Source organism: Faecalicoccus pleomorphus DSM 20574, from assembly GCF_000420345.1.
Taxonomy (GTDB): Bacteria; Bacillota_I; Bacilli_A; order Erysipelotrichales; family Erysipelotrichaceae; genus Faecalicoccus; species Faecalicoccus pleomorphus.
The window spans coordinates 1-52,793 of sequence record NZ_ATUT01000015.1 but is presented as its reverse complement, the minus strand read 5'-3'; the positions used below and the strand labels follow the sequence as shown (position 1 = coordinate 52,793).

The 52,793-nt window shown below is 37.8% G+C and carries 57 protein-coding genes and 2 tRNA genes; 45 read left to right on the top strand and 14 right to left on the bottom strand.

Going from position 1 to position 52,793, the window contains the following annotated elements; genetic code table 11:
- Positions 1 to 303 (top strand): transposase (locus G413_RS0107505; protein WP_022790297.1); only part of this gene is annotated, 303 nt, incomplete at its 5' end.
- Between the two features lie 42 nt (positions 304 to 345).
- Here the strand turns inward: G413_RS0107505 and G413_RS0107500 are convergent.
- Positions 346 to 672: a LytR/AlgR family response regulator transcription factor gene (locus G413_RS0107500; RefSeq protein WP_081637647.1), complete on the bottom strand. Its 327-nt coding sequence runs from the start codon at positions 670 to 672 to the stop codon at positions 346 to 348.
- Between the two features lie 153 nt (positions 673 to 825).
- Positions 826 to 901 (bottom strand) — tRNA-Gln (locus G413_RS0107495).
- A gap of 98 nt (positions 902 to 999) precedes the next feature.
- Here G413_RS0107495 and gltX point away from each other — a divergent pair.
- Both gltX and G413_RS0107485 read left to right on the top strand, forming a co-directional pair.
- Positions 1,000 to 2,457, top strand: coding sequence for a glutamate--tRNA ligase (gltX, locus tag G413_RS0107490; protein ID WP_022790295.1), 1,458 nt, complete (start codon positions 1,000 to 1,002; stop codon positions 2,455 to 2,457).
- A gap of 28 nt (positions 2,458 to 2,485) precedes the next feature.
- Complete coding sequence (locus G413_RS0107485) at positions 2,486 to 3,274, top strand: mechanosensitive ion channel family protein (protein ID WP_022790294.1); 789 nt, start codon at positions 2,486 to 2,488, stop codon at positions 3,272 to 3,274.
- On the opposite strand, the gene G413_RS0107480 is transcribed toward G413_RS0107485, so the two are convergent.
- On the bottom strand, positions 3,249 to 4,082 hold the full coding sequence (locus tag G413_RS0107480; protein WP_022790293.1) for a Cof-type HAD-IIB family hydrolase: 834 nt from the start codon (positions 4,080 to 4,082) through the stop codon (positions 3,249 to 3,251). The genes G413_RS0107485 and G413_RS0107480 overlap by 26 nt on opposite strands.
- Before the next feature lie 50 nt (positions 4,083 to 4,132).
- On the opposite strand from G413_RS0107480, the gene G413_RS0107475 reads away from it, so the two are divergent.
- From G413_RS0107475 to proC, 6 genes are read left to right on the top strand one after another with little or no spacing between them, the layout of a single operon-like run.
- Entirely contained in the window at positions 4,133 to 4,768 is a 636-nt protein-coding gene (locus tag G413_RS0107475) for a hypothetical protein (protein ID WP_022790292.1), read from the top strand.
- On the top strand, positions 4,765 to 5,460 hold the full coding sequence (locus tag G413_RS0107470) for a hypothetical protein (protein WP_022790291.1): 696 nt from the start codon (positions 4,765 to 4,767) through the stop codon (positions 5,458 to 5,460). Before G413_RS0107475 ends, G413_RS0107470 begins: the two co-directional genes overlap by 4 nt.
- A 2-nt stretch (positions 5,461 to 5,462) precedes the next feature.
- Positions 5,463 to 7,241, top strand: a complete 1,779-nt coding sequence (locus G413_RS0107465; RefSeq protein WP_022790290.1) for an aminopeptidase P family protein — start codon at positions 5,463 to 5,465, stop codon at positions 7,239 to 7,241.
- Positions 7,238 to 7,729 (top strand): CpXC domain-containing protein, encoded by a 492-nt coding sequence (locus G413_RS0107460; RefSeq protein ID WP_022790289.1) that lies wholly within the window; start codon positions 7,238 to 7,240, stop codon positions 7,727 to 7,729. Before G413_RS0107465 ends, G413_RS0107460 begins: the two co-directional genes overlap by 4 nt.
- 29 nt (positions 7,730 to 7,758) lie before the next feature.
- The gene (galE, locus tag G413_RS0107455) at positions 7,759 to 8,778 is read left to right on the top strand and encodes a UDP-glucose 4-epimerase GalE (protein WP_022790288.1); all 1,020 of its coding nucleotides are present in this window, start codon (positions 7,759 to 7,761) and stop codon (positions 8,776 to 8,778) included.
- A gap of 2 nt (positions 8,779 to 8,780) precedes the next feature.
- The gene (gene proC, locus G413_RS0107450) at positions 8,781 to 9,557 is read left to right on the top strand and encodes a pyrroline-5-carboxylate reductase (RefSeq protein ID WP_022790287.1); all 777 of its coding nucleotides are present in this window, start codon (positions 8,781 to 8,783) and stop codon (positions 9,555 to 9,557) included.
- A gap of 36 nt (positions 9,558 to 9,593) precedes the next feature.
- Here the strand turns inward: proC and G413_RS0107445 are convergent, their stop codons facing one another.
- The 3 genes from G413_RS0107445 to G413_RS0107435 are packed head-to-tail and all read right to left on the bottom strand — an operon-like array spanning position 9,594 to position 13,038.
- Positions 9,594 to 10,586, bottom strand: coding sequence for an aspartate-semialdehyde dehydrogenase (locus G413_RS0107445; RefSeq protein WP_022790286.1), 993 nt, complete (start codon positions 10,584 to 10,586; stop codon positions 9,594 to 9,596).
- Positions 10,579 to 11,904, bottom strand: a complete 1,326-nt coding sequence (locus G413_RS0107440; RefSeq protein ID WP_022790285.1) for an aspartate kinase — start codon at positions 11,902 to 11,904, stop codon at positions 10,579 to 10,581. Before G413_RS0107440 ends, G413_RS0107445 begins: the two co-directional genes overlap by 8 nt.
- Before the next feature lie 15 nt (positions 11,905 to 11,919).
- Positions 11,920 to 13,038 (bottom strand): homoserine dehydrogenase, encoded by a 1,119-nt coding sequence (locus G413_RS0107435; RefSeq protein ID WP_022790284.1) that lies wholly within the window; start codon positions 13,036 to 13,038, stop codon positions 11,920 to 11,922.
- Positions 13,039 to 13,127: 89 nt separating this feature from the next.
- On the opposite strand from G413_RS0107435, the gene thrC reads away from it, so the two are divergent.
- The 5 genes from thrC to G413_RS0107410 are packed head-to-tail and all read left to right on the top strand — an operon-like array spanning position 13,128 to position 17,122.
- Positions 13,128 to 14,597, top strand: coding sequence for a threonine synthase (gene thrC / locus G413_RS0107430; protein ID WP_022790283.1), 1,470 nt, complete (start codon positions 13,128 to 13,130; stop codon positions 14,595 to 14,597).
- Positions 14,594 to 15,463: a homoserine kinase gene (thrB, locus tag G413_RS0107425; RefSeq protein WP_022790282.1), complete on the top strand. Its 870-nt coding sequence runs from the start codon at positions 14,594 to 14,596 to the stop codon at positions 15,461 to 15,463. The genes thrC and thrB overlap by 4 nt, the downstream gene beginning before the upstream one ends.
- Entirely contained in the window at positions 15,456 to 15,890 is a 435-nt protein-coding gene (locus G413_RS0107420) for an ACT domain-containing protein (RefSeq protein ID WP_022790281.1), read from the top strand. Before thrB ends, G413_RS0107420 begins: the two co-directional genes overlap by 8 nt.
- Complete coding sequence (locus G413_RS0107415) at positions 15,877 to 16,587, top strand: TIGR01906 family membrane protein (protein WP_022790280.1); 711 nt, start codon at positions 15,877 to 15,879, stop codon at positions 16,585 to 16,587. The genes G413_RS0107420 and G413_RS0107415 overlap by 14 nt, the downstream gene beginning before the upstream one ends.
- Positions 16,568 to 17,122 (top strand): Maf family protein, encoded by a 555-nt coding sequence (locus tag G413_RS0107410; protein WP_022790279.1) that lies wholly within the window; start codon positions 16,568 to 16,570, stop codon positions 17,120 to 17,122. The genes G413_RS0107415 and G413_RS0107410 overlap by 20 nt, the downstream gene beginning before the upstream one ends.
- A gap of 5 nt (positions 17,123 to 17,127) precedes the next feature.
- Here G413_RS0107410 and G413_RS0107405 read toward each other — a convergent pair whose 3' ends face one another.
- Positions 17,128 to 17,910 (bottom strand): Cof-type HAD-IIB family hydrolase, encoded by a 783-nt coding sequence (locus G413_RS0107405; RefSeq protein WP_022790278.1) that lies wholly within the window; start codon positions 17,908 to 17,910, stop codon positions 17,128 to 17,130.
- Between the two features lie 617 nt (positions 17,911 to 18,527).
- Positions 18,528 to 18,601: transfer RNA gene (locus tag G413_RS0107400), tRNA-Thr, on the bottom strand.
- A gap of 371 nt (positions 18,602 to 18,972) precedes the next feature.
- Here G413_RS0107400 and G413_RS0107395 point away from each other — a divergent pair.
- The 8 genes from G413_RS0107395 to G413_RS0107360 all read left to right on the top strand — a co-directional run bounded on the left by G413_RS0107395 (position 18,973) and on the right by G413_RS0107360 (position 26,701).
- Positions 18,973 to 19,257, top strand: a complete 285-nt coding sequence (locus G413_RS0107395) for an HU family DNA-binding protein (protein ID WP_022790277.1) — start codon at positions 18,973 to 18,975, stop codon at positions 19,255 to 19,257.
- Between the two features lie 124 nt (positions 19,258 to 19,381).
- Positions 19,382 to 20,977, top strand: a complete 1,596-nt coding sequence (locus G413_RS0107390; RefSeq protein ID WP_022790276.1) for a putative manganese-dependent inorganic diphosphatase — start codon at positions 19,382 to 19,384, stop codon at positions 20,975 to 20,977.
- Between the two features lie 2 nt (positions 20,978 to 20,979).
- Complete coding sequence (gene pepT, locus G413_RS0107385; protein ID WP_022790275.1) at positions 20,980 to 22,185, top strand: peptidase T; 1,206 nt, start codon at positions 20,980 to 20,982, stop codon at positions 22,183 to 22,185.
- 117 nt (positions 22,186 to 22,302) lie between these two features.
- The gene (locus G413_RS0107380; protein ID WP_022790274.1) at positions 22,303 to 22,962 is read left to right on the top strand and encodes a hypothetical protein; all 660 of its coding nucleotides are present in this window, start codon (positions 22,303 to 22,305) and stop codon (positions 22,960 to 22,962) included.
- 38 nt (positions 22,963 to 23,000) lie between these two features.
- Complete coding sequence (locus G413_RS0107375) at positions 23,001 to 24,176, top strand: NAD(P)-dependent malic enzyme (RefSeq protein ID WP_022790273.1); 1,176 nt, start codon at positions 23,001 to 23,003, stop codon at positions 24,174 to 24,176.
- Positions 24,173 to 25,024, top strand: coding sequence for a patatin-like phospholipase family protein (locus G413_RS0107370; protein WP_022790272.1), 852 nt, complete (start codon positions 24,173 to 24,175; stop codon positions 25,022 to 25,024). Before G413_RS0107375 ends, G413_RS0107370 begins: the two co-directional genes overlap by 4 nt.
- Positions 25,025 to 25,054: 30 nt before the next feature.
- Complete coding sequence (locus G413_RS0107365; RefSeq protein WP_022790271.1) at positions 25,055 to 25,825, top strand: HAD-IIB family hydrolase; 771 nt, start codon at positions 25,055 to 25,057, stop codon at positions 25,823 to 25,825.
- A 12-nt stretch (positions 25,826 to 25,837) separates the two neighbouring features.
- Positions 25,838 to 26,701, top strand: coding sequence for an aldose epimerase family protein (locus tag G413_RS0107360; RefSeq protein ID WP_022790270.1), 864 nt, complete (start codon positions 25,838 to 25,840; stop codon positions 26,699 to 26,701).
- Between the two features lie 18 nt (positions 26,702 to 26,719).
- On the opposite strand, the gene G413_RS0107355 is transcribed toward G413_RS0107360, so the two are convergent.
- Both G413_RS0107355 and G413_RS0107350 read right to left on the bottom strand, forming a co-directional pair.
- Positions 26,720 to 27,286 (bottom strand): hypothetical protein, encoded by a 567-nt coding sequence (locus G413_RS0107355; RefSeq protein WP_022790269.1) that lies wholly within the window; start codon positions 27,284 to 27,286, stop codon positions 26,720 to 26,722.
- Positions 27,287 to 27,507: 221 nt separating this feature from the next.
- Positions 27,508 to 27,930 (bottom strand): DUF3788 domain-containing protein, encoded by a 423-nt coding sequence (locus G413_RS0107350; RefSeq protein ID WP_022790268.1) that lies wholly within the window; start codon positions 27,928 to 27,930, stop codon positions 27,508 to 27,510.
- A gap of 225 nt (positions 27,931 to 28,155) precedes the next feature.
- Here G413_RS0107350 and G413_RS0107345 point away from each other — a divergent pair, with 225 nt between their 5' ends.
- Together G413_RS0107345 and agaF are read left to right on the top strand one after the other, a co-directional pair.
- Positions 28,156 to 29,331, top strand: a complete 1,176-nt coding sequence (locus G413_RS0107345) for an SIS domain-containing protein (RefSeq protein ID WP_022790267.1) — start codon at positions 28,156 to 28,158, stop codon at positions 29,329 to 29,331.
- A 12-nt stretch (positions 29,332 to 29,343) separates the two neighbouring features.
- A complete protein-coding gene (agaF, locus tag G413_RS0107340; protein WP_022790266.1) occupies positions 29,344 to 29,772 on the top strand; it encodes a PTS galactosamine/N-acetylgalactosamine transporter subunit IIA in 429 nt (142 codons plus the stop codon).
- Between the two features lie 41 nt (positions 29,773 to 29,813).
- On the opposite strand, the gene G413_RS0107335 is transcribed toward agaF, so the two are convergent.
- The gene (locus G413_RS0107335; RefSeq protein WP_022790265.1) at positions 29,814 to 30,974 is read right to left on the bottom strand and encodes an AraC family transcriptional regulator; all 1,161 of its coding nucleotides are present in this window, start codon (positions 30,972 to 30,974) and stop codon (positions 29,814 to 29,816) included.
- 215 nt (positions 30,975 to 31,189) lie between these two features.
- Here G413_RS0107335 and agaB point away from each other — a divergent pair, with 215 nt between their 5' ends.
- The 5 genes from agaB to G413_RS0107310 all read left to right on the top strand — a co-directional run bounded on the left by agaB (position 31,190) and on the right by G413_RS0107310 (position 34,765).
- Entirely contained in the window at positions 31,190 to 31,666 is a 477-nt protein-coding gene (gene agaB / locus G413_RS0107330) for a PTS galactosamine transporter subunit IIB (RefSeq protein ID WP_022790264.1), read from the top strand.
- Between the two features lie 24 nt (positions 31,667 to 31,690).
- Entirely contained in the window at positions 31,691 to 32,512 is an 822-nt protein-coding gene (locus G413_RS0107325; RefSeq protein ID WP_022790263.1) for a PTS mannose/fructose/sorbose/N-acetylgalactosamine transporter subunit IIC, read from the top strand.
- Positions 32,502 to 33,506, top strand: a complete 1,005-nt coding sequence (locus G413_RS0107320; protein ID WP_022790262.1) for a PTS system mannose/fructose/sorbose family transporter subunit IID — start codon at positions 32,502 to 32,504, stop codon at positions 33,504 to 33,506. The genes G413_RS0107325 and G413_RS0107320 overlap by 11 nt, the downstream gene beginning before the upstream one ends.
- Before the next feature lie 136 nt (positions 33,507 to 33,642).
- The gene (locus G413_RS0107315) at positions 33,643 to 34,200 is read left to right on the top strand and encodes a hypothetical protein (protein ID WP_022790261.1); all 558 of its coding nucleotides are present in this window, start codon (positions 33,643 to 33,645) and stop codon (positions 34,198 to 34,200) included.
- Positions 34,201 to 34,207: 7 nt separating this feature from the next.
- On the top strand, positions 34,208 to 34,765 hold the full coding sequence (locus G413_RS0107310) for a hypothetical protein (RefSeq protein WP_022790260.1): 558 nt from the start codon (positions 34,208 to 34,210) through the stop codon (positions 34,763 to 34,765).
- A 656-nt stretch (positions 34,766 to 35,421) separates the two neighbouring features.
- Here G413_RS0107310 and G413_RS11215 read toward each other — a convergent pair.
- Both G413_RS11215 and G413_RS0107295 read right to left on the bottom strand, forming a co-directional pair.
- The gene (locus G413_RS11215; protein WP_022790258.1) at positions 35,422 to 36,303 is read right to left on the bottom strand and encodes an HNH endonuclease; all 882 of its coding nucleotides are present in this window, start codon (positions 36,301 to 36,303) and stop codon (positions 35,422 to 35,424) included.
- A gap of 41 nt (positions 36,304 to 36,344) precedes the next feature.
- A complete protein-coding gene (locus G413_RS0107295) occupies positions 36,345 to 37,673 on the bottom strand; it encodes a class II D-tagatose-bisphosphate aldolase, non-catalytic subunit (RefSeq protein WP_022790257.1) in 1,329 nt (442 codons plus the stop codon).
- Between the two features lie 184 nt (positions 37,674 to 37,857).
- Here G413_RS0107295 and nagB point away from each other — a divergent pair, with 184 nt between their 5' ends.
- The 9 genes from nagB (at position 37,858) to G413_RS11940 (ending at position 45,599) form a co-directional block, all read left to right on the top strand.
- Positions 37,858 to 38,580: a glucosamine-6-phosphate deaminase gene (gene nagB / locus G413_RS0107290; RefSeq protein WP_022790256.1), complete on the top strand. Its 723-nt coding sequence runs from the start codon at positions 37,858 to 37,860 to the stop codon at positions 38,578 to 38,580.
- Positions 38,581 to 38,672: 92 nt separating this feature from the next.
- Positions 38,673 to 39,413 carry a class B sortase gene (gene srtB, locus G413_RS0107285; protein WP_022790255.1) on the top strand — a complete coding sequence of 247 codons (741 nt, stop codon included), beginning with the start codon at positions 38,673 to 38,675 and terminating at the stop codon, positions 39,411 to 39,413.
- A 42-nt stretch (positions 39,414 to 39,455) separates the two neighbouring features.
- A complete protein-coding gene (murG, locus tag G413_RS0107280) occupies positions 39,456 to 40,544 on the top strand; it encodes an undecaprenyldiphospho-muramoylpentapeptide beta-N-acetylglucosaminyltransferase (protein WP_022790254.1) in 1,089 nt (362 codons plus the stop codon).
- Positions 40,541 to 41,440 (top strand): UDP-N-acetylmuramate dehydrogenase, encoded by a 900-nt coding sequence (gene murB, locus G413_RS0107275; protein WP_022790253.1) that lies wholly within the window; start codon positions 40,541 to 40,543, stop codon positions 41,438 to 41,440. Before murG ends, murB begins: the two co-directional genes overlap by 4 nt.
- The gene (locus G413_RS0107270; protein WP_022790252.1) at positions 41,434 to 42,441 is read left to right on the top strand and encodes an FtsQ-type POTRA domain-containing protein; all 1,008 of its coding nucleotides are present in this window, start codon (positions 41,434 to 41,436) and stop codon (positions 42,439 to 42,441) included. The genes murB and G413_RS0107270 overlap by 7 nt, the downstream gene beginning before the upstream one ends.
- 44 nt (positions 42,442 to 42,485) lie before the next feature.
- Positions 42,486 to 42,845, top strand: a complete 360-nt coding sequence (locus tag G413_RS0107265; protein ID WP_022790251.1) for an Asp23/Gls24 family envelope stress response protein — start codon at positions 42,486 to 42,488, stop codon at positions 42,843 to 42,845.
- Between the two features lie 8 nt (positions 42,846 to 42,853).
- A complete protein-coding gene (locus G413_RS0107260) occupies positions 42,854 to 44,488 on the top strand; it encodes a DAK2 domain-containing protein (RefSeq protein WP_027969116.1) in 1,635 nt (544 codons plus the stop codon).
- Positions 44,489 to 44,540: 52 nt separating this feature from the next.
- Positions 44,541 to 45,278 (top strand): metallophosphoesterase family protein, encoded by a 738-nt coding sequence (locus G413_RS0107255; protein ID WP_022790249.1) that lies wholly within the window; start codon positions 44,541 to 44,543, stop codon positions 45,276 to 45,278.
- A gap of 18 nt (positions 45,279 to 45,296) precedes the next feature.
- The gene (locus G413_RS11940; RefSeq protein ID WP_022790248.1) at positions 45,297 to 45,599 is read left to right on the top strand and encodes a DUF3784 domain-containing protein; all 303 of its coding nucleotides are present in this window, start codon (positions 45,297 to 45,299) and stop codon (positions 45,597 to 45,599) included.
- 34 nt (positions 45,600 to 45,633) lie between these two features.
- Here G413_RS11940 and G413_RS0107245 read toward each other — a convergent pair whose 3' ends face one another.
- A complete protein-coding gene (locus tag G413_RS0107245) occupies positions 45,634 to 48,099 on the bottom strand; it encodes a sigma 54-interacting transcriptional regulator (RefSeq protein ID WP_022790247.1) in 2,466 nt (821 codons plus the stop codon).
- Positions 48,100 to 48,385: 286 nt separating this feature from the next.
- Here G413_RS0107245 and G413_RS0107240 point away from each other — a divergent pair, with 286 nt between their 5' ends.
- The 7 genes from G413_RS0107240 to G413_RS0107210 form a co-directional block, all read left to right on the top strand.
- Positions 48,386 to 48,829, top strand: coding sequence for a PTS sugar transporter subunit IIA (locus G413_RS0107240; RefSeq protein ID WP_081637645.1), 444 nt, complete (start codon positions 48,386 to 48,388; stop codon positions 48,827 to 48,829).
- Positions 48,826 to 49,293, top strand: a complete 468-nt coding sequence (locus tag G413_RS0107235; RefSeq protein WP_022790245.1) for a PTS sugar transporter subunit IIB — start codon at positions 48,826 to 48,828, stop codon at positions 49,291 to 49,293. The genes G413_RS0107240 and G413_RS0107235 overlap by 4 nt, the downstream gene beginning before the upstream one ends.
- Before the next feature lie 23 nt (positions 49,294 to 49,316).
- On the top strand, positions 49,317 to 50,075 hold the full coding sequence (locus G413_RS0107230) for a PTS mannose/fructose/sorbose/N-acetylgalactosamine transporter subunit IIC (protein WP_027969115.1): 759 nt from the start codon (positions 49,317 to 49,319) through the stop codon (positions 50,073 to 50,075).
- The gene (locus tag G413_RS0107225) at positions 50,068 to 50,904 is read left to right on the top strand and encodes a PTS system mannose/fructose/sorbose family transporter subunit IID (RefSeq protein WP_027969114.1); all 837 of its coding nucleotides are present in this window, start codon (positions 50,068 to 50,070) and stop codon (positions 50,902 to 50,904) included. Before G413_RS0107230 ends, G413_RS0107225 begins: the two co-directional genes overlap by 8 nt.
- 15 nt (positions 50,905 to 50,919) lie before the next feature.
- Positions 50,920 to 51,744 carry a BtpA/SgcQ family protein gene (locus G413_RS0107220; RefSeq protein ID WP_022790244.1) on the top strand — a complete coding sequence of 275 codons (825 nt, stop codon included), beginning with the start codon at positions 50,920 to 50,922 and terminating at the stop codon, positions 51,742 to 51,744.
- Positions 51,744 to 52,400 carry an HAD family hydrolase gene (locus G413_RS0107215; RefSeq protein ID WP_022790243.1) on the top strand — a complete coding sequence of 219 codons (657 nt, stop codon included), beginning with the start codon at positions 51,744 to 51,746 and terminating at the stop codon, positions 52,398 to 52,400. Before G413_RS0107220 ends, G413_RS0107215 begins: the two co-directional genes overlap by 1 nt.
- Positions 52,401 to 52,567: 167 nt before the next feature.
- Positions 52,568 to 52,793, top strand: a 226-nt coding sequence (locus G413_RS0107210; RefSeq protein ID WP_022790242.1) for a transposase, incomplete at its 3' end; no start/stop codon positions are given.

Sequence of the window (52,793 nt, the reverse complement as noted above, 5' to 3'; positions counted from 1 at the left end):
AAATTCATCGATAAGTGGAAACACAAATATCCATCAATGGTGAAAAGTCTCAGCAACAATGACTATCTGTTTACATTCTATGATTACCCAGAAAGTGTTAGGCATACGATTTATTCAACAAATCTGATTGAAGGAAACAATAAACAATTAAAACGAAGTTTCAAAAAGAAAGAACAATTTCCAACGGAAAAATCTGAAGAGAAATACCTTGTGATTCAATTCAATCGTTACAACGAGAAAAACATGAATCACGTACATAGAGGTTTTGGACAAACAACTAGAGAAGATTGGTTCAAGAGCTAATCTGCTTTACCAAGGATATACTTTTACACATAATTCTTGACGCTACCCTTGTGATAAGGGCTTAAGCAGGTAACAGTCTGCTTTTACGCTGTAACCATCAATTAAGTATTTTTTATATTTCGATGTCAGTATGATATGACAAGATTTATGTTTTCTCTTTGCGATTCTGCCCATATGAATACCATTTTCGTTTCCTAATTCAATATCTAAGAATAAGATGTCATAATTATAAATGGTTTCTAGTAGCTTTTCAGAAGCATGACAAACATCAACTTGATAGGGAATAGAATATTTTGAGAAAAACGTGTCGATGCAGTTTTTTAAAGATTGGATATCTAGTTCATTATCTTCATAAATCATTATTTTCATATTGGATCACTATAAAAATTCTACAGTCTGAGAGATAAAAAGTAAATAACAGGATTCTTATAAATATGCTATAGTGAATATTTTTTGTAATGATAAACTATAGATTGGATTAAATAAAAAAACGCCACCTTTTCAAGTGACGTTTGCTTTCTATGGCTGGGGTACATGGATTCGAACCATGGAAATGCCAGATTCAGAGTCTGGTGCCTTACCGCTTGGCTATACCCCAATGCGCCTTTATATCTTATAATTTTTTTCTAGATTTGGCAACTGTTTATTGAAGAAATTTTTAAAGTGGTTTAAGATTATCGGGAGAGGACGGTATTTATGGCTAAAATTAGAACACGATTTGCACCCAGTCCAACGGGTTATATGCATATAGGAAATTTACGTACAGCACTGTTTGAGTATTTGATCGCAAAACATGAAGATGGAGATTTCATTTTGCGTATTGAAGATACCGATCAAAATCGTCAGGTAGAAGGTGCGGTTGATATCGTTTATAAGACAATGAAAGACTGCGGATTAAACTGGGATGAAGGACCGGATATCGGTGGAGAACATGGGCCTTATGTTCAAAGTGAGCGTTTAGGCATGTATAAAGGATATGCCGAGGAATTGATTCGTTTAGGAGGAGCCCATTATTGCTTCTGCTCGGAAGAAGAGCTGCAAAGACAAAGAGAAGAGCAGGGAGATTCCTTTAAATTTGATGATCCTTGTAAACATTTGACTCCGGAAGAGGTACAGGCTAAACTCGATGCTGGTGTTCCTTATGTCATTCGCCAGACAATTGGAGAGATCAAAGAAACGACTTTTGATGATGAAGTCTATGGACATATTGAAGTGGATGTGGATACATTAGATGAGCAGGTCTTGATCAAATCGGATGGATTCCCTACCTACAATTTCGCCAACATCATCGATGATCATCAAATGGAAATCACACATGTGGTTCGCGGAAACGAGTATTTATCCAGTACACCAAAATATAATTTGATCTATGATGCGTATGGATGGAAACGTCCGATCTATGTGCATGTTCCACCGGTTATGAAAGATGAACATCATAAGTTATCAAAACGAAACGGGGATGCTTCTTTCCAGGATTTAGTCGCAAAAGGTTACTTGCCGGAAGCCATCATTAACTATATTGCTCTATTAGGATGGTCACCGCAGACCGAGCAGGAAATCTATACCATGGACGAATTGATTCAAGTCTTTGATATTCACCGTATTTCGAAACGTCCGGCTATTTTTGACATTGATAAGCTGACATGGATGAATGGCGAATATTTGAAACACATGGATTTTGATCGTTATTATGAACTGGTATTACCTTATTTAAAGAATGCCATTCATTCGGATATCGATTTAAAAGAGATCGCAAAATTAGTACAATCTCGTGCCAATACGTTAAATGAAATTGAAGAAATGATCGATTTCTTTGATGCACTGCCGGATTATGATGTGGAGATGTTCAAGCATAAGCGTCAGAAATCAAAGAAAGAAACTGCAGTGATTGCCTTAAAGGAAGCGTACGAATCTTTATCTTCCTGTGACTGGTCCAGTGAAGAGAAAATCCATGATCTACTAATGGCCTTGCCGGAAAAACTGGAGATGAAAAACGGACAGGTACTTTGGCCGGTACGTACAGCTTTGACCGGAAAACAATCGACACCGGGTGGTGCTATTGAAGTGGCGTATATTTTAGGTAAGGATGAAAGTCTTCGTCGTATTCAAACAGGTATCGAAAAATTAGAAAAGGATTTAGAATCGGCCGCATAGACCGGTTCTTTTTCAAAGGAGAACATGTATGTTTGAAAAGCTGGATGATTTTTTAATTCGGGTTGCCATTGCCGCTTTGATCATTTTATTGGGAATGGTCATTGCCAAGCTGATCAAAAAATTTATTATTAAGCTATCCAAGAATGTGACAGATCATGGCTCTTTAACATTTATTGGATCGTGTGCTTCGATTTCTATTAAGATCATTTTTATTGCGATTGCCCTGGCGGTCTTAGGCTTGGATATGTCCGTGATCGTCGGTTCTTTAAGTGCCGTTTCCCTAGGCATTTCTTTAGCGTTGCGAGATACCATGAATGATGTTGCCGGGGGCATACAGATTCTTTTCACAAAGCCCTTTGTGATTGGTGATTATGTACAGATCGAATCACAGGAAGGTGTTGTCAGTCGTATCGAAATCTTGTTTACGGTCTTACAGACCTTCGATCATCAGGAGATCATCGTTCCTAATTCTACGGCTGTCAGTGAAATTTTGATCAACTATTCGAAAGAAAAATATCGACGAATTCATATCTCGTTTCCGGTTGCTTTGGAAACGGATGTCGATGCCTGTATCCAACTGGGAGATCAGGTATTGGAAAGTGAAGCAGAATGGGTACAAAACGATATGCAGAAGGAAGTGGTGATTGATAAAATCGGTGATCATTCCATGACGATTGGCATTTATGCGTTTGTGCCTTTTGAAAAATATTGGGAATGCTTATGTCGTATGAATACGGTCTTGCAGAAAAAAAGAAAAGAAGCAGGGATCTTGCCTGCTTCCACATCAATCGTTATTCAATCAAGCCCAGAACAATAAAAGCGTTATAAATGCCGTTATTATCCAGGGAGGTCGTTACACGATCTGCCTTTTTTTGTACTTCTATAGGGGCATTGCCCATGGCTACACTAATTTTGGCGACTTCAAACATACATAGATCATTAAAACCATCTCCAATGGCAATCGCATCCTCAGCGCTTCTATCAAAATAGTTGAGGATACTTTGCATACCGGTTGCTTTGGTAATGGTCTTTTCGGAGATTTCACCGCTTTCTTTGCCAAATGGGGCAAAGGTAGCAGGTACTAAATCAAATTGTCTGTGCAGTGCATCATAGATTTCCTGATAGGAAATGTCCGATTCTAAAAAAGAAATCTTATTTACAGGATACTCTAAGATCGCATCGGTTACTTTCAGATTGTGCTGGACCTGTACTAAACCATGTTTGGCAAAGAGTTCCGGACTTAAATGTTTACATTGTTTTTGGATCATTTGATCTAAATGATCGTATGTTTTTTGATTACCAACCAGACCTTCTGTGGTTTCAAAGATCGCATCGATATCGTTTTTACACATATACTCTAAAAGTATCTGCAACTGTTCTTTGGAAAAGGTTCGTTCTTCTAAAAGCTGATGGTTGACTTCGACATGGGCCCCACTTCCGGTGATCATACCGTCATAGTCCAGCTTTAACATATCGCCATAGACCTCTACTTTTTGTCTTCCCGTACAAAGGACGATCTTGTGTCCGTTCTTCTGAGCAAGCTGACAAGCCTGTAAAGCGCTTTGGGGAATAAAACCTTCATGATGCAGTAAAGTGCCATCGGCATCCAAAAAGATAATCTTCATAGAACTCTCCTTTTATAGACTTCTTAACGGATTTATTCTACAATATCTGCATGAACAGTTTCAATTATTTTCGACCTCTGTTATCAAAAGTACAGGGTGTCCCATCTAAGAATCAACGATTATTGATCTGGGCCGGCTTTCAGGTTCGACAGGCCGGACTTACCTATAAACAACAGATAGAATGTATGGAAAAGGCAAGTCATCAGCTTCAGGATGACCAACAGGCACAAGATGGATTTAAAAGCGATTTTAAAGCGTATTTAAATTCGATCAAGCCTGATAAAATCACTTGTTTTCTAAGAGAGGTTTCTGACTTTCCCTTGTTTTTGTTTATATATACAACGTTGATCAATGTTGTGTATAATCAAGTTCTCATTCCTGTTTCACAACAGGAGCCTATTATGCAAACGGTTTTGATCGGATGGTCTCTATGCCTGCAGACCATAGTTGTTTATTTGATCTATAAAGGACTTCTGACGTATATGGCTACCGATCCCAAACGTTCAACACTGGGTTTTTGGCTTATTTTGATGGTTTGTTTTGGGTTGTATTTAGGATCAATTTATATTTCGAATCACGTAGAAGGAACATGGTTTTCCTGCCCATTGTGGCTTTGGGTATTGTTGACGATGGCATGGGCTGTTTTTTCAGTCATTTGGATGCGTAAGAAAGAGGAATCAATATGATGGATGTTGCACTATATAGTTTTTTAGCGATTTTATTATCGATCTGTATCAGCTTTTTACCTAAAAAAGCACTCAAGCCGATCACTTCTGTTTTTTCATTTGGTAAAAATGGATTACGCAAGATGCGTCGTCGCCGTGATACGACCGATACCATTGCCAACGTATGCTTAGGAATCGCTCTGCTTTTTTCTTTGTTTCACTGGCTGATTCCGGCAAGTTTTATCATCTATGGCATTTTATTATTGGTATCGTTTTTGTGTGTTCTGGCATGGACAAACAAGATTTCGGCCAAAATGGACAGAGTGCATCGCATGCTGGTGTTATTTGATGTGTCCATGATGTTTTTCTTTGGTTTGTTTAGTGCTTTAGGCTGTTTTAATGGTTTTGTGACTTTTGACAGTGCGTCTGTCTTGCGGCAGGATATCGCCGGTGGTAAGGTGTTTGAAGTGTTGTACTTTTTACACAGTTTTGCCCCTATGATGGTTTTGTTGCAGGGGATATTATATATGCTGCCGATGTATTGTATGTGGGCGCAGTTTAAATACATGCGACTGGAAAACACATACAAATCCAGAAATATCGGCTTGTTTACGATAAAGATCTTGTTTATCTGCCTGGTGATGGTCGCCTTAAGCTATGGCGGCATCGAAGTATTGAACTGGGCTTATTATATTGATCATGTGGAGGTATAAAAATGATTCAAGAACGTTTACAGAATTTGCGTGCGAAGATGCAGGAAAACGGAGTGCAGGCTTATATCATTCCAACCAGTGATTTTCATGAAACAGAATATGTCAGTGACTATTTTGCCTGTCGTAAGTACATGTCCGGTTTTACCGGCAGTGCCGGTACATTGGTGGTTTTAGCCGATCAAGCTGGTTTGTGGACGGATGGCCGTTATTTTATTCAGGCCCAGGCCCAGCTGCGGGATACAGGCATTACCTTGATGAAGATGGGACAACCGGAAACACCAAGCATCGAAGATTATATTTGTCAAAATCTTTCAAAAGGCTCTAAAGTGGGCTTTGATGGTCGTGTTATCAATTATATGGATTATAAACGATATCATGCGATCTTTAACAGCCATCAGATTGATATTGTCGCCAATTTGGATCTGGTCAATGAAATCTGGCAGGATCGCCCGGCTTTACCGGCGACAAAAACCTTCCATTATGCCTTACGCTATGCCGGTGTCTCGATGGAAGATAAACTTGCCCAGGTTCGTCAGGCCATGACCAGAGAAGGGTGTGCTTCCTTTATTATCACAAAAATTGATGAGATCGCCTGGCTCTTTAATATTCGAGCTCATGACATTCCGCATTTTCCGGTAGCCTTAGCTTATGCCACCATTGAAAAAGATAAGGCAACATTATATATTGACGCTTCTCGCTTAGATGATGAAAGTAAAGCTTTGTTTGAACAAAATCAAATCAGCGTAAAACCGTATGATTCGATTTATGAGGATGTTTGTTCTCTCCAAGGGCCGGTTTTAGTCGATCCACATTTTGTCAACAGTCGTTTGGCCTTGTCGGTACAAGAAAAGCTGGTTGAGGCGGTCGATCCGATCGTATTGATGAAGGCGCAAAAAAATGCCACAGAGATCGAAAATACAAAATGGGCGCATATCAAAGATGGCGTAGCCTGTACAAAATTTATGTACTGGTTAAAAAAGAACGTGAAATCACAGGAAATCACGGAATGCAGTGCACAGGATCAGCTGCAGCAGTATCGCAAAGAACAGGAAAATTATCTGGAAGACAGCTTCAATACCATTTGTGCCTATAAAGAACATGCGGCTATGATGCATTACAGTTCCACACCGGAAACGGATGTCACCTTAAAACCGGAAGGTATGCTTTTGGTTGACAGCGGCGGTCAATACCTGGAAGGAACAACCGATATTACGCGTACTTTTGTCTTGGGAGAGATCAGTGAGGAAGAAAAACACTGGTTTACGCTGGCCATGCGTTCCCATATTCGTCTGGCCAAAGCGCATTTCTTATATGGATGCCGTGGTTTAAATTTAGATATTTTAGCGCGTGGACCTCTATGGGATGAAGATATGGACTACCAATGTGGAACCGGTCATGGTGTGGGGCATCTTTCTAACGTACATGAAGCGCCGAATGGCTTTCGCTGGCGAATCGTACCGGAAAGAAATGATTCCTGTGTGTTAGAAGAAGGCATGATACAAAGCGATGAACCGGGTGTTTATAAAGAAGGAGAATTTGGTATCCGTCATGAAAACGAGCTTCTTGTCGTGAAGGGAACTAAGAATTTCTATGGACAGTTCATGCATTTTGAACCATTGACGTTTGTTCCGTTTGATTTAGATGGCATCGATCGATCCAAGATGACACAAGATGAGATCGAATGGTTAAATGCCTATCATGCACAAGTGTATGACACGCTGTATCCTTATTTAAACGATGAAGAAAAAGACTGGCTCAAAAATGCCACTCGTGCTCTATGAAGGAAAGAATGATTGAAATGACATGTCCGCATTGTGGGCATGTTTTTCACATCAAGCGAGATACGCTGGGCATTGCCAAAATAAGTGAGAACATCGAAAAAAGACTGCAGGATGGAACGTATTTCTATCATCAGTGTAATCATTGTCACCACTTGTTTTATATGATCTATCCTTTTTTATTTCGCGATCCGCAAAGAAAATTTATCTTGATCTTAAGTGATAAAAAAGAAATCGACAATCTTCCTGACGATGAACTGGTTGTGCGCTGTAAATATCCAGAGCAGCTTGTGTTTTGTTACAGAGTGCTGCATCAGCAGTTAAATTTAAAGAAAATGGTGCATTTCAAACGTCAGTGGGAAAAGAAGTGGACAAACAAAGCGCAGTTTGATCGCTATGATCCTCTTCATCATTGTCTTTGGATCAAGGTAAAAGAGGAATATAAAGCGATGATCCTTACAAAAGAGGAAGAAAAAGAATTGCGTTCATAGTATAATAAAGCAAAAAGGAGAGTAAAAATATGCAGATACTTGTTACCGGGGGAGCCGGCTATATTGGAAGTCATACGTGCGTAGAGTTGTTAAATGCCGGGTATGATGTCATCGTAGTGGATAATCTATATAATTCGAATCAGAAAGCCATTGATCGAATTGAACAGATTACACAAAAGAAAGTGAAATTTTATAAGGAAGATATTTTATCCAAAGAAGCGCTCAAGAAGATTTTTTCCGAGAATCAAATTGATGCGGTCATTCATTTTGCCGGTTTGAAAGCGGTGGGTGAATCCGTACAAAAACCGGTCGAATATTATACCGTAAATATCGCAGGAACTTTGAATTTGATTGATGTGATGCGTACTTATGGATGTAAGAATATCATCTTTTCATCGAGTGCGACCGTATATGGAGAACCGGCACAGATTCCGATTACCGAAGCATGTCCAAAGGGAACTTGTACCAATCCATACGGATGGACAAAATGGATGTTGGAGCAGATTTTGACCGATGTGCATACTTCCGATCCGGAGTGGAATGTGATCTTATTGCGTTATTTCAATCCAATCGGTGCCCATGAAAGTGGATTGATCGGAGAAGATCCAAAAGGCATTCCAAATAACCTTTTACCGTATGTTGCCCAGGTAGCTATCGGAAAATTGAAATGTGTCGGTGTGTTTGGAAACGACTATGATACACCGGATGGCACGGGAGTACGTGACTATATTCACGTTGTCGATTTAGCCAAAGGGCATGTCAAGGCGTTGGATAAGATTAAAGAAAAAGCCGGATGTAAGGTCTATAATCTGGGGACCGGAAAAGGGTACAGCGTATTGGATGTGATCCATGCGTTCTCTAAAGCCTGTGGGCATGATATCCCTTATGAAATCAAACCGCGCCGTGCTGGTGATATCGCCACTTGTTATTCTAAATGTGACCTGGCCAGAGAAGAACTGGGTTGGCAGGCTGAATATGATCTGGATGCGATGTGTGCTTCCAGCTGGAAATGGCAAACGATGAATCCAAACGGATATAACGAGGAATAGGTATGAATATCGGATTTATCGGGTTTGGAAATATGGCACAGGCCATTGTCAATGGAATGGTCAACAAGGCAAACATCGATCCATCTTTAATTCATGTTTGCTCCGCTCATTTTGATTCCTGCCAAAAGAATGCCGAAAAATATGGGGTTTGTGCCCATGCTTCAAGTTTGGAAGTTGTTGAAAATGCTGAATTGATCGTACTGGCCGTTAAGCCGTATCAGATCGAAGAAGTCGTTGAACCGATTCGTAAGGCATTGGTTTCTAAAATTGTTGTATCGATCGCAGCCGGTTGCTTTTATGATTTTTATGAAGAAATCTTAGAGCCACAGACACAACACATCTCGGCCATTCCCAATACACCTATTGCGGTTGGAAAAGGAATTCTTGTCACAGAACAAAAACATTCTTTACAGCCGAAATCCCTGGAAAGCTTTGTTCAGCTTTTTTCAACAATTGCGCAGATTGAATGGGTGGAAGCTAAGCAGTTATCCATTGCGACCACGATTGCCGGTTGTGCGCCGGCTTATACAGCCATGTATTTGGAGGCTTTGGCCGATGCCGGAGTCAAACATGGTTTAAAGCGTCAACAGGCCTATGATTTAGCTGCTTTGATGATGGCCGGTACCAGTTTATTGTATCTGGAAAAGAAACAGCATCCGGGTATCATGAAGGATGCGGTTTGTTCACCATCGGGAACGACCATCAAAGGTGTTGCCAGTCTGGAAAAAAATGCGTTTCGAGGTATTATCATCGAAGCTATTGATGAAGTGGAAAAGTAAACGAAAACACACGCCATAATCGACGTGTGTTTCTTTTTATTTCAAGAGTTCTTCAAGAATCTGTACGGCATTGGTGGCGGCCCCTTTACGAATCTGGTCACCACAACAGAATAGAATCATCGAATGTTTGGAAGGATCGGATAGATCTTCACGGATTCGCCCAACATAGACTAAATCTTGATCGGATGTATCTAATGGCATCGGATAGATCTTGTTTTGTGGATCATCGACAAGCTTAACGCCTGGTGCATGGGCAAGCAGCTCACGCGCTTTTTGTACATCGACTTCTTTTTCACATTCAATCGTGATACTTTCAGAATGAGAACGCATGATAGGAACACGAACACAAGTACAGTTTACAAGAATATCCGGGTCATGAAGAATTTTGCAGCTCTCATTTTGAAGCTTCCACTCTTCCTTGGAAATACCATTTTCATCAAAATCACCAATCTGAGGAATCAAATTGTAGGCAATCGGATACGGGAATGCCTGAGAAGGAATACTTGGATCTTTGACCTGATTTTCTAAATCCTGAATTCCTTTGACACCGGCACCGGACACTGCCTGATAGGTAGATACGATCATACGTTTGATCTTAAACTCCTGATGCAGCACATGGAGGGCCACTAAGGCAATGATCGTAGCACAGTTTGGATTGGCGATAATGCCCTGATTCTTTTGAATATCCTCCGGGTTGATTTCCGGGATGACCAATGGCACATTAGGATCCAAACGATAGGCGCTGGAGTTATCGACAACGATCGTACCGGCCTTTTGTGCCCATGGCATCCAAGTCTTAGTGATGTCATTTTCTGTAGCCCCTAATGCATAATCTACATTTTCAAAGCTATTTTCTGTTAACTCTTCAACAGTAATATCCTGATCCATGAAGGTAAAAACTTTACCTTTGGATCTAGCCGATGCCAACAGCTTTAGATTACAGTCAATTTTTCTTTCTTCCAGACATTGTAACATCTGCTGGCCAACAGCGCCGGTAGCCCCTACAATGGCAATGGTTTCCTTAGACATTTTGATCCTCCTTTGTGACAAACGCGTCATAGATCGATCGAATGGTTGCCTTAAAGTCTTTGCACAATACAGCAACCGTAATATTGATTTCATCACTACTTTGCGCAATCATCCGAATATTGATTTTCTGATCTCCGAGCGATTTAAATAATTTACCGGCAACACCCGGTGAATCGGACATACTCTTACCAACGGTGGAGATCAAAGCCAGATTTTCTTCGGTATGAATTTCATCAGGCTTCAGTTCCGTTTTGATTCGTGCCAGGATTTCATATAAACTATCCTGTACATCGCTTTTATTCACGACAACGCTAAACGAATCGATACCACTTGGAATATGTTCCACGCTGACATTGTACATCTCCAAAATGCTGAGGACTTTACGAATATAACCGACTTCACTGGACATGTGTTTCTTATAAATATAGATAGAGACAAAGCCCTCTTTTCCGGCAATTCCGGTAATCGCATATGGATTTTTGATGTTGGTTCTTTCCTGAATGATCGTTCCCGGATCTTCCGGATGGTTGGTATTTAAAATATGAATCGGAATGTTCGCTTCCTTGACAGGGAAAATGGCTTCTTCGTGTAAGACACTGGCTCCCATATAAGAAAGTTCACGCAATTCCGAATACGTAATATGTGTGATTTGTTTTGGATGATCGACAATTTTTGGATCAGCCATCAAAAATCCACTGACATCGGTCCAGTTTTCATACATATCCGCATTCAGACACTTTGCCAAGATCGATCCGGTGATATCGCCACCACCTCGTGAAAAGACTTGAATCTGGTTGTTGGCGCTGGAGCCATAGAAACCAGGGAAAACAAAATGCTCATATTGCGCACATTTTGCCTGCAGCTTGGCCGCTGTTGCCTGCATATCGATCGTCTTATCCAGATTAAAGCGGATGATATCTTTGGCATCGACAAAATCATATCCCAGATATTCCGCCATTAGCTTGGCACAAAAATACTCACCACGAGATACGATCTGTGCTTGTGTATAAGTATTTAGATTGGTATAAAATGTATCCAATTCTTTTTCAATCGGTTGTTTTAATCCCAGTTCCGTCTTGATATCGACAAAACGCTGACGAATCAAACGATAGACATTGCTGGCATCGACATGATATTGCCGGTGCGCATCTAAAAGATACAATAAATCTGTAATTTTATTGTCAGAAGAGTTTCTTTTACCCGGTGCACTGACAACGACATATTTTCGGGACGGGTCTGCCTGTACGATGGCTTTGACCTTTTTAAACTGTGTCGCATTGGCCACACTGCTTCCACCAAATTTTGTGATTTTTAACATGTTCCTCTATCCTCTTTACACCCATAAGGCAATCATAGCATCCGCATCAAATGCCTGAATGGTATCGATGATCGTTGCATCTTTTTGTTCAAACCAGTAATACGATTCATTTTCACTGATACTTTGTTCTTTATCGGCCTTCAAGCCTTTTTTAGCACGTACGATCCAGTCGGCCTTCAAGATCGATTCATTGACTTTCTTTTCATGATTTAGACAAATCTTACGTTCTCTGTTTTCCAATGTATCGATGGCATTAGCCAACATAGCCTGTGCGGTGGCAAGCTGTCCGGCGCCCTGACCAAAATAGCCTAAGTAATCAAAGCTGTCCGCATAGATCAATTGGGCATTATAGTTATCTGGTACATTGGCCAGATAATGTCCTTTATCCAAAAAGGCCGGGGCAATGATACTGGCAAATTCACCATCTTTTTGTTTAGATAACGAAATATGACGAATGACTTTGTCATTTGCTTTAGCCATTTTGATATCTTCGGTATTCAGTTTCGTGATGCCAATTGGTTTACGAATCGCATCGTTTTTTGTGTTATACGCCAACATATTGGTGATGTTTGTCTTATAGAAGACATCAATACCTTCAATGTCGTTGGTTGGATCGGCTTCGGCATACCCCATGGATTGTGCCTGCTTTAAGGCCACGCTTAGCTCCATGCCATTTTTTTGCATCTGATCTAATATATAATTGGAAGTACCGTTAAAGATTCCCTGATAACCGCGAATCTCTTCTAACTTCTGCAGCTTTAAAATCGCATCTAAAAAAGGAATACCGCCGGCAACACTGGCTTCGATTTGAATAGAACCACCGGTTCTCTCGGCAATTTCCACATAACGCTCCAAATTTGGAGAGACGGTTGCCTTGTTGGAGGTGATGACATGTTTACCATGTTCCAAAGCTAATGTGATCAACGTGTTTGCGGGTTCTGTACCACTCAAGCACTCAAAAACGATATCGACATCATCGGCTGTAACCATACCTTTTCCATCATTGGAGAAATAAGGAAGGTTTTCAAATTCCGGTAAAACAAAGACTTGTTTTAAATGGATGCCTTCTACGTTCTTACAAAGTATTTCCACACCTTTTCCTACGGTGCCATATCCTAATAAAACTGCGTTCATGACTTCCTCCTTGTTTAATTAAAGAAAACACTTGTTTTTAGAATGTGAACATTGTATCATATGGTATATGGTTTTTCAAGGAGGAATCTATGGAAAAAATTTATGTGTCAACCCGTGATCAAAACAGAAAAATGACCTCTAAACAAGCCATTTTGGAAGGAATTTCCAAAGATGGCGGTTTATATGTATGGCCGGACATTGATTCGGTACAGATAGACTTGCATACGATTTGTGAACAATCTTATAAGGAAAATACATATACGATTCTGCAGCCTTTACTGCCGGATTTTAGTGAAGAGGAATTGAAAACATGCATTGAAAATGCATATGGACATTCTTTTTCTTCGCCGGATATTACACCTGTTAAAAAAGTCGATGATGTATATGTATTAGAACTTTTTCATGGTCCGACCAGTGCTTTTAAAGATGTGGCCTTAACACTTTTACCACAATTGATGTCGGCGTCTTTAAAAGCCGGTGATCAAAAGGCAATGATCTTGACGGCCACCAGTGGAGATACTGGAAAGGCAGCTTTGGAAGGTTTTAAGGATGTGGATCGCATCGGTATTTGCGTGTTCTATCCGCATCAAAAAGTCAGCCAGATTCAATATCGCCAGATGGCGACCCAACAAGGAAAGAATGTGAAAGTCTATGCGATCGAAGGAAATTTTGATGATGCCCAAAGCAAGGTAAAATCCTTGTTCCTGGATGAAGACTTGCGAAAGAAGGCCGAAGCCCAAAACGTGATTTTAACCAGTGCCAACTCTATTAATATAGGAAGACTGGTACCACAGATCGTTTATTATTTTGAAAGCTATAAGTATTTGGTCAACCATGGTGCGATACAGCTGGGGGATCCTGTATCCTTTAGTGTACCGACAGGAAACTTTGGGGATGTCTTAGCCGGCTATTATGCCTATATGATGGGATTACCGGTCAAGAAATTCTATGTCGCCAGCAATGCTAATCATGTGTTAACGGACTTTTTGACAACCGGTGTTTATGATCGCAACCGCGCGTTTGTACAAACGATTTCTCCAAGTATGGATATATTGATTTCTTCGAACTTAGAAAGGCTTTTGTATTATATGTCCGGAAAGGATACCAAACTGGTATCGCAATGTATGAGTGATTTGAGCAAAACTGGACGCTATCAAATTCCGGATACACTTCTACAAAAGATTCAGTTTTTGTTTGGTTGTGCCTATTTAGATGATAAAAAGACCAAAGAAACGATAGCGACTGTCTATCAGGAATCCAAGGTTGTTTTAGATCCGCATTCGGCTATTGCGTATCAGGTTGCCAAAGACGCTAAAGAAAGACCGATCGTTGCCCTTGCGACAGCTTCTCCTTATAAGTTTTCACAGGATGTACTGGATGCCTTACATCAAAACAGTACGAATGAACTGGAAGCTATGAAACAGCTTCAAACCATTTGTTCGGATCCGATTCCGAAAGGATTAAAAGCACTGGAAAGCCAGGAAATTCGACACAAAGAAGTGATTTCAGTCGAACAGATGAAAGATGTTGTAGAAAAGAATATGGAGGCTCTTCTATGATACGAGTACATGTTCCCGCAACCAGTGCGAACTGTTGTATAGGCTTTGACAGTTTAGGCATGGCATTAGACTGGTGGGCAACCTTTCAATTTGAGCCTAGTGATGAACTGATCATCACAGGTTGTCCTAAAGAATATGCCAATGAAGACAATTTAGTGGTACAGTCTTTTTTGAAGACATGTCAGCATCTAAAAAAGGAAATGCCAACATTTCATCTTCATATCGATTCCGATATTCCTTTTTCCAGAGGACTAGGATCTTCATCCACTTGTGTGGTGGCCGGTATTTTAGCATGCGATGCCTGGTTTCAGGCGCATTTGAATAAAATGGAAATTTTAGAGATTGCCACGGATATTGAAGGACATCCGGATAATGTGGCACCCTGTATTTTTGGGAAAGCTGTCTGCAGCTTTATGGAAGAAGGTAAGCCACGCATGATGATCATACCTTGTGCCGATTATAAATGTTTGGCCATGATACCGGATTATCCAATCGTAACCAATGAAGCACGAAAAGTTCTTCCTTCTACTTTGGAGTATAAGGACGCTGTTTCACAGGTGGGACATGCGCTATGTTTTCTACAAGCCCTGCAGGTAGGAAATGAGATGATCCTTGCAAAATCATGTGTTGATCATCTGCATGAACCCTATCGTAAAAAGCTGATTCCGGATTATGATTCGATTCATGAGCAATGCCAGGAAATGGATCTTGCGATGTGGATTTCCGGCAGTGGCAGTACGATGCTTGCGATATCATTAGATCCGACGAAATTGAATCAATTACAGAAAGATGTCGAAACAAAACTTTCCATACAATGCAGACAGATGCCAATCGCATCCAAAGGAGCCTGGGTAGATTATGAGTAAATTTTATGTGGTTTCCAGCGACATTCTTCCGGAAGTGCTGGAAAAGGTGTTAGAAGCAAGAACGCTTTTACAATCTGGAAAAGTAAAAAGAATCAGTGAAGCCGTTAAGCAGGTGGGCATATCACGGGGAACGTACTATAAATATAAGGATACAGTATTTTCATTTTCACAGGAACAAAATAACCGCAAAGCCGTAATCACGATGACGTTGCGAAGCGAAAAGGGAACGTTATCCAAAGTTTCCTCTTTGATTTCCGCTAAACAAGTGAATATTCTGGCTATCAATCAAACCATTCCGATCAATGGCATTCATAATGTCAGCTTTACCTTGGATATCAGTGATCTGGAAGGAGATATTCAGGCTTTCCTGGATCTGATTGAAGCGATGGCTTTTGTCGATAAGGTGGATCTTGTTGCGATTGAATAGGATCTTGGCCTTTGTATGGGGCTGGCTTTTGATTGTTGTCTTTGTGATCGGCAGTGTGCATACGATGGCTTTAAATGAGAATTTTTATATCCAGCGCTATGAGAAAATGGATTTAGCCGATTCTTTACATGTTTCCCAGAACGATCTAAACAAAAGTATTGAATTATTGTTGGACTATATTCGTGACGATACCGATTCTTTAGAGGATACGATTACCATCAATGGATACACAAAAAATACCTTTAATGAAAGAGAAAAAAGTCATATGGTCGATGTAAAGGCTTTATATCAAAATGCCATAGGGGTCGGAAAAGTCAGCTTTGTTTGTTTATTGGTGATTTTGTTTTATCTGGCTATAACGCAAAAGAAGAAAACAGTTGCCTATCTGACAAAAGGTCTTCTACAAGCTTCTGTTTGTTTGATTCTGGTCTTTGTGTTTTTTGGTATCTGGATCGGTATTGATTTTACCGGCTTTTGGACATGGTTTCATACGATCTTTTTTTCGAATGATCTGTGGCTATTGAATCCAGCTACGGATTTTATGATCAATATGCTGCCGGAAACGATTTTTTATCAGCTGGTGCTAAGCTGTGTTCTCATGGTTTGTGTTTTGATCATACCCTGTATTGTCTTTTCAATTTATTATCAGCGAAAGAAAGCGCCTATAGGTTTTGAATATGAAGATCATATTAGCTAGTCAATCTCCTCGAAGAAAAGAGATCTTAGAAGAAATTGGATATCAATTTGAAGTGATTCCTTCCTACACACAGGAATACTTTGATCCGGCTTTGCCTTTAGAAAAAGCCATTCAGCTGGTAGCTTATCAGAAAGCAGCGGATGTGCATGCGAAATATCCGGATGATCTGGTTATTGGCGCCGATACGATTGTCAGCTTTCAAAATAAGATTTACGGAAAACCAAAGGATGAACAGGAAGCATTCTCTTTTTTAAGAGATTTCAGCGGAAAATATCAGGAAGTTATGACAGGAATCTGTTTTCTATATAAGGAAAGACAACTTTGTCATACCGATATCACCAAAGTTTGGTTTCGAGATTTGAGCGATGAAGAAATATGGGATTACATTCATACTCATAATGCCTTAGATAAAGCCGGTGCTTATGGCATACAGGATAGTGACTTTATATCGCATATTGACGGCTCTTTGAGTAACGTCGTTGGTTTAGGTAAAGAAAGCATTGTAGAAATGATGAAGAAAATAAGCGACTGGTAAGTCGCTTATTTTATGATCTGATATTTTTCTAAAGCATTATATAAACCATCTTCATCCACAGAATCCGTAACATAATCTGCAATTTGTTTCACTTCCTCTTTGCCATTTCCCATACAAACACCAATGCCCACGCTTTTTAATAAAGGAATATCGTTGGTCGCATCACCAAAGCCCATCGTTTCATTATGTTTTAAATCATAGTATTCCATTACTTTTTGAATACCGATATCTTTGCCACCGATAGCCGGTAATACATCGATCACATAATCAGTCCATCGATCGATTTTGATGTCATGGCATCTTGTAAACAATTCTTTTTCCTGCTTTTCACTTAAATAAGGAGAAAGCTGGTAAATCGGTTGAATCCTGGCACGTTCGATATTTTCCAATGTAGGTAAAGAGGTTCCTAATTTCTTATACTCTTCGATAACAGAATCGGTATAAAAATTCATGTATTGCCGGTCTTTTTCGACAAATACACAAGGGTAAGGATCTTCCTGGATATGATCTAATATCGCATCCACATCGTTTTTACTAACAGGATTACTGTAGATGGTTTCGGTTTCATTAAAACAATATTGCCCATTTAATGTGATGTAGGCATCAAATTTAAAATTTTGGCAAAAATCAAATTCTTGAATTTCTGTAATGTGTCTTCCGGTGGCGACAATGGTTAAAATTCCTTGTTTTTTTAACAGGTTTAATGCATATATGGCGGAGTCTGGCACTCGTTTGGTAGTGTGAGAAAGTATTGTTCCGTCAAAATCAAAAAAAATAGCTCTGATCATAATCGTGTCCTCATTTCCTGGTTATTGTAACATAGGTAAATGAGTCATTTTCAAGAGCTGCCATAAAAAATTCTTCTGTATAAGATTTAATTAAGAAGGAAAACGCTAATAGAAGATGACGTAAAACTTTATGTAAAGAATTATCAGTCAATATGAACCAGGTGTTTAATTCTTCTTAAAAGAAATAGAATGTTTATAGGCATAAAGATTTATTCATACATATGACAATATCTTTTTGGTTATCCTTGCACAATTCTTATCAATCTGATATATTGTGTTCAAGGAGTGAGTTTAGCGGTTCACTCTTTTTATTTTGTCATTTCTAAAATGATTTCGATTAAACGTCTAATCGCATGAATCAGAAGTCTAATCTCTTTCAAAAGGTTTATCGCTCTATCCATCATAGGCAACCCCTTTCTAATTCCGTTCCGCACGAGGCCCTAACGGCTTTATACTAAGGATTTCTTATAGAATGTTTCACTCCCTGAATAAGGGACTTACATGAATTTTCAATGCCCAAATTGACTGAATTCATAATATAGGTCACTATACAAATATAAAGAAACGAACCACTTATTAAATATATATTAATAGGCAGTTCGTAAATAATATAATGCTGGTGCCTGCACGCGGAATTGAACCACGAGTTCATCCTTACCATGGATGTGTATTACCATTATACTATGCAGGCATTTAAGGCCTCTCTATTGTGCCATTGATTTCAAAAAAAATCAACTGAAATCATAAAAACTAAAGTTTATCTTTCTAAAAATGGTTTGATTAGAATCTGGAAATTCTTTTTGTAGATTAAAATCCCAATACAATTTAAAATAACATAAAAATTTAGCTTTTAACTTTGACTAAGTTAAAATACAAAAAAATAAGTTAAAAGAAGATGAAGGGTTACTTGTTGACGAATTTGTAATTTTTATTAATATAAATTGAGGATTGCGAAATACTTTTTATTGGAACAAAATTGTGCGTTCCCGTTGATAAAATATTGCAATAAGTTATGGATAATGATATGATTTCCACCGTAGTAAAAAAAAGGAGGACATTTTCATGTCAGAAGTAGTAAGTAAAAAAGACTTAGTTGAAAAAATGGCTGAAGAATGTGGGGTATCTAAAAAAGATGCAACTGCATACGTTAAATTCTTGCTTGACGAAATTACAAACACACTTGTTCAAAAAGGAACGGTAGATTTGAACGGATTTGGAAAATTTACGGTAACAGAAAGAGCTGCTCGTAAAGGAATCAATCCTTTGACAAAAGAATCTATTGAAATTCCGGCATCTAATGCAGTGAAATTCAAGCCAAGCAAAGCTTTAAAAGATGCAGTAAAATAAGGGTTATCCTACCACATAATTATTGTTTGAGAGATAGATGAAGTTAAGGCAGACACAAAATTGTCTGCTTTTTTCTTTGGTCAATTATTGGTATAATGAGATATAGTTGAAAAGGAGATGTATCATGACTTCACCGGTTTATATTGTAGGTCATAAAAATCCGGATACGGATTCTATTTGTTCTGCCATGGCATTAGCCGAGCTCAAGCAGAAAATGGGAATGTATGCGGTTGCTGCTCGTATCGGACATTTAAATCCGGAAACCAGTTTTATTCTAAAAAAATTAGAGCTGGATCCACCTTTGTATATGACGACGGCCAAAAATACATTGGCTGAAATAGAGATTGACGAGGCAATCACGATTCCTCGCCATGAAACTCTGCGCCATGGATGGGATTTATGTCTGGATAAGGCCAAAGCACTCTATGTAGTGGATGATAATGATAATTATATTGGTATGGCTACCATTGGTGATGTTTCCAAAGTGCAGATGCAGGATCTAAATATCACGAAGGATCTGTTAAAGGAAACACCGCTAGAAAATATCGTAAAATGTTTGAAGGGAAGTTTCATCTTAAAAGGAACTTTACCAATGAGTGGAGAAGTTCGTATTTCGGATAAAAAGCTCATGGAGCGTGATCTGGAAGGTGCCATCATGGTGTTAAGCGACCATGAGGATGATATGATCAAGAGTATGGCTAAAGGTTGTGCTGTGATCGTGATTGCGGAAAGCTTTGTTCCTAACGATTATATTATTGAAATGGCTAGAAAGTATGGGGTAACTCTTATTTCAACCAACTATAATACAATGAAGATCATTCAGATGATCTATCGAAGTATCCCAATCGAATTGATCATGACACCGGCCAGTGCTATCACATCCTTTAATCGCGGAGAGTTTTTGGAGGATGTAGAACGGGAAATGTTGAAGTCTCGTCATTCCAGCTATCCGGTATTGGAAAAAGGAAAAATCGTTGGTTCCGTGGCACGTTATCATATTTTAAAAGCAGAGAAGAAAAAGTTTATCCTGGTGGATCATAACGAAAAGAAACAAGCAATCAACGACATTGACAGTGCTTATATCTTGGAAATTGTCGATCATCATCGTATTGGTGATATCGAGACGGATCATCCAATCCAGTTTAGAAATATGATCGTAGGAAGTTCTTGTACGATCGTTGGTTTGATGTATCATGAAATGAATATCAAAATGTCGGATACGGCAGCGCGTTTGATTGCCTATGGCATTATCAGTGATACGATGAATTTTAATTCGCCGACATGTACGCAGATCGATAAAGATTTGGCAAAACGTATTGAAAAAGAACATGGTATCGATTTTGATGCGATGGCTAAAGAACTATTTGCCAATACCGCTACGATTCAGGATAAAAGTTTTGATACGATTTTACATAGAGATTCTAAAGAATATACTTTATCGGGAAAACGTGTGGCGATCTCACAGGTATTTATTTTTGATTTAGATGTAGTGGATCAGATCCGAGATGACTTTTTGAAGTACATGGAAGAAGAAAATAAAATGCGTCATTTAGATTTGTTACTGATGGTATTTACCAATGTGGAGGGCAAGGGAAGTCGCTTCCTTTATGTCGGAGAGCTTTCTCATGCGATAAAAGGATTAGTGGACTCTTTTACCAAAATGGGATATGTATCGCGTAAAAAACAAATCGTGCCAAGATTGGCTCAGGAGTTAGCATAAGTATGAGTGTTACAGAAAAATTTTTACATTATGTATCGTTTGATACCCAATCCGATCCGGAAAGTACAACAGCGCCAAGTACAGAAAAACAGCTGGTGCTGGCAAAAGAATTAGAAAAAGAATGCAAGGCTTTGGGATTTCAAAAGGTAATGGTGGATCCGCATGGGATCGTATATGCGACATTGGAAGCCACGGATGATCGTCTTCCTTCCTTTGGCTTTTGTGCGCATATGGATACGGCTACCGAATTAAGCGGAAAAGATATTCGTCCTCGAATTATTGAAAACTATGATGGTTCCATGATCGTTTTAAACGATCAATACCAAATGGATTGTAAAAAGTATCCGGCCTTATCCAACTGTATCGGTGATGATTTAATTGTGACCGATGGAAATACTTTGCTTGGTGGCGATGATAAAGCGGGTATTGCGATCATCATGCAGGCAGTGGATGAAATGATCAAAGAAAATCTGCCACATGGAAAGATCATCGTGGCCTTTACACCGGATGAAGAAGTAGGACGGGGAACAGAGAATTTTGATTTAGAACAATTCCAGGTTGATTTTGCCTATACCGTTGATGGGGGCCGAATTGATGCCATTGATTATGAAAACTTTAATGCCGCTCAGGCTAAAATCACGATTACCGGCAATACGATCCATCCGGGCTATGCCAAAGATAAAATGATCAATGCTTGTCTTTTATCACACGAGTTGATCGAAGCATTCCCAAAACAGGAAACACCGGCGCATACAGAAAACAGAGAGGGTTTCTATCATTTGTTGGAGATGGAAGGAACTTGCGAAAGTGCCAGTCTGGCGTATATTATTCGTGATCATGACTTTGAAAAATTTACGGCCAGAAAGCAGTTTGTTCAAGATGTAATCAATTCTTTGAATCAGAAGTATGGCGATCGTTTCCAGTTGGAAATGCAGGATCAGTATTACAATATGGCACAATTTATGCATGGTGACATGCGTTCTGTGACAAGGGCAAAGGAAGCCTTGGCTGCCTGTGGTCTTGATCCGGTTTCCATACCAACACGTGGCGGAACCGATGGAGCTATGTTGACGGAAAAAGGATGCATTTGCCCGAATTTTGGTACAGGATCTTATAATCATCATGGTCGATATGAATTCTGCAGTATCAATCAGATGGAAACCATGGTTCAGGTTTTAAAAACATTGATGCAAAAGCAAAAGCCTTAGAGTTCTGAGGCTTTTTGTACTTTTTAATGCTTTAGAGTCTAAAATATCACCTTTTGTTTACAAACACTCTTTTTTAGTTTATTCTGTAAACAGACAAAATTAGTAAGGGTGAAAATTATGTTTGTTGTAATCATGGCGATTGCCGTATTTTTATGTTTGTTGTTGATACCGATGCTTTTTCGAAAAATCACCTGGAATAAATTGAATCAGGAAATTTTAAAAGATGATTATACGACTTTTTATCGAACCTTGGATTCTTTTATTTGTAAAATGGGAATGAGTGCTTTTGAAAGAGAAAATATGCGGTTGAGCGGTTTAATTGCACAAAATCGAAAAGATGATGTGGAAGAACAGTTTAATATGATGATGAACATGCGCTTAAAGGATAATCAGAAATTAGCCGTTCGAGAACGAGGTTTTTACTATTATCTGCAGCAGGGACGTGCTAAAAAGGCAAAGGATATGTTGGATGCGGTTCGCTCTCTGCATGCGGATCGTGCTAAAGATCTGGAGATACAATACAGCATTCTGATCAAAAAAGAGAGCAAATACATCAAAGAAGTGCAGGAAAAGATAGATCATCTGTGGGATGGAAAAAGTGCTTTGGATGAGGACAAGATGATGGTCGTTGGTACTTTTGAATATCTTTTAGGACTTCAATATTCGTATTTGAATGATATAGAAAATATGAAAAAGGTTTTCACATCAGCTTTGAAGCATTGTGCAGGTACGCCTTATGAAGATTCAATAAAACAAATCATGGAGCAAAAAGCATAGAGTAGTCTATGTTTTTTCTATTTGAGAGGAGAGTGTTTATGGATTACGCAAAAGAAGCTTTACGATTACACAAAGAATGGCAAGGAAAGCTGGAAACAGTTGCCAAGATGAAAATTGAAACAAGAGATGATCTTTCTTTGGCTTATACGCCAGGTGTTGCGGCACCGTGTCTGGAAATTGAAAAAGATAAAAGTCAATCTTATGTCTATACGGGAAGAGGACATACGATTGCGGTTATCAGCGATGGAAGTGCGGTACTGGGGCTTGGAAATATTGGGCCGGAAGCCGGTATGCCGGTCATGGAAGGAAAATGCGTTTTATTCAAGGCTTTAGGTGGGCTAGATGCCGTTCCGCTTTGTTTAAATACGCAGAATACGGATGAACTGGTCAATATCATTGCGGCTTTGGAGCCAAGCTTTGGCGGTATCAATTTAGAGGATATCGCGGCCCCTCGTTGTTTTGAAATTGAGAAACGCTTACAGGAGCGTATGAATATTCCGGTTTTCCATGATGACCAACATGGAACAGCTATTGTGGTTTGTTCGGCTTTGGTCAACGCTTTACGCTTAGTGAAAAAAGAGAATCCGACCATTGTGATCAATGGTGCCGGCAGTGCCGGATGTGCCATCGCAAGATTGATCTTAGATTTAGAGCTTGGCAATGTGATTTTAGTCGATCGACAAGGTATTCTTGTGGAAGGAATGAATCTGACAAGTGGACAAGAAGCACTTCTTTCAAGATTGAACAAGGAACATAAAAAAGGCGATTTAAGTGAGGCTTTAAAAGGCGCGGATGTCTTTATTGGTGTCAGTGCCGGCCATATTGTTTCTAAAGAGATGATTGCCAGTATGAATGAAAAGGCTATTGTGTTACCGATGGCCAATCCAATTCCGGAAATTGAACCGGATGATGCTAAGGCAGCGGGCGCTTATATTGTAGGAACCGGACGCAGCGATCATCCAAATCAGATCAATAACGTATTAGCCTTTCCGGGCATCTTTAAAGGTGCACTGGATGCCCAGGCAACACAGATCAACGATGCGATGAAAAAGGCAGCGGTTTATGCGATTGCTTCTATGGTGGATGAAAAGGAACTGCGTCCTGAACATATCATCGTTTCGGCTTTGGATAAAAGAGTAGTGCCGGTCGTGGCTAAGGCTGTCAAGCAAGCCGCCATTGATTCTGGTGTCATTAGAAAGTGGGACAAAGAATGATTCAGGCAGGGCTGGTCTGCGAAGGAGGAGGCACGAAAGCCGCCTATTCAGCCGGTGCTTTAAAATGCTTTTTGGAACATAAGATCTATGTACCTTATTGTGTCGGCATTTCGGCAGGAAGCGAGATTTTGTTGAGCTATACCTCTCGACAGATGTATCGTATGGAAGTGACCGGAATTGAAGCACCTTGTCAAAAAGGTGTTGTTGGTCTTCGTCCTTTTCTAAAAGAAAGAAATATTTTCGGAATTGAAGCCACAAACGATTTTATCGAGAGTAAGGCGCCTTTAGATTTTAAGGCTTTAAAAGAGAGCACAACGACCATGGAAATCGGTTTATACAATATGGAAACGCATCAGGTGGAATACTATGATCAAAGTTATGTCGATCAGAGTCAGACATTGATCAAAGCCAGCTGTGCTTTATTGATATTGTGTCGGCCTTACATGTTTCGCGGTATTCAATATATGGATGCCGGTTTGATTGATATGATCAGTATTCATCAAAGTATTCGCCATGGCAATCAAAAACATATCATTGTTTCCACCAAGGAAGAAGGATATGTACGAAAACCAGCTCCTTCGTATCAGTTAAAGCTGGCAAAATGGCTGTATAAGGATGAGCAGATCGTAGAAGATCTAAAAAAACGCCATGAAAGATATAACGAACAATGGAATACGATCCATGCCCTGGAACAGGAAGGTAAAGCCCTTGTTCTTCGACCGCATAAGGATTTGGGGGTAACTCGTTATACGACGGATCCCAAAAAGCTTCGTCCGTGGTTTCAGTTAGGCTATGATGAAACTCTGGAACGCCTGGATCAAATCAAAGAATTTTTAGAAATCGAGTGAATTCTCGATTTTTTTATTTATAATAAATGTATGACAACTGGATATTTTTTCGATTTGGACGGAACCTTGTATTCCAATCGTACACATTCCGTCAGCAACCATACGATAGAAGCTTTATCAAAACTACAAAAGCAGGGAAATAAAGTCTTTTTGGCGACAAGTCGTACACTTAGAGAATTGGATCATTTACCGCAAGCCATGCGAGATTTTCCTTTTGATGCCCGAATTATGGATGGAGGAAGTCGGATCATGGATGCCGATCAAAACGATTTGCGATGTGTATTTCTTTTACCGGAAACGATGCGTGCGATCGATGCGTTCTGTAAAGAAAACCATTTAATCTATCGCTATAGTACATGTTCAGAAAATCTTTGGGGCACTAAGCCAAATCTGTATGCACATCGTGCTTATTTTGATCTCTATCTTTGTGCGCCATTCTATAAACCATATCAGGAGGACAAGGTATTAAATGTACTTGTCTTTATAAAAGCAGAGGATCAAAAGAAGCTGCGGCCTTTATTGAAAGATTGCGGCATTGTGCATTTTGATCATGCGATGGAGATACGAGCCAATCATGTTGATAAAATCGAAGCCATCCAATGGTGTAAAGAAAGATTTGATTTAGATACGCTGATCTGTTTTGGCGACGGACAAAATGATATAGAAATGATACGACAGGCAGATTTAGGTATCTGTATGCAGAACGGACATCCGAATTTAAAAAAGGTGGCTGATCTTGTGATTGGGGATGTCAGTGAAGATGGAATTTATCAGTTTCTAAAAGAAAGTCATAGAATATAGGAGGCGAGCGATATGGCATACGTATTAGAAAATGAACAATGTAGAGTGGAATGTATAGAAAGAGCCGGACAGATTCAACATTTCTTGGATAAAGATCGTCAAGTGGAAATCATGTATCAGGGAGATCAAGGCTGGTCCGGATTAAATCCGACATTATTTCCCATCGTAGGAAATACATGGACAAAAGACTATAAGATCAACGGACAAACATATGCGATGAAAAACCATGGTTTGATTCGCTATGCCGATCTTGTCGGAAAGCAGGAAAAAGATGCTATCGTCTTCACCTATGATTCCAATGAAGAAACGCGGAAACAATATCCTTTTGATTTTCATTATGAGATGAAGTATCGTCTGGAAGGTAAAAAATTATATATTGATTATACGATCACAAATACAGGAAACGAAATCATGCCATTTACCTTTGGCCTGCATCCGGCTTTTCGTATTCCACAAGTCGAAGGCGAAGCGTTTGAAGATTATGCTTTTGTGTTTGAAAAAGAAGAACATGCCAAGCAATTTGTGATGGATCCAAGCGGGCAAACACCGTATTCGTTAAAAGATGTCACTTTTAAAGAATGGAAATGCAGCCGTCAAGATATTGAAGAAGCAGCAACGATCATTTATCAAGATTTACAGTCCAAGTATTTGACAGTTTGTTGGAAGAAAGAACCACGTCTTCGCTTTGATTTTGAACAGTTTCCTTATCTTGCGATCTGGACACATCCAAAAACATCAGATTTTATCTGTATCGAACCATGGTACGGCCATGCCGATTTTGAACCCGGACATGATGATTTCTATCAAAGAGAAGGCACAATGTTGTTGAAGCCGCAGGAAACCTTTACGACTGGTTACTCTTTTGAAGCTCTATAAATAAAAAGAAAGCGAGATTTAATTTCTCGCTTTTGCGCGTTTTGTGACTTTTATCAACATGACCATCTGAAATAACGCATAAAGAACACAGAGCCCCAGAACGATCCATGAGGCAATGACATACATGGAATCGTATTGTGAGTAATACGTGTTATAAACGATCAGAATACCGACTAATAAATATAAGATCGTTTTTGTAAGGATTCGTTTTGTTCCCTGCTTCGCAAAATTATCGGAATAGCTTTCATAGCTTTCCGGATCAAAATGCTTAACAGGCTGTTGTTTCTTTAAAAACGTGAAGAATTTAAATTCTAAGAAGAACCATAGAAGCAAAGTGATCCCTATGCTTGCCCACCAGGGAATCTGAAACCACTGGGTAAACATGGTAAATAAGACCACAAATACAGATAGAATCAGAATATATCTCTTGCGATACAATTCAAAGGTCTTATAGTCATAAACAGGAATATAGACCGCATTATGATAAAAAGGATGTTTATAAATGGTTCGGTTCTTTTTGTCCTGATATAGATTAAAGCCGACAGGAGGCGCTATTTCTTGTTTGATATTTGATTTTTTTGCCATGATACACGCTCTCTTTCCTTTGGTAATTATAAGAGAAAATAAAGGTGAAAACAATTATAAAATATAGGATTTATGTAGCGGGTAATCCAAATTACAGGTATAAACGAACGGGCACAACTTTACTAAATGAGTTAAGAAAACCAGATAAAAGATTTATAAGGTGTAAAGTATTTTTCAAAAAGTAGCTGTGATAAAAGTTATATCAATAATACGGAGTCTTGTTACAGATTGTTTTTTCGTATATCGATCAGATGAAAAACATCGTTATAAATTCTATCTTTATCTTCCAAATCAATCATTAACCATTTTTGGCCGTTTCCTTCTTTTGTTTGATAGTAAATCTCTTTTAAAGTATTAGAACACTCTGATAAAATGGCTTCAACGGCTTCTTTCTGTTTCTTCCCAATAACAATTAGTACAGTGAAATACCCTTCTCTGGGATAAAGGGTACAAAGATTTTTTCCGGCTTTCTTAAATTTCACATTCCAGCCGTATTCCCAACTACAGGAATTAAAATTGAATTGTTCCTTTGTGCAAAACTTTGATTTGATATCTGAACAAAAATCTAAAAACAAAGGATTTTGAATATATTCAGCTAATTCATCAAATGAAGGAATGTAGCTTTTATCTTGTATGTCTATCATGTGATTCTCCCTTTAAAACTGTGTAATGAAATAGATAGTGAGTGTAAATATTATATCATTTGAAAATAAGGCATACAAAAGCATATGGATCTATGATAAGAGTACAGATAAAAAAATACAACAAATTTGTACATTTTAATCATAATGATTTGCTCCTGTTTAAAAAGTTAAAAATTAGTTTATAATAAAAGCAGATAAAACAATCAGACAAGAGGAGGCTAAACGATGTTTGGAAAAGAGAAAAATGCTTGGGAAGAACTGACAGGAATTTATACAGCACAGGAAATCTACCAGCAGCCTGCAACTTGGGCAAAAACAATTGCACAGATCAAAAATGAAAAAGAAGCATTGAAGAGTTTCTTGGAACCAGTATTGATTGGGGGAGATGTAGAAATCATCTTTACCGGTGCCGGAACCAGTGAATATGTTGGAAATGCCGTATATTCTTATGTGAATCGTTATACGGATTTCCATGCCAGCAGCTATGCATCGACTGATATTGTAGAAACACCGGAAAACTATTTATCAAGAGATAAGAAAACGTTGTTGATCAACTTTGCACGTTCTGGAAATTCTCCGGAAAGTGTGGGAAGTGTACAGATGGCTGAAGAAGTCTGCAAAGAAAATGTATCTCATTTGTTCATCACTTGTAATGAAAATGGGGCCTTATCAAAAATGGCAAAAGAAATGGATAATGCCTACTGCATCAATTTAACACCGGAAACACATGATCAAAGCTTTGCGATGACTTCCAGTTTCTCCAATATGTATTTGGCAAGCGTATTATGCTTCCGTCTGGATGCTCTGGATGAAATGGAAAACGAAATGCAGACAGTTATTGAACAGGGACAGAAATTCCTGGATGAAGGTTATCAAACCTTAGTGGATCTGGTTAACGATTTTGATTATCGTCGTTTGATTTATTTAGGTGCCAACTGCTTAAAAGGCGTAGCACAGGAAAGCCAGTTAAAGACATGTGAATTGACAGCCGGACAGGTTGCGACTTTCTTTGATAGTCCGTTAGGATTCCGTCATGGACCAAAATCAGTTATCAACGATGAAGCGTTGACTGTTGTCTATGTATCCGATGATGCTTATCAAAGACAATATGAATATGATTTGATCAAAGAAATGAGCGGACAGAGAAAGAAAAACCGTATCTTGGCGGTAGCGGCTCATGAATATCCAGAAATTCGTGAATTGGTAGATACTTACGTTAACTTTGATTTGAATGCGGATAAAGATAATATCTTCTTAGGCTTGGACTATATCCTGGCAGCACAGATCTTAGGATTGTTTAAATCCATCTCAATGGGATGTACACCAGATAATCCATGTCCAACCGGAGAAGTAAACCGTGTTGTACAGGGTGTAACAATTTATAAATATACGGCAAAATAGGAGGAAAATAGAGTGATCGGTTTAATCGTAACAGGACACGGCCATTTTGCTTCCGGATTGACAAGCAGTCTGAAGCTGATCGCCGGGGAACCAAAAAATTATGCGGCAGTAGATTTTGAAGAAACAGATTCTACAGAAGATTTAGCTAAAAAATTGACAGATGCCATGGATTCATTAAAAGAATGCGAAGAAATCATCGTATTGAGTGATCTTGCCGGGGGTTCTCCTTTTAAAACGGCTGTGGAAATCGGATATCCACGTCAGAATGTAGAAGTCATTGCCGGAACCAACTTAGGTATGTTGGTGGAAATCAACTTAACACGTACTTTTGCGGAAAGTGTAAAAGATCTGGCAGAATCCGCTGTGAATGTAGGAAAAGAACAAGTAATGCGCTTTGTCTATAAACCAGTGGAACAAGTTGAACCTACAGACGGAATTTAATCAAAAGAAATGCGTACTTCTTATTGAGGTACGCACCTTTTTTATTGGTTGATCGATTTCGCATAGTCGGTAGGCGATAATCCATATTGAAGTTTAAACTTTCGAGAGAAGTAATGAATCGAAGTAAAGCCTAACATATCGGATATTTCGGAAATCGTATATTTATGTTCCTGAATCAAAAGCTTTGCCTGATTAAGCTTTAAGTTTGAAATATAATGTTTTGGCGTAATATGAATATTGGTTCGAAATAAGCTTTGCAGGCTGCTTCTGGAAATCGAAAATTTCTGACAGAGATCTTCCACTGTAAAAGCGGTAAAGATATTGTTGTGGATGAAAACTAAGATTTCATTCAACAAGGTGTTTTCGTAATGCTCCTGCATTGGGTTGACGTTGGATTCTTCATCGGTTTTCGTGTCAAACTGATAGAGAAGGATCAAGACTTCTTTTAAATATGCCAGTGCCATTTCCTCACTTAAATAATCTTTTGATTGAATAGCTTTCATAAAAGCAGAAAGAACATTATAAATATCTTTTCTTGTCTTAAAGACACGATTCATCAAAGAAATATCCATCTTTGTTTCCATATCAAACATGATGGTCAAATAGGAGCAGGTGCTTTCATCATCGGTACTTTGAGTATGGAACTGCCCTGGGTAATAAATGATCAAATCATACTTGTTTAGATGATATTCCTTACCATCCAATGTCATATCCAGTTTTCCATGATCAATATAAGTGAGTTCATAATAATCGTGGCTTTCACCGGGGAAGACATAGTTGGATTTACGTACTTGATAAAAACAAGTTAAAATTTCTTTTAAATTGATTTTAGAAACCATGCGTTGATAGATAAAAGGCTCTTTCATCTTCTTTTGGTTTAAACCCGATGGAGCATAAGCAATTTGTACTTTGCTGTCATTGGAAATGGAAACAAAGTTAAAATAGATTCCCGGTTGTAAACGAATCACGCGATGAATGACAAATTCATCGTATTGAACCCCATCTTTACTGACTACTAACAGTACGATTCCTTTTTCACAGGCAATATAGACCGGTGCATTGGAATAGTAATAGGAATCAAATTCCTTATTGGATAAATAAAGCGAATTAGAAACTGTAGATTCATATTGAATGGCAGATTTCATGTCATAGAAGACACTTCCAAACGTTTGAAAGAGATAATTTGTAGTTCGTTTTAACATAGATTTAACAACCTTTCCGTTAATTAAAGATAATTTGTGATATTTTCTCTGTAAAAGAGTTAATGTTTATGGCTTTTAATTACAAATTACATTTCTTTAATAAAAAGTATAAACTTATAAATAAAATGTGTAAAGGAAAAACAGTGCGATGATACTATAATAATTACAGATAGATTTTCGTGGAAAGAAAGCGCTATCATGAAAGGAGAGAGAATATGCCAAACATTTTATTAACTCGAATCGACAATCGTTTGATTCATGGTCAGGTCGCAACACAGTGGTCTGGTGTTTTAGGAGCCAACTTACTGTTAGTTGCCAATGACGCAGTTGCAGGTGATGAATTCCGTCAGGGATTGATGAACATGGCTGCTCCGGCTTATGCACAGACTCGTTTCTTCACTATCCAGAAGACGATCGACATTATCGGAAAAGCAAGCCCTGCTCAGAAGATCTTTATCATCTGCGAAAATCCACAGGATGTATTAAAGCTTGTGGAAGGTGGTGTTCCAATTAAGAAAGTAAATATTGGAAACATGCACATGGCAGAAGGTAAACGTCAGGTTGCGACTTCTGTAGCCGTAAACGATGACGACGTTGCCTGCTTTAAAAAATTGCAGGAGCTGGGTGTTGAATTAGAAATTCAGCGTGTACCGGACACTGCAGTTGAAAAATTGGATAAGTTATTCAAGTAAAAGTTAATTTGAAAGGAGAACATAATGGAGATTTCTGTAATTCAGGCTATAATGATCTTCGTTGTAGCTTTCATTATGGGTATCGACCAGTTTAGTTTCTTGGAATCCTTGTATCAGCCAGTTGTTTTAGGTCCGATCATGGGAGCTATCCTTGGAAACTTCGAACTTGGTGTTGTTGTTGGTGGTGCTTACCAGTTGGTTCAGATTGGTAGTATGCCTATCGGTGGAGCTCAGCCTCCGAACGCAATCATGGGTACGATCATGACTGCTGCATTTGCTATTTCAATGGGTCTTGAACCTACAGCTGACGGTGTTGGGTTGGCTGTCGGTTTGGCTATCCCATTTGCTGTATTTGGACAGTATGCTGTTACTTTGACATTTACGATCATGTCTGGTCTGATGGCTAAAGCTGACAAGTGTGCTGAAGAAGCCGATACAAAAGGTATCGCAATGATCAACTACACAGAAATGGCTATCTTAGGTATTCTGTTTGGTGTATTGGCCGTTGCCGGTGTTATGGGAGCTGCTGCTTTAGGTGACAGCTTGCGTTCATTCTCCTTCCAGTGGTCTTGGTTGATGGCTGGTTTGGATGCTGCCGGTGGTGCTATGAAGTTTGTCGGATTCGCTATCCTGATGAAGGTTATGATGTCCGGCGAAATGTGGGGATTCTTACTGGCTGGTTTCGTTATGGCAAACATCTGTGCTGCCGTACCGGGAATGTCAGGTGCTACATTGTTAATGTGTGCAATGGTTGGTTTAGCTATCGCATTGTATGATTACCAGATGAACACAAGAATCAAAGAAAACGCTGGATCAAATGCAGGAGGTTTTACTGATGGCATATAATATTCCTGAAAGATATCAAGATCTGACTCCGGCTCCAAAGCTGGATAAGAAAACCTTGAATAAAATGGTATGGATGTCTTGCTTCTTACAGGCTTCCTTCAACTATGAACGTATGCAAGCTTGTGGATGGTTATGGGGTATTTTACCAGGTCTGAAAAAGATCCATACAAACAAAGAAGACTTAAAAGCTTCAATGGCTCATAACCTGGACTTCCTGAATACACACCCATTCTTAGTAACATTTGTTATGGGTATCGTATTGTCTTTGGAACAGAACAAAGTTGATACAGCTACCATTCGTTCCGTACGTATTTCAGCTGCCGGACCTTTAGGTGGTATCGGTGATGCCTTGTTCTGGTTGACATTAGTTCCAATCGTTGGTGGTATCACTGCTAACTTGGCTTTGGAACAAGCTTCTATCTTAGGTGCTGTAATTTTCTTGGTTGTATTTAACGCTGTACAGTTTGCCATTCGTTATTTCTTAATGCACTGGTCTTACAACTTAGGTACTTCTGCTGTTGGAATGTTAACTTCTAACGCTAAAGAATTTACACGTGCTGCCAGCATTTTAGGTATCTTCACTGTAGGTGCTTTGATTGCCAACTATGGTTCTACTTCTTTACGTATTGCCATTGCTGATCCTGCAATCAACGTACAGTCTTTGTTAGATGGAATTATGCCTAAACTGATTCCTTTATTGATCACTTGCGGTTTGTATGCATTGATCAAAAAAGGTTGGACTCCAATCAAATGTATCGTTTTGATCTTAGTTTGCGGTATTGCCGGTACAGCATTAGGTATCTGGACAGGTAACTCTCAGGCTATCGATGAAAACGGTGCTGGAATCAACGGTGGATACAATCCATTGATTCAGTGGTATGAATATCCAGCTCCAGCTCCAGCTGAAAAGACTGGTCAGCAGGCTTGGGATGCAACACAGGGTGTTGTAGATCAGTTAGCTGAAGAAGGCATCAACGTAGAAATGCCTGAATAAAAAAACATTGGTATATTCTTGATCTTAAAAGGGTGTGAGCTGATGTTCACATCCTTTTACTCATATTATAGATGCTAAAGTTTGCATTAGCGTTTATAATATGCGTAGTGATTTTTAAAAATGTGAGGTTTTGACAATGAGTGATAAGACATATCCGGTTTTATATGTAACCGATTTACGGGGAGCTATCTTTAAACATTGCAGTGTGCATCCAACTTTGTATTTTGAGATCATAAAAGATGAAGAGTTGATGCGAAACGATCCAGACTATCTACCTTATATTGAAAAAATTCAGGAAGAATGTTTGACAAATATTGTAAATAAATTTACGTTTTCACAAGCATTAAAAATTACTAATAATCGTATTGCATTTATTATTTTCCGCAGTAATATCGATATGGGTATGGTCAAACAATTTTGTCAGGTTCTTTTGAATGAAGTGGCTTACTTTACCGGAAAAAAGCACGATGCCAACTATATGGTTACCAAAAGCATGTTGATGCAGATCAATAAAAAACCTTCTTTTACCAAGACAAATAAGGTAGGACCGAAGCTTTCAGAAACAGATTTTATGAAAGAATGCGGTACGATTCTGGAAGGAACAAATGAGCCGGCGGATTCCGGTTGGCTGACACCTTATGATAGTTTCAAGGAAAAAGAAAAAGATGAAGAAGAAGTAGTAACGTGGGGTTAAGAGAATTATGGCAAATCGAATGAATCAAAGAAGAAGACCTGTTTCCAAGAAGAAAGATACGGAACAAAAAGTCAGTGGCATCAATGTATTTTATGATGCGAAAGATCGTCCGATCTATTTTGATCGATTCTCAAAAAATGGATATCTGATAAAAGATGTAGAGAAGACGTATAACTTCTACAGTATGCGTTTTGCGATTGGTATCATCGGAGCTATCATTTCTTATGCCTTTAATTTATCGATTGCAGTGTGTATTGGAATCGGTGTTGTTCTTTATGTCTTTATGGAATTTCAATTTAGACGTTTTCTACGAAATTTGACAGTCTATAAAGATTTTAAACCGGAGAAAAAGATTGGCCGAATCGAAGCAGAAATGGGAATGGAAACCAATAAGATCGCATTAAAAGGTTTCCTATTCCTTGTTCTAGCTGTTTTATTGGTCTTAAACTGTTTAGAAGAACAATACACAGGCGTTGCGATGATCATCAACTATATTTTAGCTGCTGCTGCCTTATTATATGCTTTATTTGATTTCTTTGTACTCGCAAAGAAAGTAAAACAATAATAACACCAAAAAGGTCCTGATCAATGCTAATCAGGGCCTTTTTTTTTATTGATGATCTTTCTTTGATTTCTTTTCCATAAATAACTTATAAAGAAACCATATTAAAAAAATAATACAAAATGGCAAAGTAATCGGTTGAATGATATCTTTATAAGCAGGGAAAAGCTTAGTAACAGGATAACTGATCAACGCTATGGCAAGTAAAACTCTATAAATCCATTGTTTAATTTCTTCTCCTTTGACTTGTTTCAATAAATGAATAAGATGATTTGATAAGCACCCATCAATAGAAAATGAAGGATTAAACATTAAATTCTAGACAGTATGTTTTCTTCGAATGGAATATGCATAGAGTCCTATAAAGAGAATCAGTAAGATAATTGCGATTATGCTTTGAATCATAAAAACTGTTGTTTGATCTATTTTTAAAGAGTATAGTAGCGCATCAAAAAGAAAATAAGTAAGTATTCCAGCTAAAACGAGTAAATATTTCTTTATTATGTCCTCCTTACCATTTTAGTCAAAAATAGGATAATACATTGTTTTCTTTTCTTTACTGTATCAATTCTTATATAAAATAGAAAGTCGATTGGCATAATATGTTATAATTTTGACTATCTTAGTTAATTATATGAAAAAAGCAGTACTTGGCTGCTTTAGTATTGAAAGATGTGTTTTCTATGATAATCCATATAGAGCTTTCTGTTTTCGCTCATATATTTAGGATTTAAATCATTTAGATTGTAATGTTCCGGATGTTTTAAGTGTTTTGAAATAATCAGTTTGCCATCGTCCTGGTAACTGATGTAGCCTTGATCAAATAGAAAATCATGATTTCGACAAAGCAGTAATCCGTTATTATGATCAGCCGCTTCAAAGATATGAGCACAATCTCGGAACGGTTTGATATGGCTGGCAATTAACATATGAGGCATATGAATCCCACAAATAGGGCAGGTACGATCAAATTCATGCATCAAAGTATCCTTGAAATAGACTTGCAGATCTTTGGAAATATCGCGGTTCGTAGGAATACCTTTTTTTGGCATGACTGAATAAAGAAAGCCTTTGTTTTTTAGGGGAACGATTCTTCGATCTTCATTTTTATAAGGGATATGTTTGCCTTTATGAATGATGGAATCGGTATATAGGATCGATAATGTATCACTGACAATTTTTGTGGGATCTTCTTTTTCCATTTGTTCGATATAATATAAGATTTTTTTGTCCTTGATTTCAAATCCATTGTCTTTCCAAAAGGATGCATCAGCATGAAACATTTGCCAATAGGACAAGACTTCGGTAATACTGTTGGGTCTGGAACGAGCAAAAATAACAGCACAAGGAAAGAGATCGACTTCATCCTGTAACCATTCCAGTGCTTTGTGTTGATACAATAGATCGATGGCCTGCATAATCGTTGTTTTTGAAATTTCTGTTCTTTCCCGGACTCTTTCGATGAGTTCTTCTCTTGACTGACTTTCCAAACTGGATTCATTAATAGCTAGTATGATCTGTTTTAACGTGTTCTTGTTCATGTCTTCATTTTAGCATAAGAAAAGGCTGAAATGTATCAGTCTTATTCGTTTACTAATTGTTCCTGTTTTGTCGCGAATGTATATTCTTCGATTGTATATGCTACACGTGCTTTGATCAATGCTTCCGGTGTGTTTTCCAGCTTGCCTTCACGAACCAGTGTATATTGGATTGGCATATATTGTGACAACAATGGAAGTGATACCGGATGTTCTTTTAAGTTATTCAGCAATTTGTTTAAAGCATCTTGTACTTTTGGATTTGGCATATAGTAGCGAGAACGATCGGAGAAAGAATATTTTCTCTTAAAGGCAATTTCTTTTTCGGTGCCATGATAATATGGTGCCCATTTACCTGGATTTTCTAACATGACTTCATCTAAGACTTCTTTGAAGTGACTGGTTTCAAAATCGTAAACCTGCGCCAGTTCTTCTTCGATGCAGCAAAGACTGAAGATACCTTCACGAGCAGCATATGTTAATCCCGGACCTACTTTTAAGATACCTACACCATCTTCAATCAGTTCTTTTAATTTATATTTGGTCTGATAGTCTGTCGAGTGACCTTCAAACACTAAATTATCGAATTCTTTGATGCTGGCCATAAGATCTTTGGCTCTTTCTCTGTCATATTCTTCGCAACCGGCATCTTTTTCCTCTACACCTGGTTGTACAACAGCTGCCATAACGTATTGCCATGCATCCTGAATACCCATATCTTCAAAGGCTTTTTCAAAGGTTTGTACGGTTGATTTAAAATCTTCCGGCTTTGTCACCTGCATGCCGGCATCTTCTTCTACAGCTCCGCCAGGAATCGGCACTTCACTTCCTACGATATACACCGGATGGATTGCATCAGGATTTTCCTGTAAAAGTTCCTGATAAGCTTCTTCACAAACTTTTGCCAGTGTCGCACCACGACGGGCAATCGTCTCATCACTTAAACGTGTATTTGGATCATCATCGGCCACTTTCATGCTGGTGTCGATATGAATCTTTGTGAATCCGGCACGAACATAATCATGAACCAGTGTTTTGGCGTAATCCATGGCTTCGGCTTCTGGTTTGTTGCTGACGGTGAGTGGCCCTAAGTGATCGCCACCTAAGAAAATGCGATCTTTGTCCAGTCCTACTTTACCGGCGACATCCAGACAGTATTTATAGAAATCTTTAGGAGTCATTCCTGAATAACCGCCGTTTTGATCCACCTGGTTGGCCGTTGATTCAATCAATACACATGAATTTTGTTTTTTTGCGGTTTCAATAGCCGCTTCAATGACAAAGCTGTTACTGGAACAACAAGAATAAATTCCCACAGCTTCTCCTTGTTTTTGTCGTTTTATGATGTTTAATAATGGATTTTGTTTTGGCATAATGTATCCTCCTGTTCAAAACCATTATACTATTCTATTTGCACAAGTTCATCTTTTTCACAAAATATACAAATAAAAAAGACAAAAAGATAAAACTTGTTGAAAAAGATAAAACGTTTACGAAAAAAGATACGAGAAGAGGAGTGGGCTATGTTATAATTTGAGTAACATATGGAGGTATTATATGAAGGTAGTTGTTTGTAAAGATTATGATGAAATGTCGCAGAAGGCATTTGAAGTCATGAAAGAAGTTGTCACTAGCAAGCCAGGTGTTGTATTAGGGCTTGCCACAGGAAGTTCCCCTGTAGGATTGTACAAATGTATGATCAAAGATCATGAAGAAAATGGAACAAGCTATAAGGATGTCGTAACATATAACTTGGATGAATATGTTGGTATCGATAGAAGCAATCCACAGTCTTATTACACATTCATGAAAGAAAATTTGTTTGATCATATTGATATCGATCCAAATAATACACACGTTCCTTATGGATCTACAAAAGAAGACTGCGAAGGCTATGAAAAAGAACTGGAAAAGGTTTCAATTGATCTACAGTTGTTAGGAATCGGTCGTAATGGTCATATTGGATTCAACGAACCAGGTACACCATTTGATGAAATGACACACATCGTAGATTTAACACAAAGTACGATTGAAGCTAATGCTCGTTTCTTTGATAATGATATGAACAAAGTGCCAAAACAAGCTATCACTATGGGAATTGGTACAATCATGAAATCCAAGAAAGTATTGATGGTTGTCTCCGGACCGGAAAAAGCAGAAGCTGTTAAGGCAACTGTAGAAGGTCCTGTCACAACAGATATGCCGGCTTCAGTTCTACAAAATCATCCGGATGTTACTTTGGTTGTTGATGAAGCAGCTGCAAGCTTATTAAGTAAGTAAAGTATTAAGAGCGGATTCGTTTGAATCTGCTTTTTTTCATGCAGAGAGTAGAATCATTTGCTCTGTATGAAAGAATAGTTTAATATAAAGCTATGAAAAAATGGATTTATCGAATATTAATGATTGTTTGTATTGGTGTATTTGGGTTTAGTGCCTATCAGCTTTGGACAATCTATAACACACAAGATACTGTAAAGAAAGAAACGGAAGAATTGGAAAAGTTGGTTGTTTCATCGGATGATGCCAATTTGTTAGAACCAGATTGGGATCAGCTGTTGGCGCAAAATCCGGATATTGTCGGTTGGATCTATATTCCGGGGTGTGAAATATCGTATCCGGTCGTACAGGGAAGCGATAACAGCTTTTATCTGGATCATACGATCAGTGGGGAATACAATCGTATGGGATCGATTTTTCTAGATGCACAGGCTTCAAGTGATTTTAGTCAGGATAATTCGATTGTCTATGGGCACTCCGTAGATATCGGTGGGATGTTTACTAATCTGGCCAATTTTGATGATCAAAGCTTTTTTAACGAGCATCCGGTATTTTATTTACTGACACCTACGCAAAACTATAAGTGCTCGATCGTGTACTTTGCCAAGACGACCGATGGTTCGGTTTATTACACGACTTCCTTTGGCAGCTATCGCAATGAGCGTTTATCGGAAATGATGGCTTCGGCACAATATACCAATGAGGTTGATACATCAAATGGTTCTTTCATCACCTTGTCAACTTGTGATCTGGATTATGGATTTGACAGTAATCAGCGGTTAGTGTTGATGGGCAAACTGGAACCTACGCAGGAATCTATTGAAATCGTGGACTAAAAATCCACTTTTTTTATGATTTTATGGTATACTTTCTAAGATATGAAAATAGTTTGTGTAACAGGCGGAACGGGAGGACATATTTACCCCGCATTAGCCTTATTGGATAAATTTAAAGAACAGGATCCATCTTGTGAAATTTGTTGCATTGGAAATGATGATCGTATGGAAGCGCAGTTGATTCCGGAAAAGGGATATCCTTTTCAATCTTTACATACATCGGGTTTAGTCGGATCACCATTAAAAAAGATGAAAGCCATACTTCAGCTTTTTATCGCTTATCAAAAAAGTAAAAAAATCTTAAAGGATTTTGATCCTGATTTTGTCATTGGTTTTGGTGGTTATGTCAGTGCACCGGTCATTTTGGCAGCGCATCATCTGCACATTCCGACTTTGATCCATGAACAGAATTCCATTGTAGGAAAGGCCAATCAGCTGGTCATGAATAAAGTGGATCGTATCATTACATGTTATGAAAAGTGCGATGAAGTTTTTCCCAAAGAAAAAACATTCTTACTGGGGAATCCAAGAGCGACAACGGCTAAAGAATCAGAATTTGATCAAGCTTATTATGATACATTCCAATTAGATTCGAAAAAAAAGACGATCTTGATCATGATGGGCTCGCTTGGTTCCAGCAGTGTCAATCAGTTAATGAAAGATGCTTTGAAAGGCATTGAGGACAATATACAGTTTATTTATGTTTGTGGAAAAGATAATCTGCAGGATGCGGCTTTGTTTAAAGAATTAAAGAATGTTCATGTAACTGGCTATGTGGATACTTTGAAAATTTATAAAAAAATAGATGGTATGATCTGTCGTGCGGGTGCGACAACACTTGCGGAAGTTACGGCTTTAGGAATTCCATCGATTTTGATTCCTAGTCCTTATGTGGCGAATAATCATCAGTTTTATAATGCCAATGTCTTAGTAGAAAAAGGGGCTGCTTCGATGATTGAGGAAAAGGATCTTAACGCTGGTACGTTGAATAAAAGTATCATAGAATTGTTTATGGATCCAAAAAAGATGGAGAGTGTTCATGAACAGGCGTTAAAATTGGGGCGTCCTAATGCCGCATACGATATCATTGATCTATGCCGATCATGTATCCAACAGGGGGAAAGAAAATGAGTGTACAGGAAAAACTGGCTGTTTATGGCCGGGTGCTATGTAACGAATCTATGAAAAAACATACAACGTATCGCATTGGTGGTACGGTGGATTATTTTATATATCCGAAAAATGAATTGGCTTTGACAAGAATTCTTCAGATTTTAAAGGAAGAAAACATACCTTACCATGTTTTGGGAAGAGGTTCTAATATTTTATGTAGCGATGCCCATTTTCATGGTGCGATCATCAATTTAGATCGAACGTTAAATGACTTTTTCTTTGAAGAAGATGGGGTGTTGCTTGCGCAGGCAGGTTGTTCTATCATCAATCTTTCGGTAGAAGCGATGAAACGTTCCATGAGTGGTTTGGAATTTGCTTCCGGAATACCAGGGTCTATCGGCGGTGCTCTTTATATGAATGCCGGTGCCTATAAAGCTAACATTGCTTCCTTATTAGAGGGTGTCTATGTATGGAAAGACGGATGTATAGAATGGATGGATCCAAAAGATTTAGATTATGACTATCGACATTCGATCTTTCAAAAGCACAAAGACTGGCTGATCTTAGGAGCTTGTTTTCGGCTGAACAAAGGCGATCGAAAAGAAATTGAGGCTTTGATGGATTCACGTCGTCAAAGAAGAATGGATGCACAGCCTTTAAATATGCCATGTGCCGGCAGTGTGTTTCGCAATCCGGAGTCGATTCCGGCATGGAAATTGATTGAGCAGTTGGGTCTTAGAGGGTATGAAATCGGTGGCGCACAAGTTTCCTTGAAGCATGCCAACTTTATTGTCAATAAGAACGGAGAAGCTAAGGCAAAAGATGTACTGGATCTGATTACATTAATTCAGACAAAGGCAAAAGAAGAATATGGGATCGATTTGATTACAGAAGTGGAGCACTTGGTTTGGTAAAGAAAACAAAAAGGTTTCAATTTCAGTTTGGGTTAAAAGCTTGTTACGTATTAAGTGCGATTATCTTTCTTCTTTCCAGCTTCTTAGTTTATTTTTTTTCCAATGATTCAAAGGTCAAGGTTATTACCTGTACCGGAAATTATTACTATTCGGATCAGGAGATCTTGCGCACAGCGCATGTAGGTACACAGACGCGTTTGTGGCTTACACCTATGTTCATGGTTTCCGATGCCGTAGAAACACTGCCTTTGATAGATTCTGTGCAGATTCATCGATCGGGTGGAAAACTGGAAATCGATGTACAGGAAAAAACGGTGATCGGCTATTATGTGCAGGATGATTCAAACTATGTGTTGACGTCTAAGGGAGAATCCATCAAGATTGATGAAGAGGATCTGATGCAGATCGTGCATTTTCCTTTGTTGAGCGGATTTGATGAGAAACAGCTAAAAAATATTGCCGAGCAGTTTCAGGAGCATAAAAAGGAACTTTCTCGTGATGTGATCGAAAAGATAGCGGAAATCATCCCATATGAATCAACCTATGATAAAAATATGTTACAGATCACGATGCAGGATGGGAATAAAGTTTATACGACCCTGGAATCGTTATACATGATCACCAATTATTCCAGCATGTTAAATCAGCTGGAAGGAAAAAATGTCTGTCTGGTTCTGGATAAGGATAATTCTGCGATTGAAAAGATCAACTGTGATCAGTTAAGCGGAAATAAGCCAAAAGAAGAAACAGAAAAAGAAAGTGAAGAAGAGCAGGAGAAACAAGATGCTTCGCTAAAAGAAGATACCGAACAAACAACACCGCAGCAGGAAGAACAGCCGGAAACAGAAACCGGAAATTATATCGACAAGGCATCGGATTGGCAGACGGATCCAAACTTTGGCTTGCAGTATAGCGCCTCTTTGAATCTATACTATGATCCGGGTACAGGAATTTATTATCAATGGAATGATACGACACTATCGTTTGATGTGGTAAATTAGCTTTGAATGCGGTATAATTAACTATACGAACAGGAGGTATTTGTATGCCTATTAATAAATCAACTGAATACGGACAAATTTCAATTTCACTGGATGCGATTGCCAGCCTGGCCGGTGGTGCCATTACCGAAAGCTATGGTGTGATCGGTATGACAAGCCAGAAAGCAATTCGTGATGGATGGGCTGAGCTTTTAAAGAAAGAAAACTATGCCCGTGGGGTCATCGTAACGCAGAAAGAAGAAGGTCTGGTCTTGGATCTTTATATCATTGCACTGCAGGGAATCAAATTAAGTGAAGTTGTCAACGAAGCACAAAAACGTGTAAAATACGTCCTGGAAAAAACATTGGAAGTTAAATGCCTTGAGGTAAATATTTACGTTCAGGGTGTTCGTTTGGAGAAGTAGGTGTGAAGATGGAAAGAATCAACAGTCAGCTATTAAAAGACATGTTGACCTCTGGTATGAATAATCTGGCCAACCATTCTGCCGAGATCGACGCTTTGAATGTCTTCCCTGTACCGGATGGGGATACAGGAACCAATATGAATCTGACCTTTTCAAACGGGGTCAAGGAAGCTTTAAAAGAAGATGCCGATACGGTAGGAAAAATCTGTAAGACGCTTTCTCGCGGTTTGTTGATGGGAGCCCGTGGAAACTCAGGTGTTATCACATCACAGATTTTTCGAGGTTTTTATCAGGCTGTAGAAGATTTAGATGAAATCGATGCGATGCAGCTGGCTAATGCCTTGGTCAATGGATCTCGTGTTGCTTATCGTGCGGTCATGCGTCCGGTTGAGGGAACGATTTTGACCGTTGTACGTGAGGCTGCCGATTATACGTATGCTTATACAGTGACTGAAGAAATTGAGGATTGTGTTCAGGTTCTTCAAAAGATGGTCGATGAAGCGAACGCATCTTTAGAGAGAACACCGGAGCTTTTACCGGTTTTGGAAGAAGTCGGTGTTGTTGATAGTGGTGGAAAAGGTCTTTGTGTCATTTTAGAAGGTTTCCTTTCCGCTTTGCAGGGGAATGTCATTGCGGCAAGTGATGCGGCCGAAGTGAATGAGCATGCGCAGACAAAAGTGCAGGGCGGTGAAGAAGAGTTTGGATTCTGTACCGAGTTTATTTTGCACTTGAATGAAAACGGAATTCGTCATTTCTCAGAAGAACAGTTTAAGGAAGAATTGGCAACGATCGGTAATTCGATTGTCTGTGTACAGGATGATGATCTTGTAAAAGTTCATGTACATACATTAGAACCTAAAACGGCTATTAAAATGGGAAAACGCCAGGGTCGTTTTGTCAAACTGAAAGTAGAAAACATGCAGGAGCAGCATGACAATATTCTTGAAAACGAAGAAGCTGCACCAGTTGTTTCGAAACGTGAACACCAAAAATATGCGATCATCACAGTAGCACCGGGTGCCGGTGTAGACCAGATGTTCAAAGAGTTAAGAGCAGATGTCGTGATCGGCGGTGGACAGACAATGAATCCAAGTACGGAGGATTTCGTCAGTGCCGTAAATCAGCTGGATGCTGAACATATTTTGATCTTACCGAATAATTCCAACATCGTTTTGGCAGCACAACAGGCACAGAGTGTTTGCGAAGATCAGGATATTCATGTCTTGCCGACAAAGACGATTCCACAGGGGTTGAGTGCTTGTGTTATGTTTAATCCGGAAGTTGAACTCGAAGAAAACCTGGCAGAAATGCAGGAAGCCATTGATCATGTGAAATCCGGTGAGGTTACCTATGCGATCAAGGATACGACTTATGAAGGCTTGGAAATCAAGAAAGATGAATATATGGGTATCTTTGGCAAAGATATCGTTGTATCTTGTCCGGATTGTCTGGAAGCTTCCAAAGCGCTTGTGGATAAAATGGTTGATGAAGACAGTGAACTTGTCACTTTGATTTATGGTAAAGAAGCTACCAAGGAACAGGCGCAGGCTTTAGCCGATTATATTGAAGAAACAAGCGATGCCGAAGTTGAAATATATGATGGCAAACAGCCAGTATATTCCTTTATCTTAGGAGTCGAGTAAATGTATGCCTGAGCAATCAGGCATTTTGTTTTTTTAGGAGATTTAGAGATTTATGATTTATTTGACAAGTGATACACATCGGGAAATTGATATTCATAAGATCAATCCAGATGAATTTGTGGAAGGTTTAAAATTAAACCGTGATGATTTTTTGATCATCTGTGGTGATTTTGGCTGTATCTGGGATGGTGGCAGTGGAGATCGTTTCTGGTTGAACTGGATCGAATCCTTGCCATGGACAACATTGTTTATTGATGGAAATCATGAGAACTTTGATGTATTACAACAATATCCGGAAGAAATGTGGCATGGAGGAAGAATTCATCGGATTCGTTCCAACATCTATCATCTGATGCGTGGAGAAATCTATACCCTCAAAAACAAGACTTTCTTTGCGTTTGGTGGTGGTTTTTCTCATGATTGCATGTATAGAAAAGAACACGAAACATGGTGGCAGGAAGAAATCCCTACAGTGGAGGAATGTGAAAATGCCATGAAGAATCTGGCTGCCCATAACTGGAAAGTGGATTATATTTTAACGCATGATGTCTTTTCTTCTCATCCGTTATCTAAGAAATATGAAACTACATTAGATGGATACGGAAAAGATCGACAAAATCTACATGAATTTTTAGAACAGATAGAAAAGAAAGTGGATTATAAAGTCTGGTTCCATGGTCATTATCATACGGATCAATTGTATAGAACAAAAGAAGATCGACCGGTACTTTGTCTATTTGATCAAGTCATCTGTTTAAATGACTTTATGAAGGAGCTTAATGAATCTTAGTATTATCTTATCTTTAATTTGACTTTATTCTTTTTCATTTTATCACTTGTATTTTGGGTGTTGAAAGAGAAAAGCGTGTTTTTGATTAGTGGTTTCAACATTCTTTCGAAAGAAGAGAGAATGAGCTATGATTGTGCCAAATTGGCAAAAGATCAAAGAAAAGTTTTTGCCTGGTGTAACATTCTATGGTTTGTATCGACAATTTTATGTTTTTATGTCACAGAATGGGTTATTTTTCCTGCTTTTGTGATATGGCTGGTCTTTTTTCTAAAGCAAGTGCATTTGGACTTTGATCAGGCATTTGGAAAATATAAAAAATGAGAGATTTCGATCCTCTCATTTTTTATATTTAATATTATTCTTCGGGCAGAAATATCTGAGTTACATAAATTAGTTCTGATAAAGGGATTTTTATACCAAATGAATTTGCAGCAAATTCTAATCCATGTTCTATAACATGAATCATATAAGAATTTTCTTTCATAAATAAGTGTGATTTTTGATAATCCCATGTTTCATTTCGAATGATTCTTTCTAACATATTTGTACAATGACACAGATATTTAATGGCTAGAACATCTGTATATTCCATATGTAGTTCTTTCAATGTATTCTTTAAACAAGTTTCTAATATACTAGTTGATTTATTAACATCAATAAAAGATACAGTTTTAGATATAACTCTTTCCTTGATTTGCTGTATAAATTCAGATTGTGTTGCTTTTTTTATTTTCTTTTGTTCATGATCTGGTTTTATTCGTATCTGATTTAAATCGTTTAAGGGTGATGTGGTTTGATCTGTTAAATTCAATAGGTCCATTAGGTTAATATTGTTAACAGACTTTGTTGGTATATTCGTTTGTTTGTGAATATGCTCAGAAACTGATGTCAGAGGTTCTATGTCACATGCAATTAAGATACCCGCACCTTGATTTAAATCATTAGCTTTGATACAAGCTAGCTCTAATAAATCGTTAAGTTGCATATCCTCGTTAAAGTCTATTGAATCTATAAAAAATGTCCCTTGTACTGATTTTTTTACATAATCAACCATTTCCGAAGCAATATGTTTTCCATGACAAATAACTAAAATGGCAACATTAATATGATTAATCCATTGGTTTGCTATTGCTAAATATGATGCTAAAAAATCTATTTCTCTTTCAGAAGGAGTAAAGCTATATAAACTCGAGAATTCTTGGTAAATATCTTTAGCGCACAAATATTCATTATGATAAACGTATTTTGTCATTGATTTAGAGTTATCAATTCCTGTTTGTCCGTGTTCGATACGTGATATATAGTTTGTAATATGTAATAAAATGCCATATAAAAGTTGTGGATGCTCGCTTAATTTTTTTAGAAGTTGGCGTTCATTTATTTTTTGCATCGTTACTTGATAAACATATGGATTTATGTTTTTATGTAGTCCTTCTAGTTGAGGGGAAGGACAATCTTTTAACACATTGATATTTTCTTTGACATAATGATTAATATCTTTCAGCTCTTCTACATTGACATTAAATTCATCAATGAATTGACGCATTCTATGCTCTTTAAACATATTTGGTGCATTTTTGAAAATAGTTGCAGCATTAGATGTGCCATCTTGATTAAACTGTAAATAATCAGATGGAATACAAGATAAAAGACTAAAAATATTAGAATTTAAGTTTTGAGTATTTTCGGTCTGACTAAGTAATTCTAAAGAGAGACTTTGAAATGATACATATACTATTTGCTTTTTTGGATCATTAATTTCCATATACGCTTTGCTGCATGAAATCTGGATTTCATTTCTCATTTGTATAATATTGTTAGGAAATTTTTTGGAAGCTAACCAGGCTATAATATCTTTGTGTACACGAATTGTAGTATGAGTATGAATCGCTTCTTCTGAGAATAGATCCATTATAAGTTCTATTTTCTCGTAAATTCCTCTTTTATCTATATCTTCCATTTTTAATTGTATCGGCATAAACTTAGCAAGAGTTTCTATTTTACAATCGTCATTATTTTTTGAGGTAGTAGCTATAATCATACTTTGTAATTGCTGTTCATCTTGTTGATATATAGTATGATACCTTTTACGGCTCAGAATAGAAGCTAATTGTGTTTGACAGGAAAAAGGGAGGCGGTCAATTTGTTCTAGTACAATGATTCCATTCTTACAAGTTTCAAAAATGCTTGGAGAGTAGCGAGAATTATTTTTAGTTTTGCTTCCAAATAATGCTTCTGAAAATAACTGAGGATTTTCTTGATAGTTTTGGCAGGATAGAGTCATAAAAGGAATGGAATCCGCTTTTCTTACTTGACATGCAAAGTTATACATCCGTTGCGTTAATAATGTTTTTCCTACACCAGCATTTCCTAAAATAAGACAGTGAATGCCATAAGGTGGATAAGAAATAGCTGATTTTGCATTAATGATTACTTCTGATAATGATCCTTTGGCGCCAATCATATCATCTAGAGTATTATTAAAATAATTGTTCTCTGTATGCACTTTTTTATATGGTTGCATTGATAAAAAGTCAGTTAAATTTTCATTTTTTGAGATTATAGATGGTATATATTGATTCGGAAAATGCTTAGATAAAACAGTATAATCTAGATAATACACAGGTTTACCTTGAACCTTTACTGCTCTACCTTCTTTCCACAAACGGTTCAGGTCCTTTGATACATTTGCTCTATCTAAGTGTAAATCTAGGGCACATAACAAAGCATCAATCCCTGGTTCATTATTTAGACCATCTTGTAAAATTGCATCAGTTTGTTCTTTTAAATAACTGCTTATTCTTTCGATTCGCGTAGTCATGGAAAATCACCTCACAAAATTGTGTCCCTTTCTTTGAAAATTGTGTTGTACTATTTTGCAGATAAAAAAATGTGTGTTATTTATACTATGATGATAGGTTTATAATAACACACATTCTAAAAAATGAAAACGCTTACTTTACTATTGAATGGAAAATTAGTTATTATAGGGTGAAAATATAAGAATTAAAAATAACACAGGTATTAATCTGTGTTATTTTTTTACGAATTTTGTGTTTCGGGATAGGGTTGTTACAATTGGAAACGTAAAGGAGGTAGACGAATGAATGTGTAGGTTATTATTATTAAGCCATTCTGAGTTATCAAAATCTTTCTACCAAACAATAGAGCTAATTATGGGTAAGCCAAGTCCGAAAATATCATATCTTACTCTCCCATACGGGCAAGATATGGATATGTATCAACAAATGGTAGAAGAGCAAGTGTTGGAATCGGAAGACGAAGGGATTTTGATTTTAACCGATCTATTTGGAGGTAGTCCTTTTATGATTTCTACAAGAGTATATGAAAAGTACTGCAAAAAAATTTCCATAGAAATCATATGTGGTATGAATTTATCTATGGTTGTAGAAGTTGCTTCTGCTTTAAAACAAAATTTATCTTTAGATGTGATGAAGCAAATTGCGCTAGATTCAGGTCATAAAGGGATTATTGATTTTTCAGAATTACTATCAAACACATTACCAAAAAGAAAGGAGAATGAAAAATGAGTATTAAAATGATTCGTATCGATGATCGATTAATTCATGGCCAAATCGTGACAGCGTGGGCAAAAAATCTACAAATTGATAAAATTTGGATTGTGGATGATGGAGTGGCAAAAGATGATTTTATTAAAGGAATAATGCAAATGGTTGCTCCATCAGATAGGGAATTAATAATTACTGGTTTGGATGATATTCGAAGATTGGTTGAGAAATTCGATAGTGAACCAGATAATGTTTTAATCCTGATTAAGTTTCCTTATGTAGCTAAGGAATTATTTCAAGCTGGCGTAAAGCTCAAAGAACTAAATATAGGTGGTATGGGAGCCGGTTCCGATAGGCAAAAAATATTCAAAAATATATCAGCAAGTCAGAGTGAAAAAGATACATTAAAGAGCATTCAAGATATGGGGGTGAATGTTTATTTCCAAGTTACACCTGATGAAAAACGTTCACAATTTGTATATTAATTGTTTTTAGAAGGGAGATTATAATGTTAGTACAAGGTTTAATGGTTGGATTACTTGCCACAATTTGTGGAAATGTCTTTGTCGAATATTTGGTATGGATTATTCGTAACCCTATTATTGAGGGAGCGCTCACAGGTCTAATTTTAGGGGATTGGATGACAGGTGCTACTATTGGTGCTACAATTCAGCTCATTTATATGGGGCAGATTACAGTTGGAGGAGTTTCGTCATTTGATAAATGCTATGCTGGCGTAATTGCTACAGCAGTTACTATGTTGTCTCATCAAACTCCAGAAGTTGGAGTAACGATTGCTGTAACATTAGGAACTTTGGGCTTACTCGCGACTAATGCTTTAATGACTGTCAATGTAGCATTTGTTCATATGGCTGATAAGTATATTGAATCGGGAGAAACTAAACATTTATGGATTTATAACTGGCTATTACCACAGTTTGTATGCATGGTTGTATATGGGCTGCCTGCTTTCATTTGTGTTTATTTTGGAGCTGATGTTTTTGAAACATTTATGAATGCTTTACCTGAACAAATTTCACATGCATTGAATGTAGTTGGTGCTGTATTACCAGCTTTAGGAATAGGAATGATGTTTAAAGCGGTATATAAGAAAAAATTTGTTGCATTTGCAATAATTGGTTTTGTACTAATTGCTTATTTAAAACTAGATATTATTGCATGTACGCTAATTGGTATAGCTGGAGCAATTTTATATTGGTCATTAGGATTGGATAAATTAACAGAAGGAGGCACCGAAAATGAATGAAACACTTAATGAGGCAACAGTTAAAAAACAGTTAACCAAAAAAGATTTAATTCGTTGTTTTCTTATTTGGGAGACTACTTCTGAATCATGTTTATCATATGAGCGATTAATGTCTATGGGATTCTGCCATGCCATGACACCTATTATAAATCGATTATATGCAGATAATAAGGAAGAAAGAATTAAAGCGTTAAGACGTCATATGATGTTCTTTAATACAGAAAATAACTGGGGTGCTTTTATACCAGGTCTTGTGGCTTCAATGGAAGAAGATATGGCTAATGGTGGAAACATTGATGAAGATATGATTAAAAATATCAAAGTTGGCCTTATGGGACCTTTAGCAGGGATTGGAGATACAATTACACAAGGATTGGTTAAAACAGTTGCGTTAGCTATTGGTGTCGATATGACATTAAAAGGAAGTGCCTTAGGGCCTATTATCTTCTGCTTGCTTTATGGTATTTATTTAATGGCTATGGGTATCTTCACATTTAGTAAAGGTTATACACTAGGAAGAAGTATCTTAAGTAAAATCACAGACAAGCGAATTATGAATAAGATTACTGATATTTTAAGTATCATTGGTCTTACAATTGCAGGTGCTATGATTGCTAATAATGTAAATATTACAACACCTCTACAATTTACTATCAGTGATTCTACAATAGTCATTCAGGATTTGTTAAATTCAATTTTACCTGGATTATTAAGCGTTGTAGCAGTAGTAGGTGTATTCATGAGCCTTCGGAAAAATACCAGTGTATTTAAGATAATGATTGTAATGTTTGTGATTGCTGTTGTATGTAGTTTAATTGGAATTTTGTAAAAGGAGTATTAAAAAATGATGAGAAAAACATGGTTGAGTGAAGTGGTAGGTACAGAAAAAGCAGCTATTGGTGTAGTTCATTTCAAAGCATTTCCAAGTGATCCTCTATTTAATAGCGAAAAAGGCATGTCTGATGTAATTGAAAGTGCACGTAAAGATTTATTGGCTCTGCAGAATGGTGGAATTGACGCAGTTTTATTTTCTAACGAATTCAGTTTTCCTTATGAAGCTGAACCATCTTCAGAAATTATTGCGGGAATGGCTTATGTAATTGGGGTTTTAAAAGAGGACATTAAAGTACCTTATGGTGCAAATGTGATCTCAAATACTCATGATTCAATTGCACTAAATGCAGTTATAGGAGGACAGCTAATGCGAGGAACTTTCGCCGGGGCGTTTTCAGGAAATATGGGATTAACAAATGCTCATCCGGGTGAATTCTTGCGGCATAGAAATAATTTAGGATTATCTCAGAAGCTAAAAATGGTTCATTATGTGATTCCAGAATCCAGTTGTGAAATTGGAGGACGTGATAAGCATTCTATTGTTAATGGAGAATTATTTGGTAACCTTCCAGATGCGATTGGAATTTGTGGGGCTAATGCAGGCAAGAAAATTGATATGGAATTCATGAGAGAAATTCGAGAGGATTATCCAGATACTGTGCTTTTTGCAACAACAGGAGTAAATTATGATACAATCGAAGAAGTATATGAGGTAGCAGATGCAGCGTTTATAGCAACACATTTTAAAAAAGATGGAATTTTTGAAAATGAAGTTGATGAGAAACGAGTAAAACGATTTATGGATAGATTAAAGCAATATAGAAGTTCTTTTTAATGAAGATAAAAGGCATATTATTTGATTGTGATGGAGTTTTACTCGATAGTGAAGCTATATACATAAATTCTTTGATGGATTATCTTTCTACTCTTGGCATAGAAACGAATTTGGAAGATGTAGTAAATGTATTAGGACAGAAAATGCCATGTATCATTAAAACATTGAGAGTCAAATTTCCTTTAGAGAACTATACTGATGAAGAGTTGATTACGGGACAAAGGGAAATTTTTGATCAGAAATTTAACCAAATGAATTTACAGCCAATGCCTTATCTATTGGAATTTCTTAAATGGTGTAAATTAAAACAATTAAAGACAGCAATTGTATCTTCTTCAAATATGAATTATTTAAAAAATGTTGTAAATCGTTTACAAATTCATGATTATTTTGATGAAGTATTTAGCGGTGAAATAGTTAAAAATAGTAAGCCTGCACCGGATATTTACTTATTTGCGGCCAAAGAAATGAACATTCCTCGGAAAAATCTATTGATTATTGAAGATTCTATAAATGGAATCAAAGCTGGTAAAAATTCTAAAATTTTTACAGTTGGCTACAAAGGTTCCATTATTGAACAGGATACAAGAGATGCGGATTTAGAAGTAAGGAGTTTTGAGGATATCAAACATTTTTTAGAGTTAGATATTTTATAGAATAAGCATAATAAAAATCAAAGATAATTGTATTTGAGTTTTTTTTGCAGGAGAATTGATAGCATAAAATATCTTGTGTAAATTCGTTTTTCTGGAAATATAGAAAAAAAGGTATATCCTTAGTAAAATTAGTTCGACCAAAAACAATTTACGAAAGGAATATACCCATGAACTATTTTACTACATCTTTAATGAAAAACCTATTTTCTAATGACAACAATCTTCCAGCTTTTGAACAGGCTGTAACTGAACTGTTTCGTTCAGAGTTGGAGAAATCTCTCAATGAAATACTCGCATATGAGTTGACGGCTTTTCTTGATTATGAACCATACGCTAGAACCAATAACGAAAATTCTAGAAATGGTTCCTATCAAAGAAAGTTTGATACAAAAT

Excerpts from the sequence above, each read along its gene's own strand:
- G413_RS0107500 (WP_081637647.1), bottom strand. The coding sequence starts at position 672 with ATGAAAATAATGATTTATGAAGATAATGAACTAGATATCCAATCTTTA.
- gltX (WP_022790295.1), top strand. The coding sequence starts at position 1,000 with ATGGCTAAAATTAGAACACGATTTGCACCCAGTCCAACGGGTTATATG.
- G413_RS0107485 (WP_022790294.1), top strand. The coding sequence starts at position 2,486 with ATGTTTGAAAAGCTGGATGATTTTTTAATTCGGGTTGCCATTGCCGCT.
- G413_RS0107480 (WP_022790293.1), bottom strand. The coding sequence starts at position 4,082 with ATGAAGATTATCTTTTTGGATGCCGATGGCACTTTACTGCATCATGAA.
- G413_RS0107475 (WP_022790292.1), top strand. The coding sequence starts at position 4,133 with ATGAACAGTTTCAATTATTTTCGACCTCTGTTATCAAAAGTACAGGGT.
- G413_RS0107470 (WP_022790291.1), top strand. The coding sequence starts at position 4,765 with ATGATGGATGTTGCACTATATAGTTTTTTAGCGATTTTATTATCGATC.
- G413_RS0107465 (WP_022790290.1), top strand. The coding sequence starts at position 5,463 with ATGATTCAAGAACGTTTACAGAATTTGCGTGCGAAGATGCAGGAAAAC.
- G413_RS0107460 (WP_022790289.1), top strand. The coding sequence starts at position 7,238 with ATGAAGGAAAGAATGATTGAAATGACATGTCCGCATTGTGGGCATGTT.
- galE (WP_022790288.1), top strand. The coding sequence starts at position 7,759 with ATGCAGATACTTGTTACCGGGGGAGCCGGCTATATTGGAAGTCATACG.
- proC (WP_022790287.1), top strand. The coding sequence starts at position 8,781 with ATGAATATCGGATTTATCGGGTTTGGAAATATGGCACAGGCCATTGTC.
- G413_RS0107445 (WP_022790286.1), bottom strand. The coding sequence starts at position 10,586 with ATGTCTAAGGAAACCATTGCCATTGTAGGGGCTACCGGCGCTGTTGGC.
- G413_RS0107440 (WP_022790285.1), bottom strand. The coding sequence starts at position 11,904 with ATGTTAAAAATCACAAAATTTGGTGGAAGCAGTGTGGCCAATGCGACA.
- G413_RS0107435 (WP_022790284.1), bottom strand. The coding sequence starts at position 13,038 with ATGAACGCAGTTTTATTAGGATATGGCACCGTAGGAAAAGGTGTGGAA.
- thrC (WP_022790283.1), top strand. The coding sequence starts at position 13,128 with ATGGAAAAAATTTATGTGTCAACCCGTGATCAAAACAGAAAAATGACC.
- thrB (WP_022790282.1), top strand. The coding sequence starts at position 14,594 with ATGATACGAGTACATGTTCCCGCAACCAGTGCGAACTGTTGTATAGGC.
- G413_RS0107420 (WP_022790281.1), top strand. The coding sequence starts at position 15,456 with ATGAGTAAATTTTATGTGGTTTCCAGCGACATTCTTCCGGAAGTGCTG.
- G413_RS0107410 (WP_022790279.1), top strand. The coding sequence starts at position 16,568 with ATGAAGATCATATTAGCTAGTCAATCTCCTCGAAGAAAAGAGATCTTA.
- G413_RS0107405 (WP_022790278.1), bottom strand. The coding sequence starts at position 17,910 with ATGATCAGAGCTATTTTTTTTGATTTTGACGGAACAATACTTTCTCAC.
- G413_RS0107395 (WP_022790277.1), top strand. The coding sequence starts at position 18,973 with ATGTCAGAAGTAGTAAGTAAAAAAGACTTAGTTGAAAAAATGGCTGAA.
- G413_RS0107390 (WP_022790276.1), top strand. The coding sequence starts at position 19,382 with ATGACTTCACCGGTTTATATTGTAGGTCATAAAAATCCGGATACGGAT.
- pepT (WP_022790275.1), top strand. The coding sequence starts at position 20,980 with ATGAGTGTTACAGAAAAATTTTTACATTATGTATCGTTTGATACCCAA.
- G413_RS0107380 (WP_022790274.1), top strand. The coding sequence starts at position 22,303 with ATGTTTGTTGTAATCATGGCGATTGCCGTATTTTTATGTTTGTTGTTG.
- G413_RS0107375 (WP_022790273.1), top strand. The coding sequence starts at position 23,001 with ATGGATTACGCAAAAGAAGCTTTACGATTACACAAAGAATGGCAAGGA.
- G413_RS0107370 (WP_022790272.1), top strand. The coding sequence starts at position 24,173 with ATGATTCAGGCAGGGCTGGTCTGCGAAGGAGGAGGCACGAAAGCCGCC.
- G413_RS0107365 (WP_022790271.1), top strand. The coding sequence starts at position 25,055 with ATGACAACTGGATATTTTTTCGATTTGGACGGAACCTTGTATTCCAAT.
- G413_RS0107360 (WP_022790270.1), top strand. The coding sequence starts at position 25,838 with ATGGCATACGTATTAGAAAATGAACAATGTAGAGTGGAATGTATAGAA.
- G413_RS0107355 (WP_022790269.1), bottom strand. The coding sequence starts at position 27,286 with ATGGCAAAAAAATCAAATATCAAACAAGAAATAGCGCCTCCTGTCGGC.
- G413_RS0107350 (WP_022790268.1), bottom strand. The coding sequence starts at position 27,930 with ATGATAGACATACAAGATAAAAGCTACATTCCTTCATTTGATGAATTA.
- G413_RS0107345 (WP_022790267.1), top strand. The coding sequence starts at position 28,156 with ATGTTTGGAAAAGAGAAAAATGCTTGGGAAGAACTGACAGGAATTTAT.
- G413_RS0107335 (WP_022790265.1), bottom strand. The coding sequence starts at position 30,974 with ATGTTAAAACGAACTACAAATTATCTCTTTCAAACGTTTGGAAGTGTC.
- agaB (WP_022790264.1), top strand. The coding sequence starts at position 31,190 with ATGCCAAACATTTTATTAACTCGAATCGACAATCGTTTGATTCATGGT.
- G413_RS0107325 (WP_022790263.1), top strand. The coding sequence starts at position 31,691 with ATGGAGATTTCTGTAATTCAGGCTATAATGATCTTCGTTGTAGCTTTC.
- G413_RS0107320 (WP_022790262.1), top strand. The coding sequence starts at position 32,502 with ATGGCATATAATATTCCTGAAAGATATCAAGATCTGACTCCGGCTCCA.
- G413_RS0107315 (WP_022790261.1), top strand. The coding sequence starts at position 33,643 with ATGAGTGATAAGACATATCCGGTTTTATATGTAACCGATTTACGGGGA.
- G413_RS0107310 (WP_022790260.1), top strand. The coding sequence starts at position 34,208 with ATGGCAAATCGAATGAATCAAAGAAGAAGACCTGTTTCCAAGAAGAAA.
- G413_RS11215 (WP_022790258.1), bottom strand. The coding sequence starts at position 36,303 with ATGAACAAGAACACGTTAAAACAGATCATACTAGCTATTAATGAATCC.
- G413_RS0107295 (WP_022790257.1), bottom strand. The coding sequence starts at position 37,673 with ATGCCAAAACAAAATCCATTATTAAACATCATAAAACGACAAAAACAA.
- nagB (WP_022790256.1), top strand. The coding sequence starts at position 37,858 with ATGAAGGTAGTTGTTTGTAAAGATTATGATGAAATGTCGCAGAAGGCA.
- srtB (WP_022790255.1), top strand. The coding sequence starts at position 38,673 with ATGAAAAAATGGATTTATCGAATATTAATGATTGTTTGTATTGGTGTA.
- murG (WP_022790254.1), top strand. The coding sequence starts at position 39,456 with ATGAAAATAGTTTGTGTAACAGGCGGAACGGGAGGACATATTTACCCC.
- murB (WP_022790253.1), top strand. The coding sequence starts at position 40,541 with ATGAGTGTACAGGAAAAACTGGCTGTTTATGGCCGGGTGCTATGTAAC.
- G413_RS0107265 (WP_022790251.1), top strand. The coding sequence starts at position 42,486 with ATGCCTATTAATAAATCAACTGAATACGGACAAATTTCAATTTCACTG.
- G413_RS0107260 (WP_027969116.1), top strand. The coding sequence starts at position 42,854 with ATGGAAAGAATCAACAGTCAGCTATTAAAAGACATGTTGACCTCTGGT.
- G413_RS0107255 (WP_022790249.1), top strand. The coding sequence starts at position 44,541 with ATGATTTATTTGACAAGTGATACACATCGGGAAATTGATATTCATAAG.
- G413_RS0107245 (WP_022790247.1), bottom strand. The coding sequence starts at position 48,099 with ATGACTACGCGAATCGAAAGAATAAGCAGTTATTTAAAAGAACAAACT.
- G413_RS0107240 (WP_081637645.1), top strand. The coding sequence starts at position 48,386 with ATGTGTAGGTTATTATTATTAAGCCATTCTGAGTTATCAAAATCTTTC.
- G413_RS0107235 (WP_022790245.1), top strand. The coding sequence starts at position 48,826 with ATGAGTATTAAAATGATTCGTATCGATGATCGATTAATTCATGGCCAA.
- G413_RS0107230 (WP_027969115.1), top strand. The coding sequence starts at position 49,317 with ATGTTAGTACAAGGTTTAATGGTTGGATTACTTGCCACAATTTGTGGA.
- G413_RS0107225 (WP_027969114.1), top strand. The coding sequence starts at position 50,068 with ATGAATGAAACACTTAATGAGGCAACAGTTAAAAAACAGTTAACCAAA.
- G413_RS0107220 (WP_022790244.1), top strand. The coding sequence starts at position 50,920 with ATGATGAGAAAAACATGGTTGAGTGAAGTGGTAGGTACAGAAAAAGCA.
- G413_RS0107215 (WP_022790243.1), top strand. The coding sequence starts at position 51,744 with ATGAAGATAAAAGGCATATTATTTGATTGTGATGGAGTTTTACTCGAT.